The following is a 57108-nucleotide window of genomic DNA, read 5'->3' on the forward strand; positions in this document are numbered from 1 at the left end:
GTCTCCCTGGCCATCGGCGCGGAGGCCAGCTTCGTGGCGCGGACCGTGGACTCCGACCGCAAACACCTCACCTCCGTGCTGCGCGAGGCCGCCGAACACCCCGGCACCGCCCTGGTGGAGATCTACCAGAACTGCAACATCTTCAACGACGGCGCCTTCGAAGCCCTCAAGGACAAGCAACAAGCAGAAGAAGCCGTCATCCGCCTGGAACACGGACAGCCCATCCGCTTCGGCACCGACCGCGCCAAGGGCGTCGTACGCGACCCGGCCACCGGCGACCTCAAAGTCGTCCCCGTCACCCCCGAGACCGAGTCACACATCCTCGTCCACGACGCGCACTCGACCTCCCCCACCCAAGCCTTCGCACTCTCCCGCCTCGCCGACCCCGACACCCTCCACCACACCCCCATCGGCGTCTTCCGCAACACCCAACGCCCCGTCTACGACACCCTCATGTCCGACCAACTCGACACCGCCATCGAGCAGAACGGCAAAGGCGACCTGACTGCACTCCTCACCGGCAACGACACCTGGACCGTCGCCGGCTGATCACAGCCCTTTTACGAATACAGCTTGACCTGAACCGAGGTTCAGGTTGGAAGGTGGACACATGAAGCCGAGTGAAGCATCCCCCCGCCGTGTCGAGTTCTTCTATGACCTTGTCTGTGTCCATTCCTATCTCGGGTACGCCCGGTTCTCCACGGCCATCGAGCGGTATCGCGAAAAGGGCGGAGAGGTCGAGGTGGTCTTCCGTCCGTTCCATCTGTCGTCGGATGAACCGGCGGCCGGGCGACCGCTGTTCGAAGTACACCGGGACGCCTTCGGCGAGGAGAGGGCCAAGGCCATTTCCAAGGACCGGTCCTTCGGCGCGGAGGACGGTCTCGACGTGCACTTCGATCGGGCCATCTTCACCAATACGGGCGCCGGCCACCGGCTGGTGCTCGCGGCGGCGGAGCAGGGCAAGGGCGAGCGCATGGTGGAGCGGTTGTTCCGCGCCTATTTCACCGACGGGGTGAACATCGCCGAACCCGAGACGTTGCGACGCCTCGCGGACGAGGTCGGGGTCGTGCCGACCGATGTGGGCGACGATGTGCTGGACGCAGGGCTTTCCCGCGTGCGCGAGGCAAAGGTGAGCTCCGTGCCGCTGTTCGTCTTCGATGACGGCGCGAGCATTTCCGGCGCGCGGGCGATCGAGGAGTTCTCGGAAGCGCTGGAGAGGACTCCGCACAGCAACTGAGCCGACCCTTCGACTGTTCGACTGTTCATACGCACCACACGCAGCGGGTTGCGCCGGGAATACCGGCGCAACCCGCTGCTTTGCGTGCCCGCGCGCAAAAGAAGAAGAGCCGCGGACGCCAGAACACCCACCGCACGACCATCGCGAACCCACAGGAGACGACATGCCGTCGACCGAACTGATCTGCGTGGAAAAGGGTTCCCCGACCCCCGAGGAGCTTGCCGCCCTCACCGCCGTCCTGCTGAGCCGTCAGGCCCTGGACGCCACCCCGGACGACGTTTCCCGCCACCACCGCGCGACCGCCCGCTGGAGCCGGCCCGACCGGACCCCGCGCGCCCCGGGCCCGCGCAGTTGGCGTGCCTGAGCCATGCGACCCCTGCGCGTCTGCGCGCCCGCGCCCACCCGTACCCGCCGAGGAAGGAACACACCTGTGATCACCGATGAGTCCGAGCTCACCGCCCGCCGTCGCCCCGACCCGCGCTCCCTGCACGCCACGCCCCTGCCGGTGCCCCTCCTCGCCGGTGAGGACGAGACCGACGCCGGTGAGCCGCACATCCTGCGCGGACTCGACTGAGGAGCCGGCCGCCGACCGCCCCGCTCCACCGGCCCCACCTCGCACCAGCCCTGCCCGCACGACCATCGGAGCCCTGATCCCTATGCCCGCCTCGCCCGCCAGTACATCCCTGGGAGTACGCCGCATCGCCCTCGAAGGGGCAGGCGTCACCCTGTCCGCGCTCCTCGCCGAAGCCCCGCACCACCCGCCGCGCGCCACGATCGTGGCGCTGCACGGCGGAGGGATGAGCGCCGGATACTTCGACGGGCAGGCGCACCCCGACCTCTCGCTGCTGACCCTCGCCGCGAGTCTCGGCTACAACGTCCTGTCCGTGGACCGACCCGGTTACGGCACCTCCGCGGCCCAGCTCCCGGAAGGCCAGACCCTGGTGGAGCAGTCGGCCACCTTGTACGCGGCCCTGAAGCACTACGCCACGCAGTACGAGACCGGCGCGGGATACTTCGTCCTCGCGCACTCCTACGGCGGCAAACTGGCGCTCACCGCCGCCGCCGACGAGCAGGGTGCCGCTTTGATCGGGCTCGACATATCGGGCTGCGGCCACCAGTACGCCGTCGGCCCCGACGACCTGCCGGGCGCCCGTGGCCACGGGCGCTGGTCGCTGACCTGGGGCGCGCTGCGGTACTACCCGCCGAACACGTTCCTCAGCAGCGCCTCGCTGGTCGCCCCCATGCCCGCCCGTGAGGGCAGGGAGGCCGCACTCTGGCCGGACACGTTCCCGGACGTCGCCGCCCGTGTGCGGGTACCGGTCCGGCTCACCTTCGCCGCGCACGAGGCGTGGTGGCGGCACGACGAGACGGCCGTCGCCGACCTCACCGCCCGCCTCGCATCGCCGCGCGTCGTCATCGACCGCGTCCCCGAGGCCGGGCACAACATCAGCCTGGGCTGGGCGGCCCGTTCGTACCACCTCAAGGCCCTGGCGTTCCTGGAGGAATGCCTCGCCGGGCGGGTGTGAGCGCTTCCCATGCAGACGTTCCGCTCGCTCGCCGTACGCAACTTCCGTCTCTTCACGGCGGGTCAGGTCGTCTCCGTGGCGGGCACCTGGATGATGGTCGTGGCCCAGGACTGGCTGGTGCTCTCCCTCACGGACGACTCCGCCACCGCCCTGGGCATCGTCACGGCCCTGCAGTTCACGCCGCTGCTCCTGCTCACGCTCTACGGCGGCCGGCTCGCGGACCGCCATGACAAGCGGCTCCTGCTCACCGTCGCGAACATGGCGTCGGGGCTCTTCGCGCTGCTTCTCGGGCTCCTCGTGCTCGCCGACCGGGCGACGCTCTGGCAGGTCTACCTCTTCGCCCTGGCGCTCGGCACCGTCAACGCCCTGGAGATCCCCACCCGCATGGCCTTCGTGAGCGAGATGGTCGGCGCCGAGCTGCTGCCCAACGCTTCGGCGCTCAGCGCGGCGTACTTCAATGGCGCCCGTGTCGTCGGCCCTGCCCTCGCGGGCCTGCTGATCAGCCATTTCGGCATCGGTCAGGTGATGGCGCTGAACGCGCTGAGCTACGCGGCGACCGTGGTGGCGCTGCGCATGATGCGGCCCGGCGAGCTGCACCGGGCCCCGCGCCCGGCCTCGAGCGCGCGGGTCGTCGACGGGCTCCGTCATGTGCGGGGCCGCCCGGACCTCATGCTCCCGCTGGCGCTCGTGGCGGTGATCGGTGTCTTCGGGTTCAACTTCCAGCTCACGCTCCCGCTTCTCGCCAAGACCGAGTTCCATTCCGACGTCAGCGCGTTCGGCCTGCTCACCGCGGCCCTGGCCGCCGGGTCCCTCGCGGCGGCCTTCGTCACCACCGCGCGCCGGGGCCGCCCCACGAGCCGCACGGTCCTGGTGGCCGCGCTCGGCTTCGGCGTCCTGGAGACGGCCACCGGTCTCGCGCCCTCATATGCGGCGGTCGTGGTCCTGCTCGTGCTCACCGGCTTCGCGACCGTCTGGTTCGCCCAGGCGGCGAACCACCGCGTCCAGCTCGGCACCGACACGGAGTTCCGCGGCCGGGTGATGGCGCTCTACACCCTGGTCTTCCAGGGCTCCACCCCGCTCGGCGCCCTGTTCGTCGGCCGGCTCAGCGAGGAGGCGGGCGCGCGCTCGGGGCTCTACGTCGGCGGGCTCGTCTCCTGCGCGGCGGCCGTGGTGGCGCTGATGGTCGACCGGGCCCAGCAGCGTCGCCGCGTCAAATGCCCATGCGGACACCGATGCCGTCGAGCACACAGTCCAGACCCGACTCGAACTTCGCCCGCCGGTCTCCGAAGTGGCTGGCAGCGCTGGCGCTGCGCTGGTAGGTGGGGTAGCGGCCGGTGCTCATCAGCCAGGTGAACTCCGGGGCCATGGCCATCTTGACGTCATCGCTGTGCGTCCAGCCCTGCCCCTTCATGAGCAGTTCCATCGACGCCTCGGTGTAGGCACTTCCGTACGCGTAGGCGTTGACCGTCTCGAACACGGCCATGCTCAGCTCGGGGCTCAGTCCCGCCGCGTCGAGCGCGAGCAGTGCCTGCTCGTTGACGGCGAGGCGGGTCGGCGTCGGCGCGAACATGGCCTTCGAGAGCTGGGCCAGCCACGGGTGCGCGAGCACCAGCTCACGGGTGTTGACGGCGAGGACGCGCATGGTCTCGCGCCAGTCACTGGGGTCGTCGGGGACCTTCAGGTCGCCGTAGACGGTGTCGACCATCAGCTCGAGGACGTCGTCCTTGCCCGACACGTACCGGTACGCGGCCATGGGCGCGACCTTGAGTTCGGTGGCGAGCCGTCGCATGGTGACGGCGTCGATCCCTTCAGCGTCGGCGATCGAGACGGCGACCGACGCGATCCGAGCGGGGGAGAGCACCTGGGCGCGCGGTGCGGCGATCGGCCGCTCGAGGCGCTCCCACAGGGAAACCTTGTCGCCGACCTCGCACTGCGACGCGGCGGGGGACTTCTTCTCACTGGCCACGGGTGTGGCCTCCTTCCCGTTCACATGGATACAGCGTATCAGGAGTAGACAACGTACACACTGATGTGTACGTTGTATTTGTCGCCGGATACGGCGTACACAAACATCCTCAAGGAGCTTCGCATGGCCGAGAAGAACGATGGCCCCCTGAACGTCGCGGTCATCATGGGATCGACCCGTGACGGGCGCTTCGGGCCGGTCGTCGCCGACTGGGTGCTCGGTCACCTCGGCCAGCGCGACGACATGACCGCCGACCTCGTCGACCTGGTGAAGACGCCGGTCCCCGCGGTCCTGCCGGACTTCACCAAGGCCCCCGAGCCGGCCAACTCCGCCCTGCTGGAGAAGATCTCGCCGCGCCTCGAGGCCGCCGACGCGTTCATCATCGTCACGCCCGAGTACAACCACAGCTTCCCCGGCGGCCTGAAGAACGCCATCGACTGGCACAACCCCCAGTGGCACGGCAAGCCGGTCGCCTTCGTCTCGTACGGCGGCCTGTCCGGCGGCCTGCGGGCGGTGGAGGGACTGCGCCCCGTCCTGGCGGAGCTGAACGCGGTGACCATCCGCAACACCGTCAGCTTCCACAACTACCCGGCGAACTTCGACGCCGAGGGCAAGCCCACGGACCCCGCCTGCGACGGCGCGGCCAAGTCGCTGCTCGACCAGCTGGCGTGGTGGGGCCTGGCCCTGCGCGACGCCAGGTCCATCCGCCCATACGCGGCCTGAATCCACCACCTCTGATTGGGGAGTCGCGATGACGACCATCGAAGCCGGGGAACCGGACACCACGGCAAGCGAAACGAAGACCCCGGCACGGCAGCGGTCGATCTACTTCGGCGTCTTCGGGCTGATGCTCGGCATGTTCCTCGCCATGCTGGACGGCCTGATCGTCGGCACCGCGCTCCCCACGATCGTGGGCGACCTGGGTGGGCTCGACCGGCTGTCCTGGGTGGTGACCGCCTACCTGCTCACCACGGCCGCGTCCACGCCCATCTGGGGCAAGCTCGGCGACATGTACGGCCGCAAGGGCTCGTTCATGACCGCCGTCGTGATCTTCCTGATCGGCTCGATGCTGTCGGGTGTGGCCCAGGACATGAACCAGCTCATCGCGTTCCGGGCCGTGCAAGGGCTCGGCGCGGGGGGCCTCATGGTCGGCGCGATGTCGATCATCGGCGTCCTGGTCCCGCCGCGGGAGAGCGGCAAACTGCAGTCCATGCTCGGCGTGATGATGCCGATCGCGTACGTCTCCGGACCGCTCATCGGCGGGTTCTTCACCGACCACCTGAGCTGGCGCTGGGTCTTCTACATCAACGCGCCCCTGGGAGCCATCGCCCTCGTCGTGGTCGGCCTGGGCATCCGGCTGAAGCGCGAGCGCTCCAAGGCGAAGATCGACTATCCGGGCGCGGCGCTCCTCGTCACCAGCGTCCTGGCGCTGACCCTGCTCTCGACGTGGGGCGGCAGCAGCTACGCGTGGCTCTCGCCGGAGATCCTCGGTCTCGCCGCGGTCGCGGTCCTGGCGTTCGCCTGGTTCGTACGGGTGGAGAAGCGGGCCGAGGAGCCCCTGATGCCGCCGCGGCTCTTCCGCAACCGGAACTTCACCATCGTGCAGGTGCTCAGCCTCCTCGTCGGCGCGGTCATGTTCGGTGCGACCAACTACCTTCCGCAGTACATGCAGTTCGTGAAGGGCCTGTCGCCGACCGCCAGCGGCATGCTGCTGCTGCCCCTGATGTTCGGCATGCTGGCCGTGCAGATCACCGTCGGCCGGCTGATCAGCAAGACCGGCAAGTACCGCATCTACCCGATCCTCGGTGGTGCCTTCAGCGTGGCGGGCACGCTGGTCCTCCTGATGCTCCAGGTGGACACCGCGGTGGCTCTCGTCTCCGGCCTCACGCTGGTGCTCGGAATCGGCCTCGGCTTCATGATGCAGAGCACGATCCTCATCACGATGAACAGCGCGGAACCCCGTGACATGGGCGCGGCCAGCGGTTCCGTCACGCTGATCCGTACGCTCGGCGGCTCGCTGGGTGTCGCGGCGCTCGGCGCGGTGTACGTCAACAACCTGGCGGGCGAACTGAAGTCCCGGCTCGGTTCGGCGGAGGCCGAGAAGCTGACCAAGGACGGCACCAGCATGACGCCCGAGCTCCTGAAGGGCATGCCCGAGAAGATCCGGGACGCCTACGAGGCCGCGGTCACCAGCGGTCTGCAGGGCACCATCATCGGCGCGGCTGTCCTGGCGGTCCTCATGTTCGGCATCGCCTGGCTGATCCGCGAGGTCCCGCTGCGGACGGTGGCCGGTCAGGACCTCGAGGACGCCGAGGGCCCCGACAACGCAGAAAAGGCGGTCTCCGAAGAGACCGCAGGAACTGCGAAGACCGCGGAGACCGCAGAGAGCGCAATGGCCGCAGAGACCGAAGCGCGCGTCGCCCCCACGGCGAAGAGCATCCCGGTCAAGACCACAACCCCCTGACCACGGTCCGGAGACCTGTACGGGCTTACTTCCCCCGGAGCCCGTGCCCGGCCCCCGGCCGTGCCGCAGCCCCTCGCCGTACCTTCCGGTACGGCGAGGGGCTCGCGGCGTTTCAGGCCCGGTGCGACGCGGCCAGCTGCTCCAGCGTGGCGACGATGTCGTTGGGGCTCGGCGTGGCGAGCGCGTCCCGGTGCAGGCCCCGGACACCGTCCTTGAACGACGGGTCGTCCAGGATGCCGACGAGCTGCTTGCGCACGACGTCCACGTCGAACGGATCGTTGTCGACGACGAGACCGGCGCCCCGCTCGGCCACGAACCGGCCGATGTCGGTGACGTGCGGTCCGTCCTCCGCGCAGACGAGCTGCGGGACCTGGTGGGCGACGGCGGCGGCGAAGGTCCGCCCGCCGCCGTGGTGCACGATCGCCGAGCAGGTGGGAAGGAGGAGGTCGAGCGGCACGTACTCGATGCAGCGCACGTTGTCCGGCAGCGTGCCCACCTCGGCGATCTGCGCGTCGTTGAGGGTCGCCACCACCTCGACGTCCAGGTCGGACAGCGCCTGAACGAGACCGGCCAGCGGGAACCTGCCGGCCCCCGCGAAGACCTTGCGCATGCTCACCCCGGCGGACAGCGCGACACGCGGGCGCTCCGGCGCCTGCCGGAGCCAGTCGGGGAGCGCGGCCGAGCCGGTGTACGAGACCGGGCGGACGGGGACGTAGCGCAGGTTGACGGGCAGGCGCATCGCCGAGGGCATCGGGTCGATGCTCCACTGGCCGACCAGCAGCTCCTCGGAGAACTCAAGGCCGAGCCGGTCGAGCAGCGGACGCATCCGCGTGGCCATCAAGTCGTCCTCGGAGCCGGGCCGCACGCCCGAGAGACGCAACTGCTCCCGGGTCCAGCCCATGTCGTCGACCGACCACAGGAAGCGTGCGTGCGGTATCCCGACGGCCTCGGCGGCGATGCCGCCGGGGAAGAACATCGGGTCCCAGATGATGAGGTCGGGGCCCCAGGAGCGGGCGTACGCGATCAGGTCGTCCACCGCCGATGCCGTGCCGTCCGCCGGCGGCCCGGCGTTGCAGAGGCTCATGAACGCGCTCAGCATGGGGCGCGGCGGCAGCGGCTTGCGCGTGTGCCACGCGGGCGACCTGTCCCGCAGGGACTCGCCGAGGGACGCGAGCAGTGCGGTGCCCGACTCGATCTCCTCGTTGATCGCGGCGAGGAAGCCCTCCTGGCCGATGGGAACGGACGTGAGCCCGGCCTTGACGACCGTGTCGACGAGTTCCGGGGGACTGGCGACCCGGACCTGGTGCCCCGCGCCGGTCAGCGCGTCGGCCAGCGGGACGATCGGATAGACGTGTGCCGTCGCCGGCACCATCGCGAACAGAATCTTCATGGGAGGTCTCCGTGCTGGGAAGGGAGTGGTGGACGGGGTGGTCAGAGCCGTTCCAGCTCGCGGACCACGTCGGAGGGCAGGGGCAGTCCGGCGATCTCCCGCGCCAGCTCGCCCGCACTGCGGCGGTACGAGGCGTCGCCCAGGATCTTCTCGGCGGCCGCGGCGGTCTCCTGCGGGCTGTCCTGCCCCGGCAGAAGGGTGAGGGCGCAGCCCTGGGCGGTCAGCCGCTGGGACGCCGGGATGGCCAACGGGCCGTTGGGGAGCGAGAGTTGCGGGATACCGGCGTTCATCGCGGTCATCATGGTGACGCCGCCCCCGTGGTGGATCATCAGGTCCGCGGTGGGGGCCACGACGTCCAGCGGGAGCCAGCCCGCACGGATCTGGGCGGACTCGGCACGCAGTTCGGCGGCGATGTCCTCCGGTGCCGCGATGACCAGCTCCACGTCCAGGGCGCCGATGGTCTTCGCCATGTCGCGCAGGAACGTAAAGCTGTTGTCGTGGCCGTCGCGCGAGGCGCGGCTGCCGGACGTCAGACAGACGCGGGGCCGATCGCCCTTCGCGTACATCCAGGGCTCGACGATCTGCTGCTGGTTGCCGGGAATCCAGCGCATCAGCTGCGCGGGGGCGGCGCCCGGAGGCTGTAGGGAAGGCGGGCAGATGTCGATCAGGAGGTCGGGCTCCGGAAGCCGGTCGAGGCCCAACTCTCCCAGCTCCGGCTGGAGTTCCGCGTCGGCTCCGGGGTGGATGGTGTCGGCCTCGGAGATGTCCCAGGCGTGGCGTACGACGGGGATGCCGAGCCGGGCGCCGAGGAGTCCTGCCGCGTACGACATGGTGCCGCCGACCACGACATCGGGCCGCCAGTCGCGGGCCAGCTCCAGGAGCGGCCCGATGTTCGCGGCGGCCATCCGGCCGAACGCGCCCCCGGCGAAGGGGCCGCCCTCGGTGGGGCCGGCGGGAAGGGGGAGTTCGCGCCCGGAACGGTCCTGGCTGATGAACTCCCACAGGGGGCGGTCGGTCAGCCGTACGGCCGGGAGTCCGACGCCCACCACGGCAGGCATCGCCTGCGCGTGTGCCGCCATGAAGACCTCGTGACCGCTGTTGCGTGCGGCGGTCGCGAGCGGTGCCAGGGCGTAGACGGTCGCCGAACTGCCGGAAGCGACGAAGAGAATGCGCATGAGATGTCCCACCGTTGGGCCGGTAGACCGGCGGTGAACGTGATCCTTGCGGTGAACGTGATCCTTACGGGGTCTGGGCCCTTACTGGGGCCGGTGCTCGCCCCGCGCGAGCTGTTCCAGGTCGGCCACGACACGTGAGGGTGACGGCATGGCCGTCATCTCCCGGCGCAGTTCCTGGGCGGCCTTGGCGTGGCCGGGCTCCGTGAGCAGCTCGGTGAAGGCGTCGCGGAGCGATGCGGGGTCGTTCTGGGAGTCGGCGTCGTCGAGCGTGATGCCCGCGCCCGCGTCGGCGATCCGGTCGCCGTGGGCGAACTGATCGGCGAACTGCGGCACCACGAGCTGGGGCAGGCCGAAGGCGGTGGAGGTCATCGTGGTGCCCGCGCCGCCGTGGTGGACCACCGCGTCGCAGGTGTGCAGGAACAGGTTCAGCGGTGCGGGATCCACCAGGCGCACGGTGCCGGGCAGGGTGCCGAGCGCCTCGCGGTGCCGCTCGTCCACGGTCGCGATGACCTCGACGTCCGGCTGACCGCCGAGACCGCCGAAACCGCCGAAGACATCGAGCATGCGGCGGAGCATCGGCACCCCGTTCATGTCCAGCGTGCGACCGCCGAGCGAGACGGCCACCCGGCGCGGCGCGCCGTCGGCCCGGCGGCCACCGACCCACTGAGGCAGCCTGCCGTTCCCGTTGTAGGGCACGTACCGGATCGGAGTTCCGGCCGTGGTGCCGGGCAGTTGGAGCGAGGGCGGGCAGGGGTCGAGCACCACCGCCGGGTCGGGGTAGCCCCCGAGGCCGAGCCGTTCGGACATCGCCCGCAGGGACTGCTTGGCCTGGGCGTGCGCGGTGTCCGAGAGTGGATCGACGCCCCACCGGTGGCGCACGACGGGGGCGCCGGTCAGCGCGCCGACGATCAGCGCGCTGAACTCCAGTGGATCGCAGACCACCAGATCGGGGCCGAAGGCCCGGGCCGTCTCCACGTAGGCCTCGCAGAGGTAGCGGGTGTGCACGGACCAGCCCATGCCCGCCTTGCCCAGCTTGCTCTCGTGCTCGGCGCGAGGCTGCGCCTCGACCGGCCGCGTCCCTTCCTTGACCGTGTCGGCCAGCAGATCCTCGACGTGGTAGGCCGATCCGACGCTCACGCCGTTGAGGCCGGCCGCGGCGACCGCGGGCATCACATCGGGCTGGCCCGCCACCAGCACCTCGTGGCCCGCGGCCCGCAGCGCCCAGGCCAGCGGGACCATCGGGGTGAAGTGCGTGGGGACAGGCGTGGACATCATCAGAACGCGCATCGGGTCTCCTTGTGGGGGGTGGAGCGGTCAGTCCGCGGGGCGCTGTCCCCAGGCGGTGATCAGCAGGGCCGTCAGGTCCCGGCCGGCGGGGGTGCCGAGCAGGTCCAGGAAGTCGGCGAGCTCCGCGGCCGTCACCAGGCCGTTGTCGACGAGGCTCTGGCCCTCCTGCCGCAGCCGCAGCCCGATCAGTTCGTCGTCGGCCGCGGACTGCCCGGGGCCCGCCCCGGTGAGGTGGCTGCCGACCGAGGTGAAACCGGTGCGGGACAGGGCGGCGGGCAGCCCGCGCGCCCAGCTCATGTCGGCGCCGACGGACTTCATGTGGTCGACGTAACCGCGCAGCAGGGTGCGGCCGACGGCGGTCGGTGCCTCGTCGGCGGGCAGGTAGTAGAAGTCGGCCACGACCAGCCAGCCGCCGGGGGCCAGCCACTCGATGGCGCGCGCGAGAGCCGCGTCGGGGTCCCGCAGGTGCTCAAGGGTGGCCCGGGTGAAGATGAGGTCGAACGAGCCGGGTTCGAGGTCGAGGTCCTCGATGTCGGCCTGCCTGACGGTGAGGTTGGCGGCCTGTCCGGTGTCGAGGAACGTCGTGTCGGCGTCGACGGCGAGCACGCTGCCGAGGTGCGCCCGCCCGGCGAGCCAGTAGCTCATCGAGCCCGCCCCGGCGCCCAGTTCGAGGCAGCGCCAGGCCGGGTCGAAGGGGAGGCTGTCGAGCACCTCGACGGACATGGGGTCGTACTTGAGCTCGAACAGCCGTATCTGGCTGAGCGGGGACGCCGACCCGGTGGTCAGCGATCCCGTGCTGCGAGCGGTCGGCACGGGCCCCGTGTGGGCCGCGTCGACCTGCTCGGCCAGGGTGCACAGGACGAGGTGCGGGGGAGCGGTCTCCAGTCGCGCGACGGCGTCCTGCCCCGCGGAGTTCTCCGGGTGGTCCATGTAGGCGTGGAAGGAGTCCTCGTCCACCCACTGGGGGTAGTTGACGTAGGTCGAGCCGTCGTCGCCGATGTACGGCGTCGCGGAGACGAAGCCGGGGTGCAGGTGCTTCCAGCCGCCCGCGTCGCGCAGCAGGGCCGCCAGGGCGAGGGCGTTGTCGCGCCCGCCGACGTGCCGCAAGGCGTAGCACATGATGCCCGCCCGCCGGTCGGCCGCGGGCCCTTCGAGCCCGCTCTGGGGGACGCCGCCGAAGGAGGTGTGCGAGAGGACTCCGGGATGCTCGGACAGGGTGCGCAGCGGGCTGTCGGCGGGGCTGTTCTCGGCCGTGGCGAGGAAGTGCTTCCGCTCGGCCCACTCGACCCGGCTGACCACCGTCGTACGGTCGAGGCTCAGGTGGAGCCGTGCGGAGAGGAATCCCTCGCGTCCGCTGATCCACCCCCGTATCTCGGTGGCGAGCAGGTCGACGAGTCGCTCGGCCGTGGCGGGCGCGTCGGTGCGCAGCTCCTCGAATACGGCATAGCCAACTGCGGTGTGCTGTTCGGGTGTTGACGTCATCGGTATCTCCTGGGCTCGTGTCACTTGCGGTGCCGCGCGGTCAGCTGTTCGAGGACGGGGACGAGGTCGCCGGGGCTGGGCACGGCCGCGGCCTCGTCGCGCAGGGTCACGGCGCCCTGCAGGAAGGACGGCTCCTCCAGGAGCCGGACGATCCCCTCCCGCAGCCGCCGCGGGGTGAACTCCCCGCTGCCGACGACCAGTCCGGCGCCGCGCTGCGCGACATGACCGGCGATCGCCTTCTCGCCCCAGAACTCCATCGGCACCACCAGCTGCGGCACGGCGTGGGCCACGGCGGCCGCGAACGTCCCGCCACCGCCGTGGTGCACCACGGCGGAGCAGGTCGGAAGCAGCAGATCGAGGGGGACGTACTCCGTCATGCGTACGTTGTCGGGGACCGGCCCCGCGGTCGCGTACCGCCCGGCGTCAAGCGTCGCCACCAGCTCGATGTCCAGGTCGGCGACCGCGTCGAACAGCTCGGGCAGGGTTACGCCGCTCTCCCGGAACACCTGCCTGCCGCGTCCGCCCACGCCCAGGGTCAGACACACCCGGGGCGCGCGCACCGGCTCCCGGAGCCAGTCGGGCAGCGCGGCCGTCCCGTTGTACGGAATCCGGCGCACCGGCACGTTCCGCAGGCCGAGCGGGAGGCGCAGGGCCTGCGGCATCGGGTCGATCGTCCACTGGCCGAGCAGCAGCTCCTCCTCGAAGGCGTACCCGAACTTCTCCAGCATGGGGGCCATCAGGCCCGTCACGGGGTCGTCGTCGGCGGGGCGGCCCGCGAGGCGCTGGAGCGACTTCGCGCGCAGCCAGCCGATGTTGTCCCGGCCCCACAGAAGGCGGGCGTGCGCGGCGCCGCAGTTCTTGGCGGCGAACGGCGCGGCGACGCTGAACGGGTCCCAGATCACGAGGTCGGGGCGCCAGCTCTCGCAGAAGGCGACCAGGTCGTCCAGGGCGCTGCGGGAGGCGTGGAGCGGGCCCAGGGTCTCGGCCCACTTGCGCGCCCACAGTTCGCCGTCCCCGGAGTCCTCGCCCTCGTCCAGGGAGAGCCGGGAGTTGAGGACGTCCAGCAGATCGGGGTTGGTGGCGAACTCGACCACGCCGGTGAGCTGCTTCGTGGCGCCGAGCGGCACCGCCGTGAGCCCCGCGGCGCCGACGGTGTCCGCCATGCCCGGATGCACGGCCACCCGCACCTGGTGGCCCGCCCCCTGCAGCGCCCACGCCAGCGGCACCACCGGCTGCACATGCGCCACCCCGGGGAAGGGCACGAACAGGACGCGCAGCGCCGGGCTCCGCGGGGCGGAATCCGCCGCGGGCGGCGCGGCGGGCGCGACCTCACCCGGTTGCTCACCCAGCTGGTCGCGCAGTGATTCGTCGAGGGAACGGCGCGGCCGCCAGCCAAGCACCTCCCGGGCCCGGGAGATGTCGACCTGCTGCCATGCGGCACCGCCGACCCCGGCGTCCCGCTCGGCGGGCCGCTCGCGCACCGCGTCCGGTGCGCCGCCGAACGCGACGAGCCGCTCCACCAGGTCCCGCACCGGAACCGCCTCGCCCCGGCCGATGTTGAAGATCCGGCCCACGGCCGCCCCGTCCGGCGCGTCGGCGACCGCGAGCACGGCGTCGGCGACATCGCGTACGTCCACGTAGTCACGGCGGGCCACCAGCGGGGACACCTCCAGCGGGGGCGGCGGCTCCTCGTCCGTCACGTGGCGCGCCACCTGGGCGGAGACGAGTCCGAGCAGGCTCGCGGGCGGGGTGCCGGGGCCGCAGACGTTGACGATCCTGAGCACGGCGGCCCGAAGCCCGTCCTCGCGCACGGCCTCGAGGACCGCCCGCGTGCCGAGCAGTTTGGTGCGCCCGTAGTGGGTGACGGGCGTGGTCTCGTGGTCCTCGCCGATGCTGGTGCCGTCGGGCGCCGGGCCGTACTCGTGCACCGTCCCCAGCTGGATGAGCAGCGGGTCGTGCGCGCTGCGGGCGGCCGCCGCGGCGAGCCGGGAAGCGAAGTCGGCGTTGAGCCGCCGCATGCCGTCCTCGTCGGTCTGCCAGGCGATGCCGGCCGCGTTCACCACGACGTCCGGACGGGTGTCGGCGAGCAGCCGGTCGAGCTCCGCGGGTTCGGCGGCCGCCAGGTCCAGGGCGACAAAGCGGCCACCCCCGGACGCGGTCCGTGACACGCACACGGTCTCGGTGCCCGTCGCCTCGAACGCCGCCGCGATCCGGCGGCCGAGGAATCCGGTGCCCCCGAGTACGAGTGCTCTGCGCTCCGTGCTCATGAAGGTCCTCCTTGGGAAGGCCGCCGGGAACCCACGCGGCCGGACATGACACAGGTCAGGGGCGCGCGGTCTCCCACGCGCCCCTGACCTGAGGTGGGGTGTCGTCAGCCGGTGTAGGGGGTGCGCTCGCGCGCGGCGCGCAGCGCGTCGGCCCACCACACGAGCTGGTCGAGCAGCTTCTTGGCGGCGGCCTCGCTGCCCTCGGGGCTGACCGGCTCGCCCTCCTTCTGGAAGTCCGCCCACGCGTTGTGGAAGCTGAGCATCTCCCGCACGGTGGTGGCGTGGACCTCGGCGAAGATCTGGCGCAGGTGCTCGGAGGCGCGCAGTCCGCCGCCCATGCCGCCGTAGGAGACCAGGCCCACCGGCTTGGCCGACCACTCGGCGAGGTACCAGTCGATGGTGTTCTTCAGCGCCGCGGGCACGGTGTGGTTGTACTCGGGCGTCACGACGGCGAACGCCTCGGCGCGGTCGAGCCGCTCCCGCAGGCCGTTCCACACGGCGGCGACGTCGGCCGGCGGCTTCTCTCCGAAGGCCGGCATCTCCAGCGGCAGCGGGTAGTCCGCGATGTCGATGATCTCGACCTCGACATCACCGTGCAACTCCGCCTGACCCGCGAACCATTCGGCCACCGTGGTCCCGAATCGTCCGCCGCGGACGCTGCCGATGATGACGGCCAGTTTGATCGGGTTCTCAGGCATGCATAAACCTTCCAGGGATGTGAGTGCCGCAGACAGTGCGCTGGCAGCTAGCACCAACGGTCTTCGGGCCGCGTGCGGCAGTCAACGCACTTCACCTGGAATTGACATAGATCTGTCCTGGTCAGAGCGCCGGCCGCGGAGGGCTACTCACCGACGCGCTCCGGCAGTTCGCCGCCGCGTGTCCGGATTCGCATGATTCCGTGATCAACTTACGCAAGTTACATTCGTTGGACCGGGGAGCAGAGGCACCCTCACGGAGAGGCCGATCATGAATATCTCCTTCTTCGGCAGGTGGCGCAGGCAGCAGTCCGCCGACCGGAGCCCAGGACTCGCCTCGGCGTTCGGCGAGGATCCGGCCGGGGTCGCCGAACTCCTCGCCGAATGCGAGCTGCTGCGCTCCCAGGCAGCCACCGCCGGGCTCGAACTCGACGACTCACCGGCCTCGTTGACCGCGCTGGACCAGCTCCTGCCGCGCTGGCGCGACGATCCCGAGCTGCTGCCGTGGCTCGGCAACGACGCTGGTCTCTATCTCGGTTCGGTCATCGTCCGCAAAGTCCCTGGCGCCACCTGGCATGTCTGGCCCGGCGGCAGCCCCGTCGTACTGCTCGCGTCGGGGCGGGAGATCCAGGTGGTCGAGGCGGGGCTCGACTGGGCGGTGACGGGTGCCCCCGAGCTGTCCCAGGTCTACGCGGAGGCGTCCGAGGCGTAGCCGCGGGATGACGTAACTGGAAATACGGTTAATGCCCATACGTGCGTGTCGTCCAGTAAGTCCCGTTTTCGCGTAGATAGTTTGCGCGGACCGAGACCGCCGAGAGTGGGCAGGGCAGGGCATGGCCGTCGATCCGCTGATCGAGCTGCGTGATGTGAACAAGTACTACGGGGAGCTGCATGTCCTCCAGGACATCAACCTCACCGTCGGCAAGGGGGAGGTGGTCGTGGTCATCGGCCCGTCAGGGTCGGGGAAATCAACGCTCTGCAGGACGATCAACCGGCTGGAGACCATCCAGTCGGGAGCCATCGCACTGGACGGGCAGCCACTTCCGGAGGAGGGCAAGGCGCTGGCCTCGCTCCGGGCCGACGTAGGCATGGTGTTCCAGTCCTTCAACCTCTTCGCACACAAGACAGTGCTGCAGAACGTCGCCCTCGCGCCGGTCAAGGTGCGGGGCAAGAAGAAGGACGACGCCACCCGGCGCTCCCGCGAGCTCCTGGAACGGGTGGGCCTCGCGACCCAGGCCGACAAGTACCCTGCGCAGCTCTCGGGCGGCCAGCAACAGCGCGTCGCCATCGCACGCGCGCTCGCCATGGAGCCCAAGGTGATGCTCTTCGACGAGCCCACCTCGGCCCTCGACCCCGAGATGATCAATGAAGTGCTCGAGGTCATGCAGGGCCTGGCCCGCGACGGCATGACCATGGTCGTCGTCACCCACGAGATGGGCTTCGCCCGTTCGGCCGCCAACCGTGTCGTCTTCATGGACGCCGGCCGCATCGTCGAGGACCGGGCCCCCGAGGAGTTCTTCAGCAACCCGGAGAGCGACCGCGCCAAGGACTTCCTCTCCAAGATCCTGAAGCACTGACGGGAGGCCGGCCATGATGCGTACGACACGTCTGCTCGCGGCGCTCGTCCTCGCCGCCTGCGCCGCGACCGCCTGCGGCAAGGAGGGCAGCCCCCCGGTGAAGGGGCCGCAGCCCGACGAACTGCCCAAGTACCAGGTGGCGAAGGGGTTCACGCTGCCGGACTCCGGCACCTGGAAGAAGGCGAAGCGGCGCGGTCACCTCGTCGTCGGCGCCAAGGAGGACCAGCCGTTCCTCGGCGAGAAGAACCCCGCCACCGGGCAGTACTCCGGCTTCGACATCGAGATCGCGAAGATGGTCGCGGCCTCGCTCGGCTTCGAACCGAAGTCGATCACGTTCAAGACGATCGCGTCCGCCAACCGCGAGACCGCCCTGCAGAACGGGCAGATCGACTACTACGTCGGCACCTACACCATCAACGACCTCCGCAAGAAGCTCGTCGGCTTCGGCGGCCCCTACTACATGGCGGGACAGGGCCTCCTCGTGCGCACCGACGAGGACGACATCAAGGGGCCGCAGGACCTGGACGGCAAGAAGGTCTGCTCGGCTGCCGGGTCGACCCCCTACCAGCGCATCCAGAAGGACTACCCGAAGGCGACGCTCGTCGCGTACGACACCTACTCGGTCTGCGTCGACAACCTGCTGACCTATCAGGTCGACGCCGTCACCACCGACGACGCGATCCTCATCGGGTACGCCGCCAAGGTGCCCGACGAGCTCAAGGTGGTCGGCAAGCCGTTCTCCGAGGAGCCCTACGGCATCGGTGTGCCCAGGAGCGACAACGCCCTGCGGTTCGCCGTCGACGACGCACTCGCCGCCCGGGAGAAGAACGGCGACTGGAAGAAGGCCTACGACGCCACCCTCGGCCTCTCCGGAGTCCCGGCGCCGAAGCCGCCCGCCATCGACCGCTACCCGGCGAGCTGAGGAGGCGTCGTGGACGTACTGACAGACAACTTCTCCACCTTCGGCAAGGGGTTCGTCGGCACCGTCGAACTCACCGTGTACGCGTCGATCCTGGCCCTGGTGCTCGGCTTCGTGATGGCGTCGTTCCGGGTGGCACCGGTCGGTTCCTTCCGGGCGTTCGGCACCGCCTGGGTGACGGTCCTGCGCAACACCCCGCTCACGCTGCTCTTCTTCGCGGTGCTGCTCGGGCTCCCGCGCTTCGGACTCGTCCTGCCCTTCAAGGTGTTCGCGGTCCTCGCGCTGGGCTGCTACACCTCCGCCTTCATCTGTGAGGCACTGCGCTCGGGCATCAACACCGTCCCCAAGGGCCAGGGCGAGGCTGCCCGCAGCCTGGGGATGACCTTCGGGCAGACGCTGTCCATGGTCGTGCTCCCGCAGGCCTTCCGGTCCGTCATCCCGCCGGTCGGCTCCACCCTCATCGCACTCGCCAAGAACTCCGCCATCGCGGGCGCGTTCAGCGTCACCGAGCTGCTCGGCACGTACAAGACGCTCAGTGAGCTCGGCTACAACATCATCTGGACGTTCGTCTGGATCGCCGTCGGCTACCTGATCATCACCCTCGCCATCAGCGCCGTGTTCAACGTCCTCGAGAAGCGCTGGGGAGTCGCCCGATGAAAGCCCTCTCCCACGAATCCACCGCCCTCTACGACGTGCCGGGACCGAAGACCGAGCGCAGACACCGGCTCTACGGTCTGCTCTCCACCGTGGTCCTGCTCGCCCTGGTCGGCTGGCTCGTCTACCTGCTCTTCGACACCGACCAGTTCACCGCGACCAAGTGGACGCCCTTCGAGTACAAGGGCATCCAGGAACTCCTCCTGAAGGGACTGGGGAACACCCTCAAGGCCTTCGCCATCTCGGCGGTGCTCGCGCTCGCGCTCGGCGGACTGCTCGCCATGGGGCGGCTCTCCGACCACCGTCCCGTGCGCTGGCTGGCCACGCTTCTCGTGGAGTTCTTCCGCGCGATGCCGGTCCTGGTGATGATCTTCTTCGTCTTCGTGGCGCTGAAGGTCCAGCCGCTGCCGGCCCTGGTCACCGGACTCACGCTCTACAACGGCTCGGTGCTCGCCGAGGTCTTCCGTTCGGGCGTGAACTCCGTGGAGCGCGGGCAGCGCGAGGCGGCGTACGCGCTCGGGATGCGCAAGACACAGGTCATGACGCACGTCCTGGTGCCCCAGGCCGTGCGCGCCATGCTGCCCGCCATCATCAGCCAGTTGGTGGTGGCGCTCAAGGACACGTCGCTCGGCTATCTGATCACCTACGAGGAGTTCCTCCACGCCGGGAAGCTGATCGCGTCGAACCTCGACTACGATCTACCTTTCATCCCCGTGGTTCTGGTGATCTCGCCGATCTACATCGGGATGTGCATGCTGCTCTCGTGGTTCGCCCAGTGGGTGTCCAAGCGACAGCGGCGCAATCCCAAGACCGAGGCCGCGGACGTGGCGTCGGCCGAACCAGGGACGCTGCTGCCGGGTAGGTAGTGGCTAAAGGGGCCAGGGCCCATCCGGCAGCAGCCGGTGATCACTTCTCGCGCAGCGGGACCGACACGTACGACGGGTCGGACGCGGGCGAGGAGAAGGTCAGCTGCGCGCCGGACGGGTTGTGCTCGATGTAGAGCGGGTCGACCGTGTCGACCACCAGGGCGAGCCTGTGTCCTGCCGGTACGTCGTAGGCCGTGGAGAACAACTCCAGGTCCACCCCGAACGGCCGGCCGGGGGTCTTGCCGTGGAAGGTGTACGGCGCGTTGCTGACCAGCTTGCCGAGGCCGAGCGGGCCCACGTCGTAGAGGTACGCGACGAGGGTGCCGCTCTCCTTGGTGCTGGTGAGCGTGGTGTGCAGCTTCGCCGTCCCGCGCACCCGCTGGGCCGTGCCGTACTTCTCCGACTGCCAGACGCCCGCGTACCGCCGCGGCAGCAGCGGCATCGAGGCGACCGGCGGGATCTTGAGGAACTGGTCGAGGGCGTTGGAGAGCAGCACCGTGCCGCCGTTGGCGCCCGAGTCGACGTTCGTGCGCAGCGTGGTGGAGCCCGCCAGGTCGATCTTCTTCTTCGTCGCGCCGACGGACTTCCAGTCGGGGTAGCCCTCGTAGCCGCCGGTCGAACGGGACTTGAGCTGGACGGGCTGCTCGGTGTCGACGCCGTTCCTCTCGCCCTTGAGGTAGCGGTCGAACCAGCGCTGGGTCGAGGTCCAGGTGTCGTTGGGAAGGCCGAGCAGACCGGTCAGTTCGGCGGTCGCGTGGTCTCCCGGGCGGAATTCGAGTCGCTTGGGGCCGGTCAACTGCTCGTAGAACTCGGCGTATTGGTTGGGCGGGAAGATCGTGTCGCCCCAGGCGTTGCCCAGCATGACGGCCGCGCCGTTCTTGTTGATCTGGTCGACGTACGTCGCGGGGGAGCGTTTGGCACCCCACGCGATCATCTCGTCCTCCTGGTCCAGGTTGGACCCGAGGAAGTCCTCGAGCGTCTGCTGCAGTTCGGGGCTCGGGCGGCCCGTGAGGACGCCCGCGCCGCCGAGCAGCCCCGCGGCCTGGCGGTGCTGGGTGCGGCCGCTGTAGATCGAGTCGATGAGGTCGCCCCAGCCGCTGAGCGCGGCCACGGCCTTGATCCGCTTGTCGTGGCCCGCGGCGAGCAGGCTGATGCCAGCGCCGTACGAGACGCCGCCCATGCCGATCTTCCCGGGGTCGGCCGGGGTGTTCTCCAGGGTCCAGTCGATGACCTTCGAGGCGTCGGCGATGTCCTCGGGGCCGCCGGTCTCGATCTCGCCGCCGGACTGCCAGAAGCCGCGCGAGTTGTAACTGACCACGACATAGCCGGAGTTCGCGAGCTTCTGGGCCTGCGCGACGTACTCGACCTGGGGCATGGCCCAGCTGGTGGGCAGCACGATCGCCGGGAACTTCGCGCCCGCCTTCGCGCCCCTGGGGGTGAAGACGTTGGCCTTGAGGATCGTGCCGCCGTCGCCGGGGATGTCGACGAAGCGCACGTCCGCGGCGCTTGCCGCCTGTGGAGCGGCCGCCGGGGCGGCTTGGGCGGCCGGGGCGAGGCCGAAGGCGGCGCCGGCGACGAGAGTCGCCGAGACGGCGCCCACGGTGGTCGTACGCAGAGCCTTGCGCGGTTGTCCCACGGGTCACTCCTTACTCGTGCAAGCAAAGTGACCCGACGGTAACCGCGCATCCTTACCGGTGGTAACCCGTCGGTAAGTTACGCACCGGTAACGATTGTTGAGCTGCGTACCTTCCCGGCGGCGCTCAGTTCAGCGCGCTCTTCGTCTGCCAGTCGGCCCAGGAGATGTTCCACTCGCCGTAGCCGTTGCCCGGGTCGGGCACGCCCTTCGAGCCGCTGCCGGAGACCTCGAAGGGGTCGCCGACCTGGACCTGGCCGTAGAGCCAGGAGGCGTCGCCGTCGCTCATGCCGATGCAGCCCGAGCTGTGGTTGGTGTTGCCGAAGAACCGGGCATTCCAGGGGGCCGCGTGCGCGTACATGCCCGACCAGGTCAGGCGCATCGAGTTGTCGACCATCTTGTCGTAGGCGTCACCGAGGCCGACCGTCTCCGAGCGCATGTTGATCGTGCCCTCCTTGGCCATCAGGACGGACGTGCCGCCCCAGGACGCCTTGTCGCCGCCGGGGGTGCCCGCCGACATCGGGACGGTCCGCACGCTCTTCCCGTCGCGCACGAGCGTGGCCTGCTTGCTGTCGAGGTCGACCTTGACCCGCTGGCTCTTGCCGACGGTGAAGCCGGTCGCGTAGTCGCGGACGAACCAGCCGCCGTCGGTGCCGGAGTCGACCCCGCCGAGACGGGCGTCGAGCTTCACCTTGGTGCCGGACTCCCAGTAGTCCTTGGGGCGCCAGTCGATGCGGTCCTTGCCGTCGTAGTTCTTGATCCAGCCCCAGGACCCGGTCGTGTCGTTCGAGGTCGTCACCTTCAGGTGCTTCTCGACCTCGGCCTTGTTCTTCACCGGGTGGTCGAAGACGACCGACAGGGGCTGGGCGACGCCGACCGTGGTGTCCTTGCCGGGCGTCAGGCTCAGCTTGTTCACCTGATCCGGAGCGGCCGTCCTGAACGACGCCCGCGCGCTGCCGCCCTCGTCCGTCGTCGCCTTCACCTTGTACGAGGTGCCGGGCACCGCCTTGCGGTCCGAGGTCCAGGTGGTGCCGTTCGCGGCGACCTTGCCGGTGAGCTCGGTGCCCTTCGCGTCGGTCACCGTGACCTGCTTCAGCTTGCCGTCGGCCAGTTTCACCTTGACCGGTGAGCCCGCCTTGGCCTGCTTGCCCCGCAAGTTGACTGATATGTCCGGCTTGTCCGTCGAGGTGTCGGCGGCTGCGGGGGTGCTGCCCGAACAGGCGGTCAGGGCGGCGGCCAGTGCCGCGAGGCCCGCGGCCGTGACCGCGGCGCCGGTGTGGCGGGAGCGTATGGGGCGTCGGCGACTCGGCGAGCTCAGGGGCCTCAAGGGAACGTACCTCCGTGCGAATGTGGAACCGCACGGTGAGAGGGCCAAAGGTCCCGGTGGGTTGCCTCTTGCCCCGAATTTCCCGACTAGGTCACAGAGGCGGTGTATGAGCCGGGCGCGGCCGTCGGCGCTCGGTGAGGCCGCGGCTACTTGGCGCGATGGGACGAGCGCGGCGGAGCGGCCGCAGGAGCCGGGGCCTGTGCGGGGCGGGTGACGTCACCGACGAGCTCGACGACGTCGGCGCCGTACGCCTGAGAGTTGACGACCTTCAGGAGCAGGACGAAGGTGTTGCCGCCGTGCTTGCGGGCGAGGCGCTCGTGGTGCCGGGCGAGATAGCGGGTCGCCGCCTGGTTGGTGATCGCGCGCTGGCCGCAGAAGAGGAAGACGGGTCTCGCCTCCTGGCCCTGCCCCGCGGTGAGCCGCGCGAGGATCACGTACTCCGCGATGCCGCCCTCCATGCGGTACCGCTCGCTGCCGATCTGGAAGGCGCCGCGGTCCGGGCCGGGCTCCGGGTCGGTGTTGACGCGGACGCCGGGCAGCAGGGAGTGCATGTGCGCGGCCATGCGGCGGTTGACGGTCGGCGAACCGACGCAGAATTCCGTGCGCTCGCCGAAGCTCTGCTGGGCGGCGTCGTGCGCGACGAGCTGGGCGTGCGCCCCGCAGTCCTTGATCAGCGCGGCCAGTTCGAGCAGCGCGAACACGTCGTGGCGAACGACGGTGAGCTCGGGGCCGCCCGCCTCGCGGTTGACCACGAGCAGCGACTCGGAGTTGTCGGGCAGCCCGAAGAAGGCCTGCTTGCGGCGGAGCTTGCGCCGCCAGAGGTAGGTACGGGCGAGCCAGCCCAGCACGGCACCCAGGCCGGCCGCGATCAGGCCGAGGACGATGTTGCGCACGTCTTCAGTCATGGGGGCGCATGCTAGCGGTCTCTAGGACCGGTGTTCGAGGGGGTCCTGACGTGGCGGGGGCGGCGAAGTTACGCTGCGCGGACGGCTGTTGACTGGAGGTACGGATGCGTCGTGCTGTCGTACGGAATCTGACGCTATTGGCGGTCGGAGGGGTGTTGGTGTCGGTCGGAGCTGCCGCACCCCCTTCGTCCCCGCTCTCGGCCGGAACGGCCTCGTCCACCCCGGAGAAAACGCCCTTGGCCGTGGGTTACGGCGGTGCGGTCTCCAGCGTCGACGCGGACGCGTCGGCCGCCGGGATCGAGGTCCTCAGGAAGGGCGGCAACGCGGTGGACGCGGCGGTCGCCACGGCGGCGGCCCTCGGCGTCACCGAGCCCTACTCGGCAGGTGTCGGGGGCGGCGGCTACTTCGTCCACTACGACGCCAAGTCCCGCAAGGTGAGCACGATCGACGGCCGCGAGACGGCCCCGCGCACCGCCGACTCCGGGCTCTTCCTGGAGAACGGCAAGCCGATCCCCTTCGCGGACGCCGTCACCAGCGGCCTGGGCGTGGGCACGCCCGGCACCCCGGCGACCTGGCGGTCCGCCCTGGACAAGTGGGGCAGCAAACGGCTCGGCACGCTCCTGAAGCCCGCCGAACGCCTCGCGCGCGACGGGTTCACCGTGGACGGGACCTTCCGCTCGCAGACCGAGGCGAACCAGGCGCGGTTCGCCGACTTCCCCGACTCGGCGAAGCTGTTCCTGCCCGGCGGGGCGCTGCCCGTGGTCGGCTCGACGTTCAAGAACCCCGACCTGGCGAAGACGTACGAGCAGCTGGGGCGCGAGGGCGTCGGGGCGATGTACCGGGGCGGCATCGGCAAGGACGTCGTACGGACCGTGAACAAGCCGCCCGTGGACCCGGCGTCGGGGCGGGTGGCCAGGCCCGGCGACCTGTCGACGAAGGACCTCAAGGCCTACGCGGTGAAGCGGCAGGCGCCGACGAAGACCTCCTACCGAGGGCTCGACGTCTACTCGATGGCTCCCTCGTCCTCCGGCGGCACGACCGTCGGTGAGGCGCTCAACATCCTTGAGCGGACCGACCTCTCGAAGGCATCGAAGAAGAAGTACCTGCACCGGTTCATCGAGGCCAGCCGGGTCGCCTTCGCCGACCGCGGGCGCTGGGTGGGCGACCCCGCCTTCGAGGACGTGCCGACGAAGGAACTGCTCTCGCAGCGGTTCGCCGACTCGCGGGAGTGCCTGATCCGCGACGACGCGGTCCTGAAGAGCCCGCTCGCGCCGGGGAACCCGCGCGACCCCGCCGCCTGCAAGGCGGGTGACAAGGCCGCACCGACCACGTACGAGGGGGAGAACACCACGCACCTCACGGCGGCCGACAAGTGGGGCAACGTCGTCGCCTACACCCTGACCATCGAGTCGACGGGCGGCAGCGGCATCACCGTGCCGGGACGCGGGTTCCTGCTCAACAACGAACTGACCGACTTCTCCTTCGCGCCGGCCGACCCGGCCGTGCACGACCCGAACCTGCCGGGTCCGGGCAAGCGCCCCCGGTCCTCCATCTCGCCGACGATCGTCCTGGAGAAGGGCAAACCGCTGGTCGCACTGGGGTCGCCCGGCGGTGCCACGATCATCACCACGGTGCTGCAGACCCTGACCGGGTTCGTCGACCGGGGGCTGCCGCTCGTCGACGCGATCGCCGCGCCGCGCGCGAGCCAGCGCAACGCCGCCCAGACCGAGCTGGAGCCGGGTCTCTGGGAGAGTCCGCTGCGGGCCGACCTGGAGGCGATCGGGCACTCCTTCAAGCAGAACCCCGAGATCGGCGCGGCCACCGGGGTGCAGCGGCTGCCCGGCGGCAAGTGGCTGGCCGCCGCGGAGAAGACGCGCCGCGGTGGCGGGTCCGCGATGGTGGTGCGGCCGCACTGACGCAGCGGCGGGCGGGCCCGCGAGGGCCTGCCCGCCAGATCGCCCTACGCGGTCACAGTGCCGTGAGGATGCGCGGTCCATCGTTCGTGATCGCCACCGTGTGCTCGGCGTGGGCCGCGCGGCTGCCGTCGTTCGTGCGCAGGGTCCAGCCGTCCGGCGCCGGGTGGTAGTGGTCGCTGCCGCCGGCGATCACCATCGGCTCGATGGCCAGGGCCATGCCGTGCCGCAGGGGCATGCCACGCCCCGCCCTGCCTTCGTTCGGGACGCCCGGGTCCTCGTGCATGCGGCGGCCGATGCCGTGCCCCCCGAAGCCTTCCGGGATGCCGTAACCCGCTTCCCTGCACACCACGCCGATCGCGTGGGCGATGTCGCCGATGCGGTTGCCCACGACGGCCGCCGCGATGCCCGCCTCCAGGGCGCGCTCGGCGGTCTCGACGAGGCGTACGTCTTCGGGGCGGGGCGTGCCGACGATGAAGCTGATCGCCGAGTCGCCCGCCCAGCCGCCGAACTCGGCACCGAAGTCCGCGGAGAGCAGGTCGCCGTCGCGCAGGCGGTAGTCCGTCGGGATGCCGTGCACGATCGCGTCGTTCACCGAGGCGCAGAGCACCGCGGGGAACGGTGTGGGGGCGAAGGAGGGGCGGTAGCCGAGGAAGGGCGAGGTCGCGCCGGCCTCCCGCAGCACGGCGTGCGCCACCTCGTCCAGTTCGAGCAGCGAGACGCCGACGGCCGCCGCCTCCCGCACGGCCGTCAGGGCCTGGGCGACGATCCGGCCCGCTTCGCGCATCGCGTCGATAGATGTGTCTGTCTTGAGTTCCACCATGCCAATAACTATACCGGTATGAGAATGGGTTTCTGCGCGGGGACGGACTAGACTGACCGCATGGTGCGGACCCCCCTGACCCCTGAGGAGCGCGAACGCGGCGAGCGGCTCGGCCGCCTCCTGCGTTCGGCGCGCGGCGAGCGGAGCATGGTGGAGGTGGCCGCGAGCGCCGGGCTCTCCGCCGAGACGCTCCGCAAGATCGAGACGGGGCGCGCCCCCACGCCCGCGTTCTTCACCGTGTCGGCGCTCGCGGTGACGCTCGGCCTCTCGCTGGACGAGGTCGCCGAGACGTGCGCGCTGGTGCCGCTCGCACCGGCGTGAGCCGCTCCGTGTGAGGCGCTGTCCGGCGGCCGGAAAACCGCGTGTAGTCGTCCCGTAACACGACTGGTGTTATCTTCCGGACCGGAAGACACCAGGCTCCATGGGGCGGTGCTGGCTCGGATGGCAGTAGGACAACTCCCTCATCAGGTCCGGGAGTTCGCGAGGTACCTGAGAGACCTCCTGGCGCGCCTCGACCCGGGCGCCGGGTGGTGCGGCGTGTTCTGGTCGCGTGACCCCGAGGGGATGCAGGCCTGCCTGGACGGCTCGGAAGTGCCCCCCTGGGACGTGGTGGAGGCGCTGCTGCACGACCTGGCCGCGGGATACGGACCGCAGGCCGCCGAGCGCGAGACGGAGCGGGCGAGGGCGCTGCACACGGCCTCCCTGTCCGCCTATGACGCGCGCGCCGGAGGCCGGGGGCTGCTCGGCGAGCGCCTCGACATGATGCTCACCGAGCAGCGGTTCGCCGTGGAGCGGCAGGTGGAGCTGGGCTACTCCCTCGCGGCCGCGGACACGCCGGACGAGGTGGAGCGGCTCAACCGCGAGCTGGCCTGGGTCCGCGACGACCACGAGCGGGCCACCGCGCGGTGCGCGGAACTCCGGCAGCGCATCGAGCGGCTGGACCGGGCGGACCGCCCGCAGTGGGTCGATTTCGGGACTCCGCTTTCGGACGACTTCGCGGCGGTGGAGGCGGACGACTTCGCCGACTCCGGCGACCACGACGACCAGCCACGGAACGCCTTCGGGGCGCCTGCCGCCGACGACTTCGGCTCCCGAGCCGACGACGGCTTCGGGGTGGGTGCCGGTGGTCCGGTCGACGCGGCCACTGATCCCGGCGCCCGCGCCCCGGAGTTCGGTGCCGCACCGCACGAGCGGGACGACCCGGCCCCCGATGCCCGCACCCTGTCGGCCGACTCAGCGGAGCGGCCCGATGAGACACGCGTCCCCAGGCAGGGCCGCAAGTCGCGCGACACATCCCGCCGTCCGCGCCGGCCCCGCGGCGCCCGGTTCGCGGGGTTCTCCGGGGCGGACGACGAGGGCGCGGACGCGACCGCGGCCGATTCCGGCGCCGTACCGCGGACCGCTGCGCAGTCGCCCGCCGCGAACAGCCCGCGCGGCGCGCGGTTCGGGAGTACCGCCGAAATGCCGGACGACAGCGGACACCGTGACGCCGCGGAGCCGGACCGCGATGCCGAGCGGGCCACCGTCGAAGCCGTCGCCGCGCTCATCAAGCTCCGTGGCGAGGGCCGCAGCGGCGAGGCGCACGGCGTGCTCGTCGAGGCCGCGGGCTGGCCCGCGCGGCGCCTTCCCGTGTTCGCCGGTGAACTGCACCGCGCGGGCCTCGGCGCCGACTGGTCGACGCTGCTCTGGGAGGCCGCGTCGCTGCCGCCCGATCGCCTCGTCGCACTCGCCGACGCACTCGCCGGGGCGGGCCGCGCCGACGACTGCCGCAAGCTGCTGCGGCAGGGAGTCTCCCGGCCGGCCCCGGAGATCGCCGAAGCGGTGCTCGCGCTGCTCGACGCGGGCCGCGAGCGCGAGGCCCGCGCCCTGCTCGACGCCTACATCCGCGTACGGACCCCCGAGGACACGGCAGCCTGCGCGCACACCGATCCGTACCGCCTCATCCCGCTGCTCCTCCAGGCTGCCCAGGGGGTGTCGGACGAGCGCCACTGGGACCTCGTGCACGCGCTGCGTGTTGCCGGATTCAGCGCCTGAAGCGCCTGACACACCTGCTGCGTCTGCGCGTTCCGCGCCGCTTCTCGCCCGCTTGGGTGCGAAACATGATCGACTCCGCCGGTTCACGGCGATGGTCTTGCCCAGCCCGTCGGGGAGGCTTACGTTTTCCTGTCTACGCACCAAGTCTACGGGCGTAGAGGCTCTCTGACGTCCCGTCGAAGGAGCAGCTCATGGCCAACGTCGTACGCGCCGCACTGGTCCAGGCAACCTGGACAGGCGACACCGAATCCATGATTGCCAAGCACGAGGAGCACGCCCGCGAGGCGGCCCGCCAGGGTGCGAAGATCATCGGCTTCCAGGAAGTGTTCAACGCCCCCTACTTCTGCCAGGTGCAGGAGCCCGAGCACTACCGCTGGGCCGAGCCGGTGCCGGACGGGCCCACCGTCACACGGATGAGGGAACTGGCCCGCGAGACCGGCATGGTCGTCGTCGTCCCGGTCTTCGAGGTCGAGCAGTCCGGTTTCTACTTCAACACCGCCGCCGTCATCGACTCCGACGGCTCCTACCTCGGCAAGTACCGCAAGCACCACATCCCCCAGGTCAAGGGCTTCTGGGAGAAGTACTACTTCAAGCCGGGCAACGCCGGCTGGCCCGTCTTCGACACATCGGTCGGCAAGGTCGGCGTATACATCTGCTACGACCGCCACTTCCCCGAGGGCTGGCGCCAGCTCGGCCTGAACGGCGCCCAGATCGTCTACAACCCCTCCGCCACATCGCGCGGCCTCTCCGCCTACCTCTGGCAGCTGGAACAGCCCGCGGCGGCCGTCGCCAACGAGTACTTCATCGCCGCGATCAACCGCGTGGGCATCGAGGAGTACGGCGACAACGACTTCTACGGCACGTCCTACTTCGTCGATCCGCGCGGCCAGTTCGTCGGCGAGAGGGCGAGCGACAAGACCGAGGAACTCGTCGTCAGGGACCTGGACCTGGGCCTGATCGAGGAAGTACGCCAGCAGTGGGCGTTCTACCGTGACCGCCGCCCCGACGCGTACGAAGGGCTGGTACAGCCGTGAGTGACCTCCATGCCCGCCACCAGGCCGTCCTGCCCGAGTGGCTCGCCCTCTACTACGCCGACCCGCTGGAGATCACCCACGGGGAAGGCCGCCGCGTCTGGGACGCGGACGGCAGGCAGTACCTCGACTTCTTCGGCGGCATCCTCACCACCATGACCGCCCACGCGCTGCCCGAGGTCACCAAGGCGGTCAGCGAGCAGGCCGGGCGGATCATCCACTCGTCCACGCTCTACCTCAACCGGCCGATGATCGACCTCGCCGAGCGGGTCGCGGGCCTCTCCGGCATCCCGGACGCCCGCGTCTTCTTCACCACGTCGGGCACCGAGGCCAACGACACGGCCCTGCTCCTGGCCACCGCGCACCGCCGCTCGAACCAGATCCTGGCGATGCGCAACAGCTACCACGGCCGCTCCTTCACGGCCGTCGGCATCACCGGCAACAACTCCTGGTCGCCCACCAGCCTCTCGCCGCTCCAGACGCTGTACGTCCACGGCGGCGTACGCAGCCGCGGGCCGTACGCCGCGCTGAGCGACGCCGAGTTCATCGAGGCCTGCGTCGCCGACCTCAAGGACATGCTCGGGCAGGCGCGCGGGGGAGTGGCGGCGCTGATCGCCGAGCCCGTCCAGGGGGTCGGCGGCTTCACCTCGCCACCGGACGGGCTCTACGCAGCCTTCCGCGAAGTCCTCTGGGAGCACGGCGTCCTGTGGATCTCGGACGAGGTGCAGACCGGCTGGGGGCGCACCGGCGACCACTTCTGGGGTTGGCAGGCGCACGCAGAGAACGGCCCGCCGGACATCCTGACCTTCGCCAAGGGCATCGGCAACGGCATGTCCATCGGCGGTGTCGTCGCGAGCGCCGAGGTCATGAACTGCCTCGACTCCAACTCCATCTCGACCTTCGGCGGCTCACCGGTCACCATGGCGGCCGGTCTCGCCAACCTCACGTATCTCCTGGAACACGACCTCCAGGGCAACGCGCGGCGCGTCGGCGGTCTGCTCATCGAGCGGCTGCGCGCCATCTGCGCCCAGCTGCCCGTCGTGCGCGAAGTCCGCGGACGGGGTCTGATGATCGGCATCGAGCTGGTCGACCCCGAGACCGGCCGGGCCAACCCGCGGGCGGCTGCCGCCGTCCTCGAAGCGGCCCGCGAAGGCGGACTCCTCATCGGCAAGGGCGGCGGCCACGACACCAGCGTCCTGCGCGTCGCCCCGCCGCTCTCGCTGACCGTGGCGGAGGCGGAGGAGGGGGCGTCGATCCTCGAACAGGCGCTGCGGAGCGTCTAGTTCGCGTAAGTGTTCACGCACCTGCTCACTACCTGCTCACGCACCTGTTCACGCACCTGTTCACGTACCTGCGCGCATGACCGTACGAGCATGAAAGGGAGCGCCCATCATGAGTACCCGCACCCTGATCCGCGGCGGACTCGTCATCACCGCCGCCGAAGAGACCCACGCCGACGTGCTGATCGAGGACGGCAGGATCGCCGCCCTCGCCGCACACGGCTCGGGCGCCGCCGAGGCGTGGACCGCGGACCGCGTCATCGACGCCTCCCACAAGTACGTGATCCCGGGGGGAGTCGACGCGCACACGCACATGGACTTCCCCTTCGGCGGCACCTTCTCGTCCGACGACTTCGAGACGGGCACCCGGGCCGCGGCCTGGGGCGGCACCACGACCATCGTGGACTTCGCCGTGCAGACCAAGGGGCAGGCGCTGCGCGCGGGTCTCGACGCCTGGTACGCGAAGGCGGACGGCAAGTGCGCGATCGACTACGGCTTCCACATGATCCTCTCGGACGTCAACGAGAGGACCCTGAAGGAGATGGACCACCTCATCGAGGAAGGGGTCAGCTCCTTCAAGCTCTTCACCGCGTACCCCGGAGTCTTCTTCAGCGATGACGGCCAGATCCTGCGGGCGATGCAGCGGGCCGCCGTCAACGGCGGGCTGATCATGACGCACGCGGAGAACGGCCTCGCCATCGACGTCCTGGTGGAGCAGGCGCTCGCGCGCGGCGAGACGGACCCGCGCTACCACGGAGAGGTACGCAAGTCGCTCCTGGAGGCGGAGGCGACGCACCGGGTGATCAAGCTCGCCCAGGTGGCGGGAGCGCCGGTGTACGTGGTGCACGTGTCGGCGCAGGAGGCGGTGGCCGAGCTGGCCAGGGCCCGCGACGAGGGCCTGCCGGTGTTCGGGGAGACCTGCCCGCAGTATCTGTTCCTCTCCACGGACAATCTCGCGGAACCGGACTTCGAGGGCTCCAAGTACGTCTGCTCGACTCCGCTGCGACCGCGCGAGCACCAGGCGGCGCTCTGGCGCGGCCTGCGCACGAACGACCTCCAGGTGGTCTCCACGGACCACTGCCCGTTCTGCTTCGTGGGGCAGAAGGAGCTGGGCCGAGGGGACTTCTCCAAGATCCCGAACGGCCTGCCGGGCGTCGAGAACCGCATGGACCTCCTCCACCAGGCCGTCGTCGACGGGCACATCAGCCGCCGCCGCTGGATCGAGATCGCCTGCGCGAGCCCGGCCCGGATGTTCGGCCTGTACGGCAAGAAGGGCACGATCGCGCCGGGCGCGGACGCGGACGTCGTCATCTACGACCCGGCCGCCGAACAGATCATGTCGGCGGACACGCACCACATGAACGTCGACTACTCCGCGTACGAGGGCAAGCACGTCATGGGCCAGGTGGAGACGGTCCTCTCCCGCGGTGAAGTGGTCATCGACCAGCGGAAGTTCACCGGCCACGCCGGGCACGGCGCGTACGTCCCGCGCGGCACCACCCAGTATCTCGGCTAGGAGAGGCGACGCACCATGGACTTCGGACTCGTCCTGCAGACCGATCCGCCGGCCGCGCAGGTCATCAGCCTCATGAAGCGCGCCGAGCGCAACGGCTTCCGCTACGGCTGGACCTTCGACTCGGCCGTGCTGTGGCAGGAGCCCTTCGTCATCTACAGCCAGATCCTGGCGAACACGGACCGTCTCGTCGTCGGTCCGATGGTCACCAACCCGGGCACCCGCACCTGGGAGGTGACGGCCTCCACGTTCGCCACGCTCAACGACATGTACGGCAATCGCACCGTCTGCGGCATCGGCCGCGGCGACAGCGCGATGCGGGTGGCGGGCCGCACCCCGAACACCCTCGCCCGGATCAGCGAGGCGATGAAGGTCATCCGCGCACTGGCCTCGGGCGAGGAGGCGGACCTGGGCGGCACCACGGTCCGCTTCCCCTGGATCGGGCCGGACGCCCGGCTCCCGGTGTGGATGGCCGCGTACGGGCCCAAGGCGCTGAAGATGGCGGGCGAGGAGGCGGACGGCTTCATCCTCCAGCTCGCCGACCCGTATCTGACGCAGACCATGGTGAAGGCGGTCCGCGATGCCGCCGCCGCGGCGGGCCGCGATCCGTCCTCGGTCACGATCTGTGTCGCCGCCCCCGCCTACCTCACGGCGGACGACTCACCCGCCGCGCTGGCCCACGCCCGCGAACAGTGCCGGTGGTTCGGCGGGATGGTCGGCAACCACGTGGCCGACCTGGTGGCCAAGTACGGCGAACACTCGGACCTGGTCCCCGAGGCCCTCACCGAGTACATCAAGGCCCGCGAGGGCTACGACTACTCCCACCACGGCCGCGCCGACAACCCCGACACGGCCTTCGTCCCCGACGAGATCGTGGACCGCTTCTGTGTCATCGGCACGGCAGAGCAACACATCGCGAAACTAGGGGAGTTGAAGCGACTGGGGGTCGATCAGTTCGCCCTGTACGCGATGCACGACGCCCGCGAGGACGTCATCGAGGGCTACGGCGCGGAGGTCATCCCCGCCCTGTCGTGAGCAGCCCCGCCCCCGGGTCGGCGACACGTTCGGCGTCATGACGCGCAGCCCGTCGCCATCGGGCGGTCAGGGCTGCCGGACGGCGATGACGTCGAACTCCAGCGTCGCCTTCGGGCTCACGAGGACGGAGGTCGCGGCGTTCCAGTTCAGGCCCCAGTCCTTGCGGTTGATGGTGGCGCTGCCGACGAAGCCGACCCGGACGTCGCCCCGCGCGTCCAACTCGGCGGACCTCAGCTCGACATGGAGGGTGACCGGCTTGGTCACGCCGCGCATCGTCAGGTCGCCGGTGACCTCGTAGGTGCTCGCGTCGACGGGCTGCACCCCGGTCGAGGTGAAGATGATGAAGGGGTGGTTGTCCGTGTCCAGGAACGTGTCGCGCAGCTGGTCGTCACGCTGCCGTTGGTGCGTCTGGAGGCTCGACGCCCGGATGGTGAGGCGTGCGCTGGACTTCGACGGGCGGTCGCCGAACAGGTACGCGCTGCCCTCGTACTCCTCGAACTCCCCGCGGACCCGGGTGGACAAGGTGTGCCGGCCGACGAAACCGACCCGGGAGCGGGCGGCGTCGAGGACGTAGGCGCCGGTCAGCTCGCCGACGCCGAGGGTGGTGGGCATGGTGCCTCCTGCCTTCTCTCTCTGCATTTCTCTCCTCATCGCGCGTGGACGGCTGGGCCCGGCCGCTCGGGCCGGGGCGCCAGCCGTGGTGGATCTCGGTCAGCCGAACTGACCGACCTTGTAGTCGCCCGCCGGGTGCTGGGTGAGGACGTTCAGCCGGTTGAAGGCGTTGATGAGGGCGATGGCCGACACCAGGGCGGCGAGCTGGTCCTCGTCGTGGTGCTTGGCGGCGTTCGCCCACACCTCGTCCGGCACGCCACCGGCGGCGTCCGCGATCCTGGTGCCCTCCTCCGCCAGCTCCAGGGCGGCCCGTTCGGCATCGGTGAACACCGTGGCCTCGCGCCAGGCGGCGACCAGGTGGAGGCGCTGCTGGGTCTCTCCCGCGTGCGCGGCCTCCTTGGTGTGTATGTCGACGCAGAATCCGCAGCCGTTGATCTGGCTGACGCGGAGCTCGACCAGCTCCCGCGTCGCGGCCGGCAGCGTCGACTCCAGGAGCGACCTGCCCGCGACGGCGATGTGCTTGACGGCTCCGGCCGAGACCGGATTGGCGAGGAAGTCGAGACGGGGTTGCATGGTGATCTCCCTTTTCTTGGGCTGCTCGGCCGACCCATCCCGTGCCCCCCCCTGGACGGGCGGGCCGGCCGATAGCGGGATCGTTGTCGTCCCTGCAGCACCGACGGGACAGCCCCTGGGAATGTGAGGCGCGGGGGCGACATCACATCGCGACGTCACATTCCGAGGGGTTGTCTCGTCGGGAGGGGGAGAGGCTGTCGCGTCGGATGCGGGACGGCTGACGCGGCAAGGGAGTGGCGACACCATGGGGACCCAGTTCGAGCCCGGCGACGGACGGATCGACGCGAGCCTGAGTGCGGTCATGGGCGAACGGCGGCAGTTGATCAATCTCGCGTACCGGCTTCTCGGCTCCCTGGCGGATGCCGAGGACGTCGTACAGGAGGCCTACGTCCGCTGGTACGCGATGTCCCCGCGGCAGCAGGAGGCCATCGAGTCCCCCGGCGCCTGGCTGACGAGGGTCGCCGGGCGCATCTGCCTCGACCAGCTCCGCTCGGCGCGGGTCCGGCGCGAGAGCTACGTGGGCGAATGGATTCCGGAGCCGCTGCCCGATCGCACGGAGTGGGCCGACGGGCGGCAGGGCGGGGCGACCGCCGACCCGGCCGACCGGGTCACGCTCGACGAGTCGGTCAACATGGCTTTCCTCGTCGTGCTCGAATCGATGACCCCGGCCGAGCGCGTCGCGTTCATCCTGCACGACGTCTTCCGCTACTCCTTCGCGGAAGTGGCCGAGATCGTCGGACGCAGCCCGGCGGCCTGTCGCCAACTGGCGTCCTCGGCGCGCCGCCGTACCCGTACCTCGGACGTGCCCGCGCCTTCGGCGGCCCGGCGCTCCGCCGTCGTCAGAGACTTCAAGCACGCCTGGGAAACCAAGGACATCGCCGCTCTCATAGGCGTCCTCGACCCCGACGCCACGGCACTCGCCGACGGCGGAGGGCTGGTCAACTCCGCGCCCCGCCCTCTCGTGGGAAGCGAGGAGATCGCGCGCTACCTGGTCGCCATCTCCGCCGTCATCGACGAGCAGGCTTTCGATCAGACGATCCTGGAACGCACGGTGAACGGTCAGCCCGGACTGGTGGTCCAGCACGACGGCATCACCACGTCGGTGCTGGCCTTCGACGTCGCGGGCGACCGGATCACACGCATGTGGGCGGTACGCAACCCCGAGAAACTCCGGCCCTGGACGTCGTACGGTAAAGTGATGAATTGAGCCAAGGTGCTCTGTTGAGCGGCTGATTGCTCAACTGTCAAGCAGGCGACGGTGATCGCCGAGGCCGGAGAGGTGGGGGCAGGGCATGGGCCATGCTGTGCGCGCCCCCCGAGTCGTACGCGTCGACAACTCCGCCCGCGACAGCGTGCCTGATACCTACGGCACCATGACGAGCGACCCGCGCCGCTGATGTGACCGGGGCACCAACTCCGGCTTTCCCGCGCCCAGTCGACGTCTTCCGCCTGCCCGGCAGTGTGCGCGCCGCCCACCCGCGCCGCGCTGTCGTGTGTGCCTTCGCCGCCTCGCGCGGCCCGCTCCCCAGCCATCGAACCCGTCGAGGGAGAGCTGATGACCCCCCAGGAGATCCCCGAGCAACTGCTCGACGGCTACGCCGACATCCTCACCCGCGCGGCCGCGACCGGGCGCCGGCTGACCCGTGAGGAACTGACCTCACGCAGGGCGCTCGGCGCGCAGGCCGCGCACGCCGGATACGCGTGGCGCGTCCTGATACGCGAGCATCTCAGCGCCACCCGGATCCACCGCCCCGCGGCCGGCGACCCGGACCACTTGCTCGCGACCGCCGAGCAGGCCATCGACGCCTTCGCCGAGGGCTACGAACACGCGCAACGTCTCGTCGTACGCCAGGAAGAGGCCGCACGCCGCGAGTTGATCGACGACCTGCTGTACGGGCGGGGGGACCTGGGCCGGCTCGGCGCACGAGCCGAGCGGTTCGGCCTGCGGCTGTCCCACGCGCACGCGGTGGCCGTGGCGGAGGGGCCCGGCGCCTACGACGAGAGCGACCCCGTGTCGCGGGACGTGGAGAACGAGATGGTCGGCCGCTTCGGCGACCGCCACATCCTGCTCACCACCAAGGACGGGCGCCTCGTCTGTATCGCCCCCGCCCACCAGGACGAGGTACTCACCCACTTCGCCAAGCGCGCGCACGCCGCCACCGACGGCGGCCGCATCGCCATCGGCCGGCCCCAGCCGGGCGCGGTCGGCATCGCCCACAGCTACGAAGAGGCCGTCAGCACCCTGGAGCTCGCGACGCGCATGGGCTTCGACGAGCCCGTGTTGCGCGCCGCCGACCTCCTGGTCTTTCCCGTGCTCGCGCGGGACCGACAGGCCCTGGTGGACCTCGTGCTCAGCACGCTCAGCCCGCTGGAAGAGGCGCGGGGCGGCGCCGGTCCCCTCCTGGACACCCTGATCGCCTACTTCGACACCGGGTGCGTGGCGGCCCAGGCGGCGCGTGAACTGTCGTTGAGCGTACGAGCACTCACGTACCGCCTGGAACGCATCCGCACCCTCACCGGATCCGACCCCGCCGACCCGCTGGACCGCTACACCCTGCAGACGGCGGTCATCGGCGCACGGCTCCTCGGCTGGCCTGCCACCTCGCTGTGAGGGGGCGCGGGCGGTGCGTACTGCGCGGGCGGTGCGTACTGCACGGGCGGTGCGTACTGCACGGACGGATCAGTCCGTGACGTCGATCTTGCCGTTCAGCTTGGCGGCGGGGGTGGGGGACATGCCGCCGGTGATGCCCTTGAGGAGCCCGGCCACGTCGACTCCCGTGGTGGAGCTGAGGAGTTCCACACCCTGGGCGACGTTGTCGGCGACCGTCCGGGAGAGACTGCTCGCGCCGTCCGTGGAGATCACGGTCATCTTGTCGATCGCGCCGAGCGGTTCGGACGCCTTGGCCACCACGGCGGGCAGCACCTCGACGAGCATCTGCAGCACCGCCGCGTCACCGTACTGCGCGAACGCGTCGGCCTTCTTGCGCATCGCCTCCGCCTCGGCGGCCCCCTTGGCGCCGATCGCGGCGGCGTCGGCCTCGCCCTCCAGGCGTACGGCGTCGGCGAGCGCGGCACGCTGCGCCTTCTCGCCCTCACCGGTGAGACGGGCCCGCTCGGCGTCGGCCTCGGCCTGCTTGACCAGGGAGACACGGCGGGCCTCGGCCTCCTGCTCGGCCTGGTAGCGCGCGGCGTCGGCGGGCTTGCGGATCTTGGTGTCCAGCTCGCGGTCGGTCAGGGCGGCCTGCCGCTGGGCCACCTTCTCCTGCTCGGTGAGGACCTCCTGCTGACGCGCGGCCTCGGCGAGCGGTCCGGCGGCCCCGGCGCGGGCGGAAGCCTCGTCGGTCTCGGCCTTGATCTCGGCCTGCTTGAGGGAGAAGGTCCGCTGGGCGACCGCGATCTCCTCCTCGGCCTTCAGCCGGGCCTGCTCGGCGGCGCGGCGCGCGACGGCCTCGGCGATGTCGGCCTCCTGCTTGGCGCGGGCGGCCTCGGGCCGGCCCAGATCCTCCAGGTAGGAACCCTCGGTGGTGATGTCCTGGATCTGGAAGGCGTCGAGCACCAGGCCCTGCCCGGACAGACTCGCCTCGGCCTCCTCGGCGACCTGACCGGCGAACGCGGCGCGGTCACGGATGATGTCCTCCACCGACATCCGGCCCACGATGGAGCGCAGCGCGCCGGAGAGCACTTCCTGGGTGAAGCCGACGATGCCGCCCTGCTGGGCCAGGAATCGCTGCGCCGCGGCGCGTATGGAGTCCTCGGTGCCGCCGACCTTGACGATCGCGACGCCCTCCAGGTTGGCCTTCACGCCGCGCAGCGTGACCGCACCGCGCACCGCGATCGGGATGTGCCGCGAGGAGAGGTCGAGCGTGAACTTCTGCTGCACGAACGGCACGACGAACACGCCACCGCCCACCACGACCTTCTGGCCACTGTTGTCGGTGAAGATGCGGCCGGTGTCGGGATCGGTGGACTTCTTGCCGCGCCTTCCGGTCACGATGAAGGCCTCGCTCGGTCCCGCGACCTTGTAGCGGGTCACGACGACGAGCGCGAGCAGGACGAGGAGTAGGACGACTCCGATGACGGCGGTCAGAACTGGACTCATGGCGAATTCCCCCCTGCCTCCCCGGGGTCCGGGGCGGCAGATCGGTGATGTTGTGTGTGGCGTGTGGTGTGTGGCGTGTGTCGTGCGTCGGGTTTCGCGTTTCGCGTGTCGTGCGCGCCGGGTTCCGCGGGTGCGGGTGCGGGTGCGGGTGCGGGTTGGGGCGCGGGTGGCGCGGTGGTCGGCGCTGTACGTTGCGGTCAGCGCTGTACGGGGCGGACCGCGACCGAGGTCGGCGAGAGTGCCGCCTCCACCCAGACCTCGGTGCCGCGGGTGACGGCCTCACCGCACTTGGCGGCGAACTTCACCGGCTGGCCCGCCAGTTGAAGCAGCACCTCGCCGTATCCGTCGACCGGGATCGCGGTGACCACGGCGCCCGCGGAGCCCACGAGGTCGGCACCCCGGGGAGTGGCCGCGGTCTGATCCCGCATCAGGGCCCGGCTGAACTTCCACGTCAGCCAACCCGCACCCACACCGACGGCCGCCCCGACGGCGGTCGCCCCGCCCGCCCCGAGCCCGGTCGTGCCGAGCACGATCGCCCCGCCGAAGCCGAGCATGGACACGAATCCGGCGATGACGGGAAGGGACAACAGCCCGTCGAAGAGCCCGTCGAGGACTCCGATGCCGTCGAAGAGTCCTTCGAGGACTCCGTCGAAGACGAGAGAGAGGACCAGCAGAGCGATTCCCGCGATGCCAAGTCCGAGAAAGACGGTCACCTGAGCACCTCCTCATTTTGCCGGATGTCTCGGTGAGGCATGGATCGTCGCATGTGGGCGGGAAGGCGCACATTGCCGTGATCCGGCAATCATCAAAGGCTTTCCATGCCGGTCCTGGCCAGCACGGGAGGCCCCGCTACGTGTCGGCCGGGTCCGTCCGGGACCGGGTACGTCGACCGAGGAGTTCGGCGAGGCCCTGGCGGGTGGCCGCCAGCACGACGCGGTCCTGGGGGCGCAGCACGTATCCGGGATGGAGGTTCCAGACAAGGCCCGCTGGTTGGTCGGTGCCGTCGTCGGGCCGGGGGGCCGTCAGGTCCGGGAGCCGTTCGTCCGGAGCGGTGGAGTCCAGGGCGATGACCCGCCGGACGCCCGGTCGGAACGATTCGGCGATGGTCCGCCCTTCCAGCTGAGGATGACCGGCCACATCGACGGCGGCGAACAGCAGCACGCGCCGTTCGACGGGTATCGCCCCCAGGATCTGGCGCCCCATCATGGCCCCGGCGAACGCGGGGGCGGCCAGGGTGGAGACGCTGCGGCTGCGCGTGAGGGCCTGCGGGTGGGCCGCGCGCAGGGTGCGGTAGACGGCGGTGGCGAACGTGTCGTCGTACAGCCGCAGTGCCACCCGCACATTGGGCTTGATGGAACGGGCGTACAGCGCGGCCTCGAGATTCGTCGTGTCGACGCTGGTGAGGGCCAGGAGTGCGTGGGCGCGGTGGATCTTGGCGGCTTCCAGGACGCCTTCGTCCGTGACGTCGCCGATGACCGTGGGGACGCGCAGGCGGCGGGCGAGAGGGATGCCGCGGGCCTCGGGGTCCTCCTCCACGCAGACTACGGGGATGCCGAGTTCCCGGAGGCGGGCCAGCACCCGGCTCCCGACCTTGCCGAGGCCGAGCAGGACGACGTGACCGTGCAGGCCGCGGGGTGGACGGCGCAGGGAGGACGCGGTGCGGAAGGTGCCGAGCGCCTCCAGGACGGCGGCGAGCAGCACCGGCAGGAGGAGCAGACCGGCCAGACCCGAGAGCAGTTGCAGGATCTGCCGTGCGGTGGATTCGCCGAGGGCGGGGTCGTCGATCGCGAACAGGTCGAGCAGGGTCAGATAGGCGGCGTGCAGGGGGTGGGTGTCGATGGTCACCCAGTTCGCCACCGCGAGGCCGAGGACGCAGGCCATCAGCCCGGCCACCGACCAGCGCAGGCGCGGCGAGAAGAGCGAGCCGAGCGGGAGACCGCGCCCGGCAAGGCGGCCCGGCGGCCGGTCAGGGCCCGCGTGCGAGACGGCCTCCAGGACCACGGTGCCCCTGCCGGTGGCGGAGGTGACGGTGTGGTCGTCCGGCAGCAGCAGGGGCCCGTCCTGGCCGCCGTCGTCCGAACCCTCGGCACCCGCTGGGTCGTTGGTGGTCGACGAGAGGAGGGCGAGCGTGCACAGACCGGGGTCGGCGATCTCGCCGCCGCGCGGCGGATCGCGTTCCACGGCGCGCAGGAGCAGTCCGTCGGCCTGGACGACCTTGCTGGTGCCGGCGACGGCGGTGGCGGCCAGGGCGGGGGCCGCGGTGTCCGCGTCGGAGAGGACGGTGGTGGAGGCGTTCACCTCCGACGGGTCCAAGCCGGGGGAGGCGACTGCCGCGGCCTGGTCGAGGAGCTCTTCCAGGTGCTGGCCAAGCTTGCGGTTGTAGAGCCGGATCACTATGCGCAGTCGGGGGTTGAGACGGCGGGCGACGAGGGCGGCGTGGATGTTGGTCTCGTCGTCGTCGTACACCAGCGCCAGCGCGGCGGCGTCGTGCACACCCGCTTCGACGAGGGCCGCCTCGTCGGGCTCCGGCGCCTCGAGGACCCGGGGAACCTCGGGCCGGGCCGCCCCGCCCCCGCCACCGTCCCCGCCGCCCTGTGTACCGGCCGCGCGCGCCATGACGGCCTGCATCCGGCTGAACAGTGCGGCCGCCCGCGCCCGCCCGGCCGACCCTGACGCCGGGCCGTCGACCCGCAGCGCGGACGGGACGACCACCGTCACCTGCTCGCGGTACAGCGAACGCAGCTCGGCGGCCAGACGTTCGGCGAGCGCGTCGTCACCGCACACGATCATGTGGCCGTTGTGCGGCGGTTGCTGCGCCTGCCGGGGGAGCGCCGAGCGGGAGAGCGTCTGACGGGACGGCGGGTGAGGGGACGGCGGGTGAGGGGACAGCGGGTGACGGGACAGGGGGTGACGCGGGAGCGGGGCCCCGTCCGTCCCGTCCGTCCCGTCCGTCCCGTCCGCCGGGTTCGCCGGGTCCGCCGGGTCCGTCGGGTTCGCCGGGTTCGCCGGATGACGGCGAACGGGCTGCGGGTTCCCGTGGCTCACTACTCGTCCTCCCCGGCGCCGGCGCTCGATGGCAGCGACGCACCACGATTGATCATGCGGACCAAGGTAGTTGGGGTACACCGCTGGCGCGATCCGGCCGACCGGGCGCAGGATTGTCGGCACCGCCGGTCGGGGAAACCGGCGGGGAGGCCACATCTGAGGACTCTCCAGCACCTGCCGGTACCAGTACCACCACCAGTACCTGACCTGAGTTGACCCGCCTTCCATCCGCGGTGACCCGAGTAAGGAGCCTGGGCATGAATTTCGGACGTGTGCCGCAGACCGTTTTGCCCGCCGCGTGACCGGCCCCGTCCCCACGGGGCCGGCCGCCGCGGAACCCGGCGACAACTCCCAGACCGTCGCCGACGACGGCCGCGTCGAACTGCGTCCCGGAGCCTTTCCGGAGCACAGCCGCTTCGCCAACGACGACCTCAAGCCCATTCCCCTCGCCGAACGCCACTGGTCCACCTACAACTTCGCCGCCCTGTGGGTCGGCATGGCCCACAACATCCCCTCCTGGACGCTCGCCTCGGGCCTGGTCGCACTCGGCATGGACTGGCGCCAGGCCGTCTTCACCATCGCCGTCGCCAATGTGATCGTGCTGCTGCCGATGCTTCTGACGGGGCACGCGGGCCCGAAGTACGGCATACCGTTCCCCGTCCTGGCCCGTGCCTCCTTCGGTCTGCGCGGGGCGAACCTGCCCGCGCTGATCAGGGCCGCCGTGGCCTGCGGATGGTTCGGCATCCAGACCTGGATCGGCGGCCAGGGGATCTACGTCCTGCTCAACCAGGTCTTCGACGGCGCGTGGAGCGACGAGTCCCGCATCGGCGGCTACCCGTGGCCGCTGTGGCTCTGTTTCGTGCTCTTCTGGGCCCTCCAACTGGCCATCATCTACCGGGGAATGGAGGCGCTGCGTCGCTTCGAGAACTGGGCGGCGCCCTTCGTGCTCGTCGGCGCCGTGGTGCTGCTCGTGTGGATCGCGGACAAGGCGGGCGGCTTCGGTCCGCTGCTCGACCAGCCGTCCACGCTGGGCTGGGGCAGCGACTTCTGGCCGGTGTTCTTCCCCGCCCTGATGGGCATGATCGGCTTCTGGTCCACGCTGTCCCTGAACATCCCCGACTTCACCCGGTTCGGGAAGGGGCAGCGGGCGCAGGTCTGGGGCCAGACACTTGGCCTTCCGACCACCATGACAGCCTTCGCGCTCCTTTCTGTCCTGGTCACCTCCGGTTCGCAAGCGGTGTACGGCGAGCCGATCTGGGAGCCCGTCGACCTGGCCGCCAAGGCCGACAACGTCTTCGGTCTCCTCTACGCCCTGGTTACCGTCCTGGTCGCCACAATCTCCGTGAACATCGCGGCCAATGTCGTCTCACCCGCGTACGACCTCGCGAACCTCGCCCCGAAGTTCATCAACTTCCGCACGGGCGCGCTGATCACCGGTGTCGTGGGTGTGGTCATCTTTCCGTGGAAGCTGATCGAGACGCCCGAGCTCTACATCTTCGTCTGGCTCGGTGTCGTGGGCGGGCTGCTGGGCACGGTTGCGGGCATCCTGATCGCCGACTACTGGGTGGTGCGCCGGACAGCCCTCGACCTTGCCGATCTCTACCGCCCCGAAGGGCGCTACTGGTACACGGGCGGATGGAACTTGCGTGCCGTCACCGCCTTCTTGGTCGGGGGTGTGCTCGCCGTGGGCGGCTCGCATTCGGAGCCGGGGAAGGGGCCGTTCCCGGAGGAGGGCTTGATCCCCGCACTGAAGCCACTCGCGGACTACGGGTGGGCAATCGGGCTGACCTCGGCGCTGGTCGTCTACGTGGGGTTGATGGCGGCGGGGAGGCGGCGGGGTTGATGGAACTGGCAGGCTGGCAGGCTTAGGCCGGGCGTTCCGCTGTCGCCAGCCACACCCCCGCTCGCATCCGCACGCCGTACTCGGTCGCGTGGGGCCGGAACGCCTCCTCCAGGGAGGTGCGCTTCTTCGCGGTGACCGTCCTGCCGGGGGTGCGCGACAGCATGAAGTCGACCGCGTCTGCGGGGGTTTGGCCCCAGACCGTTTCCACCGGCACAGGAGTCACCGTCACGTTCTCGTAGGCGGTGAGCACCTCACGTATACGGGCCGGGTCCGACAGCGAGGCCATGGCGGTGTGCGCCGCGGCAGCGTCAGCCATGGCTTCGGGTGCTCCGGCCTCCGCGCTCTGCTCGGGGCCTGCCTCATCCGCAGGTTCCGCGAGGAGCTTGGCGAAGAGGCCGAGCGCCCGGGCCTCCTCGGTCCCCTGGCCGACGGGCTGCGGACAGACGAACACCAGCCGCCCTCCGGGACGCAGCGCACGGGCGATGTTCGTGAACGCGGCGGTGTGGTCGGCGAAGAACATCACTCCGCCACGGCTGATCGCGACGTCGTACCCGGCCGAGGGGAAGGGGTGGAACTGGGCGTCGGCCTGTTCGTACGCCACGTTCGTGATGACCTCGGCCTTCGTGCTCGCACGGGCACGGTCGAGGAGCGGCGCCGAGATGTCGACCCCCGCCGCGTGCCCGTGGGCGGCGCGACGGGCCGCGATGCGGGTGGTGACGCCCGCGCCGCAGCCGATGTCCAGGACACGGTCGCCGGCGCCGATGGCCGCGGCTTCGAAGAGGGCGTCGTTCACCCCGGACAGCATGGCGTCGTACCGCTCATGGTGGGTGGCCCAGTGGGTGCCCACGGGGCCGTTCCAGGCCTTGACCTGACGGGAGTTGGGGCTCGCTGACGTCTCTGTGGTCATGACGCCTCCCTGGCGTGGTGGGCGGAGTGCTGGGCCGCGAGGACGGTTTCGATGCGGTCGACGGCGGTGAAGGCGCCGAAGGAGATCAGGTGCACAAGGCAGTGGTCGCTGAACGGCGGCTTCTTCCAGGCCGACACGTCCTCGTCGGTGATGCGGTACGGAGCGAGCGCGGCGAGCAGCGCGAGCCGAGCTCCCGGCCGGGACGCGCGATCGGGGAGGGCTTGCCAGGACAGCGGCGGATGCGCGCCGTCCCACGCGGACACCGTCGCCTCCACGAGCGCCCGGTCGGCCTCGTCCAAGAGCCCCGCGCCCCTCATCGCCGCGTCCCGCAGCGCGGAGTAGGCGGAACCGATGGGCGTGCCGGCGGCCCAGGCAGGTCCGGGCTGCGGGTCGTCGAGCAGGGCGAGTGAGTCGCCGGGGGTACAGGAGCGGCGCACGGTCTTCTGGAGGGTGCGGCCGCCGATCGAGCGCACCGCCCGGAAGCGCTGCGCGTTGCACGGCAGTATCTTCTCGGTGATCAGCGACGACGCGACGCGATTGATGAAGTGGAACGTGAGCGCGGTGCCGATGTGCGCGGGGGCGTGGGCGCGCGGGAACGGCGGCGCGACCAGCTCCGGCGCCCGAGGTGCCCGGGTGGCCTTGCCCCAGGCGAGCAGCCTCGCCTGCGCCGGATCCTCCGGCTGCTCGCCTCGCAACACCCGCTCGGCCACGCGGTGGTCGCCGGTGGCGTGCAGCATCATCGTGTGCGCGCTCACGCAGAACGGGCAGCGGTTGGCGAGCGAGACGCCCACGGCGACCAGCTCGCGGTCGGTGCGGGTCGTGCCGCCGCTGCCGAACGCCTCGTCGCCGCCGGCCAGCAGGGACTCGCGGAGCAAGGCCCAGGCGGCGGTGAACAGTTCGGGCGCGGGGCTGAGGGCGACCAGCGGCGCGGGCTCCGCGATGCCGAAGTCCTCTGCCATCTGTGCGTAGGCGTCGGCGGTCCTGCCGGTCGCGGACTTCGCGAGTACTGGGTCGGTGTATCGGTAAGTTGCCATGCCCCGATGGTCGGGGCGCCGGGTGCCTCGGGTCGTCGTCCACCGGAAGGCAGTTGGGGGTACGTCGCCGGGGCCGGTCAGGCCCGCGACTACTACACGGGGAGTAGTGCCGGAGCGGTCTGCTGGGGTGACGCGGTTGTCGGCGGCGGCCTCTAAAGTTCTGAACACGGCGGGGGATGCGCCGCGACGGGGGATGCGAGGGGTGCAGGGCTGCGAGTGGTGCGGGGGCACAGATGACGGCGGACCGGGCGGGGAGATCGGCGGGGCAGGTGAACATGCGCGAGCGGATGCGGAACCGAATGCGGAATCGCTTGCGGCAGGCGTGGATCGGTGATGCGGTGCTCGCGGTCGTGGTGGGCGTGATAGTCGCGCTCGCGGTGGGCCTGGGCGAAGGCGGAGCGGGGTTCTTCGACTACGCACTTATAGGGGCGGGTTCGCTTGCCCTTGCCGCGCATCGGAAAGCGCCGCGCATCGTGCTCGCCGTCACCACGGTCTGCCTGCTCGTCGAGGTGTTGTACGGGGGCGCGAGCAGTGTCGCGGCGATTCCGGTGGTCGCGGCCGTGCACACGGCCGCCCGAGCAGCCCACCGGGGCCTTGCTGCTGTCGCAGCCGGGGTGTTCCTGGCGGGCTTCGCGGTGGCGGGGGATGCGTCGGACGACGTCGTGCAGTGGACACTGCTGCTGGCCGGCTGGTTCCTGTGCGCCCTCGTCACGGGCCTCGCCGACAAGAACTGGCAGGCGTATCTGCGCCAGACCGAGCAGCGGGCCCTGGAGGCCGAGCGGACCCGCGAGGAGGCGGCGCTGCGCAGGGCGGGCGAGGAGCGGCTGCGGATCGCGCGCGAACTGCACGACTCGCTGACGCACAGCATTTCGATCGTCAAGCTCCAGGCGGGAGTCGCCGTCCACCTCGCCCGGAAGCGGGGCGAGGAGATACCGCCGGCGCTGCTCGCCATCCAGGAGGCGAGCGGTGAGGCGATGCGTGAACTGCGGTCCACGCTCACCGTGCTGCGCACGGACGAGCCGACGAGGAGCCCGGCGCTGCTCGTCGAGCGCGCGCGGGCGGCCGGGCTCGCGGTGGAGCTGACGGTGCGGGGCAGGGAGCGGACGCTGGCCGGTGACCTGGAGAGGGCCGCGTACCGCATCGTGCAGGAGGGCCTCACCAATGCGGCACGCCATGCGGGGGGCTCTGCCAAGGTGGTGGTCGGGCTCGACTTCGGGGAGCGGGTGTTGGGGGTGCGGGTGGAGGACGACGGGGTCGCCGATGCGGGGCGGCCGCCGGTGGAGGGGACCGGGCTCACGGGGATGCGGGAGCGGGTTGCCTCCCTGGGCGGGACGCTGCGGGCGGGGCCGAGGGTTGAGGGGGGATTTCTGGTGCGGGCTGAACTGCCGCTGGAATGGGGCTCGTTGGTTGCGCGGGAGCCGCAGGAGCCGCGGGAGCCGCGCGAGACGCGCGAGACGCAGGAGTCGCGGAGGTCGCCGGCGGCCGCTGGGGGAGTCGGGGCAGGGGGCGAAGGGCGGGACGGGGCTCCCCGAGGTGGTGCAGCCCGAGGTGGGGCTCCCCGAGATGGGGCTCCCCGAGATGGGGCACCCCGAGGTGGGGCTCCCCGAGATGGGGCACCCCGAGGTGGGGCTCCTAGGGACCGGGCTCCCCGAGATGGGGATCCCCGAGGTGGGGCTCCCAGGGACGGGGATCCCCGAGATGAGGCACCCCGAGGTGGGGCTCCCAGGGACGGGGATCCCCGAGGTGGGGCACCCTGGGACGGGGATCCCCGAGGTGGGGCACCTGAGGCGGCGGTGGCCGCTGAGGCCGGGCTCTCGGGGGAGGGCGGGTGATCCGGGTGGTGCTCATCGACGACCAGGCGTTGATGCGCGCCGGGTTCCGTGCGCTGCTCGAAGCCGAGGACGGCATCGAGGTGGTGGGGGAGGCCGCTGACGGGGAGCGCGGGATCGAGCTCGTGCGGGAGTGCATGCCTGACGTGGCGCTCATAGACGTACAGATGCCGGTGATGACCGGGATCGAGGCGACGCGCCGGATTGCCGCCGACCCCCGCCTCAGCGGCGTACGCGTCGTGATCCTCACCAACTACGGCCTCGACGAGTACGTCTTCGACGCCCTGCGTGCCGGGGCCAGTGGGTTTCTGCTCAAGGACACGGAGCCCGCCGACCTGCTGCACGGCATCGAGATCGTCGCGCGCGGGGACTCCTTGCTCTCGCCCTCGGTGACCAGCAGGCTGATCGGTGAGTTCGTCGCGCGGCCGCCGGACCGGGCCACCGCGCCGGGCCTGGAGAACCTCACCCGGCGGGAGCGGGAGGTCACCGCGCTGGCCGCGCGCGGGCTGACGAACGAGGAGATCGCCGAGCACATGGTGATCAGCCCGTTCACGGCGAAGACGCATGTGAGCAGGGCGATGACGAAGCTCGGGGCGCGCGACCGGGCCCAACTGGTCGTCTTCGCCTACGAGTCGGGACTCGTGGCGGCACGCAACGCGACGCCGTAAGACGGGTGCCGAAACTTTCCGGGACGGATCTCCGGGACAGAGACAGGTCTCCGACAGAGGAAAATCTCCGGGACAGAAAGGGGGAATCTATGGTCATGGCATGATCTCCGCGTGACCGGCATACCGCTCAGACACGTCGCTCGAGGCAGAGACGTCGCCCGGGTCAGACGCATCGTCCGGGTCAGACCCGTTGCCCTCCTCGCGGCAGTGACTCTGCTCGCTTCCGGGTGTGGGCTCTCGGAGGAGTTCGAGCGGGAGAGGGATCCCGCGCGTGCCGCGCCTGCCGAGGATGGGCGGTCCGCCACGGCGGACCACATGTCCGCCTCCCCTGACCCTGGCCCTGACTCGCCGACGGAGGCCCCCGTCGAGACGGGGCCGCAGGAAGTGCCCGATGCCGACGTGGCCTCGCCCTCCTGCCCGGCGTCCGGGGTCCGCATCGAGGCGGGCATGGTCAGCCCCGCCATGGGGCTGCGCGCGATGAGCGTGACCCTGACCAACTGCGGCAAGGACACCTACCGCCTGAAGGGGTACCCGAAGATGCGGGTCCTCGACGAGCACCGGGAGCCCCTCGACGTGCAGGTACTCGAAGGGACCGAGCCCATCATGGCAAGGGACGACGACCCCGGCCCGCGCCACTCCGTCACGCTCAAGCAGGGCGAGGCGGCCTACACCGTGGTCGTCTGGCGCAACACCGTCACCGACACGACGACGACCGCCGTCAGCGGCACCTATCTGAAGGTCACCCCGGCCCCGGGGGCCCGCCCCGGGACCGTGACCCCGGAGGGCCGGATCGACCTCGGCAACACCGGACGTATCGGCACGACCGCATGGCAGCGCAGCCCGGCGGACGAGACGAACAGGCCCAGGACTACGGCACCCGCGCCGTCCACTCCGGCGAGCTGAACTTCGTCCGGGCGAGCTCCTGGGCCCGGGCCATCTCCTCGTCCGTGGCCTTGCCCGCGGTCAGGCCGTACCGCGTGCGGAAGGAGTCGAGCATCCGCTCGATCACAGCCTCGCGGGGCAGGCCCGTCTGGCGGCGCAGCGGGTCCACGCGCTTCTTGGCGCTCTTCGTGCCCTTGTCCGAAAGCTTCTCGCGGCCGATGCGGAGTACCTCGACCATCTTCTCCGCGTCGATGTCGTACGACATGGTCACGTGGTGCAGGACGGCGCCGTGCCCGCCGGCGACCCGCTTCTGGGCGGCGCCCGCGACCTTGCCGGCGTCGGTGGCGATGTCGTTGAGCGGTTGGTACCACGCCTTGATGCCCATGTCGCCGAGGGCGTCGAGCACCCAGTCGTCCAGATAGGCGTAGCTGTCGGCGAAGGACAGGCCCTGGACGAGGGAGTCGGGGACCGAGAGCGAGTAGGTGATGGCGTTGCCCGGCTCGCAGAACATGGCGCCGCCACCACTGATCCGGCGTACCACCTCGATGCCGTGCCGCTCGGCGCCCGCCAGGTCCACTTCGTTGCGCAGCGACTGGAAGCTGCCGATGACGACCGCCGGGGATGCCCACTCCCACACGCGCAGTGTCGGCGGGCGGCGCCCCGCGGCGACCTCCTCGGTGAGTACCTCGTCCAGGGCCATGAGCAGGGCGGGGGACTGCGGCGCCTCGTGGATCAGCTGCCAGTCGTAGTCGGTCCAGTCGGTGGCGTGCGCCAGGGCGCGGCGCACCGCGATGCCCACTCCCTCCGACGTAAGGCCGTACAGGACGGCGTTCTCGGGGAGGGCAGCGTCGACGCGGGCGGCGAGGCCCGCGGCGTCGGTGTCGGCGGGGGCGCCCTCCAGGGCATGGCTCAGGGCCTCGAATGCCTCGTCTGGTTCCAGGAAGAAGTCCCCCGCCACCCGTACGTGCCGCAGCGCGCCGTCCTCGACCTCCAGGTCCACGACGACGAGCTTGCCGCCGGGGACCTTGTACTCACCGTGCACTCTGATTCCCTCCGGGCCCGGGTCCTCGCGAACCGGGCCTGACTCCCTCGCGAACGCCGACCGAATCGCGAACACCGCCGGCCTGCGATTTCATATCAGGACAACTCGACCCACTAGGGATAGATTCCCGCACAGGGTGGTCAGACGTCCCTCGGCGCCGGCCCTGACGGGAGCTGACGGGGAGTCCATGAGCCACGCAGAGACGAGTGACCAGGCCAAGGGCGGTGCGTCACCGGCCGTCAAGCTGACCCTCACGACGCTGACGATGATGGTCGTCGGATCGATGGTCGGCGCGGGAGTCTTCTCGCTGCCACGGCGGTTCGCCCAGGAGACCGGAGTCGCGGGCGCGCTGATCGCCTGGGCCATCGCCGGTACGGGCATGCTGATGCTCGCGTTCGTCTTCCAGGCCCTCGCCGTCCGCAGACCGGACCTGGACGCCGGTGTGTACGCCTATGCGAAAGCCGGGTTCGGCGAGTACCTCGGCTTCTTCTCCGCCTTCGGGTACTGGGCCAGCGCGTGCGTCGGCAACGTCACCTACTGGGTGCTCATCATGTCGACCGTCGGCGCCATCTGGCCGGCCCTCGGCGACGGCGACACCCTCCTCGCCGTGGTCCTCTCCTCGTTCGGCCTATGGGCGTTCTTCCTGCTGATCCGCCGCGGGGTCAAGGAGGCGGCGGCCATCAACAGGATCGTCACCGTCGCCAAGATCGTGCCCATCCTCGTCTTCGTGATCCTGGCGCTGTTCCTCTTCAAGCCCTCCGTGTTCGCGGACAACTTCGGCGGCGCCGACTACGCGGGATCACTGTTCAACCAGGTGCGCGGCACCATGCTGGCCACCGTCTTCGTCTTCCTCGGGGTCGAGGGCGCGAGCGTCTACTCCCGGCACGCCAAGCGCCGTGAGGACGTCGGCCGGGCCACGATCCTGGGCTTCCTCAGCGTCTTCGCCGTCTTCGCCTCCGTCACCATCGTGTCGTACGGGATCATGCCGATGGCGGAGATCGCCGAGCTGCGCCAGCCCTCCATGGCGGGCGTCCTGGAGGAGGCCGTCGGCACCTGGGGCAAGGTCTTCGTCAGCGTCGGACTCATCGTCTCCGTGCTCGGTGCCTACCTCGCCTGGACGCTGATGGCGGCGGAAGTGCTCTTCGTCGCCGCGAAGGACGACGACATGCCCCGCTTCCTGCGGAAGGCCACCTCCGAGGACGTGCCGGTACCCGCGCTCCTGATGACCACCGCGCTGAGCCAGGTGGTCCTGGTCGTCACGATGTTCTCCGACGACGCGTTCAACTTCGCGCTCGACCTGACCAGCGCGCTGAGCCTGATCCCGTTCCTGCTCGCGGCCGGTTTCGCCGTCAGGATCGGCCTGGGGTACGGCCGTGCGGACGTCGCCGGGCGCAGCACCCGCAAGGAACTGGTGATCGCGGTGATCGCCACGCTCTACACGGCGTTCCTGCTGTACGCCGCCGGGCTCAAGTTCGTCCTGGTCTCCTTCATCCTCTACGCCCCCGCGACGCTCCTGTTCATCAAGGCCCGGCGGGAACAGAACCGGCGCCTGTTCTCCCCCCGCGAGGCCGTCATCTGCGCCGTCTCGATCGCGGGCGCCGCCGTGGGCGTGATCGCCCTCGCGGTGGGCTGGATCGAACTCTGACCGGCCACCGGCCCTCCGCGGCCATCGCCCCCAGTTGCCACCGACCGAAAGGCGCACCGTGACCAGCCACGACAACCCCGCCGCACCGACGTTCGGTGTCCACTCCGAGGTCGGCAGGCTGCGCAAGGTCCTGGTCTGCGCGCCCGGTCTCGCGCACCGCAGGCTGACTCCCACCAACGCCGACGACCTGCTCTTCGACGACGTCATGTGGGTGGAGAACGCCCAGCGCGACCACGCCGACTTCGTCATCAAGCTGCAGCAGCGCGGCGTCGAGGTCGTGGAACTGCACGACCTGCTCGCCCAGACCGTGGCGCTTCCCGAGGCCAGGACCTGGCTCCTCGACCGGAAGATCACCGCGAACGAGGTCGGCCCCGGCCTCATCGACGACACCCGCGCCTTCCTGGAGACGCTGGAGCCCCGGCAGCTCGCCGAGTACCTCATCGGCGGCCTGGCCACCGCCGATCTGCCGGACGAGTTCCGCTCCGGATACGCGGCCCTCGTACGGGAATCCACCGGCGTACGCGAATACCTGATGCCGCCGCTGCCCAACACCCTCTACACCCGCGACACCACGTGCTGGCTGTACGGAGGTGTCACGCTCAATCCGCTGTACTGGCCCGCCCGGCACGACGAGACGCTCCTGATGAAGGCCGTCTACCGCTTCCACCCCGACTTCACCGGCGCCACGGTGTGGTGGGGCGACCCCGAACTCGACTGGGGGCAGGCGACGTTCGAGGGCGGCGACATCATGCCCGTGGGCAACGGCGTCGTCCTGATGGGCATGAGCGAGAGGACCTCGCGCCAGGCCATCACGCAGGTCGCGTCCGCGCTCTTCAAGAACGGCGCGGCCGAGCAGGTCATCGTCGCCGGCATGCCCAAGCTGCGGTCCGCGATGCATCTCGACACCGTCTTCACCTTCGCCGACCGCGACATCGTCACGCTCTACCCGAAGATCATGGACGCCGTGCACTCCTTCACGCTGCGCCCCAGCGACAAGGCGGCAGGCGTCGAGATCACGGACGAGGGATCGCGTGCGTTCGTCGACGTGGTCGCCAAGTCGCTCGGCCTGCCCGAGCTGCGCGTCATCGAGACGGGCGGGGACGTCTACGCCTCGGAGCGGCAGCAGTGGGACAGCGGCAACAACGCCGTCGCCCTGGAGCCGGGCGTGGTCTTCACGTACGACCGCAACACCCAGACCAACACGCTGCTGCGCAAGGCAGGGGTCGAGGTCATCACCATCGTCGGCGCCGAACTGGGGCGCGGCCGCGGCGGCGGGCACTGCATGACGTGCCCGCTCGTCCGCGACGCGGTGGACTTCTGAGACGGCCGCCGGGAGGGTTCAGTACCGCTGGGCCTTGACCAGCTTCGCGGAGAGCTTCGGCTCCGGGGGCTCGTGGCTGATCGCGTACCGCTGGGCCCGCTTGCCCGGTTCGAGGTTCTCCGTGCCGATGTAGCGGGTCTCCGCGACCTTGCCCGAGGAGTCGACGAAGTCGACCTGCACGGCGAAGTCGGCCGTCTTGTCCGTCCTGTTGGTGAAGGTCACCACGGAGGCGAGCACCCCGCCGGTCTCGGAACGGGGCTTGCCCGTCATGGAGACGTCGGACATCGCGTTGCCCCGCCCGTCGACGCCCTTCAGGGCGTCCTTGGCGGCCTGGTTGGCCCGTTCCGTGTCGGCGGAGACGGACGCCTCGAACTCGTCCGCGCGCTCGGACGCGGAGGCCTCAGCCTTCGACGCCGAGGCGCGGGCGGACTCGGCGGCCTCCGAGGCCTGCGACTTCAGCGGCGACGCCGTCTTCTTCGAGAAGGAGGACGAGTCCGGAGCCGTCGGCCGTTCGCTGACCGTCCTGCTGCCCTCGGCGGACGGGGCGTCGCTTTCGGTGCTGCACGAGACGAGCGCGGCGGCGGCCGTCACCGTGGCGGCGAGCGTGAGGGCGGCGGACACCGCGGGCCTGCGGTGCGCGGGACGGGTGCGGCGCGTGGGGCGCCGCTTCCCGCGGGGCGGCAGGGGGTTCATGGGCTGCGGTCCTTTCCCTGATGCTGTGCTGGGTGTGGGGCGCGTGGGTCGCGTGGGGATGACGTCAGTACCGCAGGGCGCAGGCGATCCGGCCGCGTCCGGTGAGCGTGCCCTCGGGCACGAAGCGGACCTGCGCGCCGGTGTCCAGGGCCCGCTCGACGATGTCGTCGACCACGTCGTCCACCGCGTCGAAGTCGTCGCCGTCGGCCGGCACGAGATGCCCGCCGTCGTCGCGTACGGTCGCCTGGTAGGTGTCCTCCACGGCGAGGAGGCGGACCCGGTCCGTCGTCACGTTCTGCCAGACCTCGTCGAGACCGGCGGCGTACTGGCGGCGGCCTTGGGCCGCGTCCAACTCCTGCACCACGGAGTCGAGTTCGGTCTTCTCCCGGGTGGTGAGGAAGGGGCGCGCCGCCTGCCACACCGCGTCCGCGGGGCCGTGCGCGAGGCCGCCGTGCGGCACCCGCGTTGCTCCCTTGATGACCGTGCCGACGTCGTCGAGGAGGGAGAGGGCCTGGGTTTCCCCGGCCACGAACAGGGGGCGCGGATGAGCGTGGAGCACAGCGGCCGCGGCATGGTCCGCCTCGCGCAGGAACTTGCGGGTGTGCTCGTCGCGGAAGGTGCTCGGCAGGTCGCCGATCCGCTCCTTGCGCTCGGCGTCGGGATCTTCGAGGCTCCGGGTCAGCGGGAAGCCGTCCGCCGTGTGCTCGACGACCCGCTCCGGGGTGCCGCTCCACAGCGAGACGCGGTCGGCAGAGACGGCGAGGACCCAGTACGGACGCTCGGCGGCCTGCGCCGCGACGACGTTCCGCGTCAGGAAGGTGTCCGAGAGGACCACGCGCGACGGCACGGTCCTGGCCAGCGACCACACCTGGTGCTCGCCGGGGGCGGCGAAGACGGCGAGCCCGTCCTCGGCGTGCACCAGGTCGATCTCGGCCACCGCCCGGTCCAGCTGCGCGGCCACCTCGATCCGCTGCTCCCTGGCCACGGCCGGGTCGGACTTCAGGCGCTCCTTGGCCTCGGCGACCAGATTGCGCAGCCGCACGGGGTCCTGGGCGTTGTCCGGCTCCCTGCGGTGGGTCGGCAGCAGGACCGTGACGGCGGGGTAGGGGCGCGGCCGACGCAGCTCGGCCAGGGCCGCCGGGTTGAGGGAGGGATGCATGGAGTGACCCTTTCGGGGCGGGGCGGTGGATGAGGAGACTCCAAGGAGGGTTTTACGCCCATGAAATGCACCATATGCCGGTTCGCCGACCGTGGCATGTCCCCCGGGGGCAGCGCTTCGGCGGGGGCCCGGTTCACCGCAGCAGGAAGCCGAAGACGTACCCGAGGGCGTTCGTGGCCCAGTGCAGCCCCATGGGGGCGAGCAGGCTCGTGCTGCGGCGGCGCAGTTCGCAGAAGAGGCAGCCCGCCAGGGCGGTGAAGAGGACGGCCCCGGCGTCGACGACGATCACGCCGAGAACCGAGTCCCCGAAGACGCCGCCGAGCGCCGGCTTGGCGTCGGCGAGCCCGAGCGACGGCAGGATGTGCCAGAGGCCGAAGAGTCCCGACGAGATCAAGGTCGCGGCGAGGGGCCCGCGAGCACGCAGGAGCAGACCGAACAGGACACCCCGGAAGGCCACTTCCTCCAGCAGGACCGTGCCGAACGGAACGGTCACGAGCACCCGCAGGGCGACGTCCCCGCCATCCAGGCCGCTCTGCCGCTGGTCCTCGAACAGACCCCGGGTGACCGGCAGCGCGGCCCCCACGGCGTACCCCGCGGCGACGACGCCGATCAGGGCCAGCGCCCACCCCAGACCGCGCAGCAGGGTGCCGCGCGCGAGACCCACGTCGGCCCACCGCCCGCCGGACCAGTACACGATCGCGAGCAGCGCCGCGGTGGCCAGGAGGGAGACGGGGAGGTTCCAGTCCCGCGCCCAGCGGTTGTTCGCGAGGTTGGTGAGGACGAGAACGGCGACGGTGGCGGTGACCGCGGTCGCCGTCGTGACCGGACGCCGCAACAGCCGCGAGGCGGGGCGGGCGTGCATCCGTCCATCGTGCGGGCGCCCGGCCCACGCGGCGACCGGAAGGACGGGCCGCCGGGGGTGTGCGGCCGAGTCGCCGTACGTACGGGAGGGACTCAACCTGAAGGCATGAAAGAGCGCGCGCCCCGCCCGCGCCCGAGTCGCCCGCGCCTGGGTCGCCCGCGCCTGCTGCGGCCCCTCGCCTGGGTCGTCGCGGTGCTGTGCGTGGCGGTCGTGGCCCTCACGGCAACGGCGCGCGGCACGGTCCTCAGCCCCGCCTTCCACCAAGGCGTCCTGAAGGACCAGGACGCCTACGACCGCCTCTACAACGAGGTCCTGGTGGACCCGCAGAGCCTCCCGGTCGCCCGCGACCTGCTGGGGCGGCTGCCGGTCCCCGAAGCGGCGGTGACGTCCAACCTGAAGATCGTGCTTCCCCCGGAGACCTTGCGCGCCATGGCCGACCGGCAGATCGAGGAAGTGACCGGCTATCTGCGCGGCACCCACGAGACGCTTCGGCTCACGGCCGACCTGCGGCCGGTGCTCACCAATGTCGGTGCCCTGGCGCAGACGTACTTCGGTGATCTCGTCGCCTCCGTTCAGCGGAAGCCCGAACCCGACTTCGCCGCCTTCCTCACGGACCTCGACGGTGCCGCGCGGGCCGTGACCACCGGAGTGCCGCCCGCCGGGCTCCCGGCCTTCGAGCTGTCCAGGGAGCAGGCCGTCACCGCCGCCCGCGCGCTGCTCCGGGCGGTGCCCGAACGCAGCCGTGACGCGTTGCGTCCAGAGGTCGAGGTGGCCCTGGAGAGCGGTGACGTGGCCTCGGCGCTCGCCGCCGTCGGACCCGAGGCGGTCTCCGACCGCACCCGCCTGGCCACCGAGCAGCTGCGGGCGACCGCGGGCGGCGACACCTGGGACGTCACCGCCGACCTGGACACCTCGCGGGACGAGCTCGCCCCGCTGCACCGCGCGCGCTCCGTCACGCACCTCGCCACGGGCGTGGTCGAACCGCTCGCCACCCTGCTCGGCGTCGCCGCCCTGGCGTACCTGTGGTTCTCCGGCCCGCGGGCCCCCGCGCGCCGCCTCATGGGCCTCGGCTGGGCCCTGGCCGCGGGTGGGCTCCTGACCTGCCTCACCGTCCTGTGCGCGCGTGCGGTCACCGGCGACGGGGTGATCGATCTGCCCGCGTCCTGGCCGGAGTCCGTGTCGCGGCTCGTCCACGACGTGGGGAACGCGGCCCTGGACGGTGTCGTCGGCACGGCGAACGTGACCGCGTACATCCTGCTCGCGGCGGGCGCGCTGCTCGTCACCGCCGGCTGGATGTGGCAGGCGCGAGGGGCCGTCGCGGTCAGCCCGCGCCGGGTCCAGTTGCTCGCCGCCGGGGTGGCGGGGGCCGCGCTCGGGAGCGTGCTTCTCGCGCCCCTCGCGGTCGGCCGCTCCGAACCGCGGGTCTGTCAGGGCAGCGCACGGCTCTGCGACCGCCCGTACGACGAGATCGCCCAGCTCACCTCGCACAACGCGATGTCCACCACGGCCGACCAGTTCATCGGGCCCCTCCAGGACCCGGGCATCACGGCCCAGCTGAACGGCGGCGTACGCGCCCTGCAGATCGACACCTACACCTGGGAGGGGCCCGAGCAGATCGCCGGACGCCTGGAGGGATCGGACTTCTCGCCGCGCCTGCAGGGGCAGATCATGGCCGCCATCAACAAGTTCAACCCGCCCCGCGAGGGCCTGTGGCTCTGCCACTCGGTGTGCAGGGCCGGGGCGATCGGCCTGGTGCCGACACTGCGCGAGACCGGTGACTGGCTGCGGGCCCATCCCACCGACGTGGTCACGCTGATCGTGCAGGACGCCGTCAGCGCCGAGGAGACGGCGGACGCCTTCGAGGAGGCGGGGCTCACGGACCTCCTCTTCACGCC

Annotated in this window: 48 protein-coding genes and 3 pseudogenes (1 of these 51 only partly in view); 29 read left to right on the forward strand and 22 right to left on the reverse strand. The window is 70.8% G+C overall.

All coding sequences use genetic code 11. The annotated features are described in order from the left end of the window. The 6 genes and pseudogenes from ACWD02_RS39630 to ACWD02_RS39655 all read left to right on the forward strand — a co-directional run. Positions 1-549, forward strand: a pseudogene (locus ACWD02_RS39630) (2-oxoacid:ferredoxin oxidoreductase subunit beta); the annotation flags it as partial. Positions 550-610: 61 nt separating this feature from the next. After that, a complete protein-coding gene (locus tag ACWD02_RS39635; RefSeq protein ID WP_451220778.1) occupies positions 611-1237 on the forward strand; it encodes a DsbA family oxidoreductase in 627 nt (208 codons plus the stop codon). A 163-nt stretch (positions 1238-1400) separates the two neighbouring features. Continuing rightward, positions 1401-1601 carry an acyl-CoA carboxylase subunit epsilon gene (locus ACWD02_RS39640; RefSeq protein WP_451220781.1) on the forward strand — a complete coding sequence of 67 codons (201 nt, stop codon included), beginning with the start codon at positions 1401-1403 and terminating at the stop codon, positions 1599-1601. A gap of 66 nt (positions 1602-1667) precedes the next feature. Continuing rightward, positions 1668-1811 (forward strand): hypothetical protein, encoded by a 144-nt coding sequence (locus tag ACWD02_RS39645; protein ID WP_451220784.1) that lies wholly within the window; start codon positions 1668-1670, stop codon positions 1809-1811. An 82-nt stretch (positions 1812-1893) separates the two neighbouring features. Beyond that, positions 1894-2763: an alpha/beta hydrolase gene (locus tag ACWD02_RS39650; RefSeq protein ID WP_451220787.1), complete on the forward strand. Its 870-nt coding sequence runs from the start codon at positions 1894-1896 to the stop codon at positions 2761-2763. A gap of 9 nt (positions 2764-2772) precedes the next feature. After that, complete coding sequence (locus ACWD02_RS39655) at positions 2773-4116, forward strand: MFS transporter (RefSeq protein WP_451220790.1); 1344 nt, start codon at positions 2773-2775, stop codon at positions 4114-4116. On the opposite strand, the pseudogene ACWD02_RS39660 reads toward ACWD02_RS39655, so the two are convergent. Next, positions 4049-4954, reverse strand: a pseudogene (locus ACWD02_RS39660) (TetR/AcrR family transcriptional regulator); the annotation flags it as partial. The gene ACWD02_RS39655 and the pseudogene ACWD02_RS39660 overlap by 68 nt on opposite strands. Between ACWD02_RS39660 and ACWD02_RS39665 the strand changes: the two are divergent. Together ACWD02_RS39665 and ACWD02_RS39670 are read left to right on the forward strand one after the other, a co-directional pair. After that, positions 4853-5452, forward strand: coding sequence for an NADPH-dependent FMN reductase (locus tag ACWD02_RS39665; RefSeq protein WP_451220793.1), 600 nt, complete (start codon positions 4853-4855; stop codon positions 5450-5452). The pseudogene ACWD02_RS39660 and the gene ACWD02_RS39665 overlap by 102 nt on opposite strands. Positions 5453-5480: 28 nt before the next feature. After that, positions 5481-7193, forward strand: coding sequence for an MDR family MFS transporter (locus ACWD02_RS39670; RefSeq protein ID WP_451220800.1), 1713 nt, complete (start codon positions 5481-5483; stop codon positions 7191-7193). Positions 7194-7305: 112 nt separating this feature from the next. Here ACWD02_RS39670 and ACWD02_RS39675 read toward each other — a convergent pair whose 3' ends face one another. The 6 genes from ACWD02_RS39675 to ACWD02_RS39700 form a co-directional block, all read right to left on the reverse strand. Further along, positions 7306-8583 carry a nucleotide disphospho-sugar-binding domain-containing protein gene (locus tag ACWD02_RS39675; protein WP_451220805.1) on the reverse strand — a complete coding sequence of 426 codons (1278 nt, stop codon included), beginning with the start codon at positions 8581-8583 and terminating at the stop codon, positions 7306-7308. Between the two features lie 41 nt (positions 8584-8624). Beyond that, complete coding sequence (locus ACWD02_RS39680; protein WP_451220808.1) at positions 8625-9758, reverse strand: glycosyltransferase; 1134 nt, start codon at positions 9756-9758, stop codon at positions 8625-8627. 81 nt (positions 9759-9839) lie between these two features. Continuing rightward, positions 9840-11045, reverse strand: coding sequence for a nucleotide disphospho-sugar-binding domain-containing protein (locus ACWD02_RS39685; RefSeq protein WP_451220811.1), 1206 nt, complete (start codon positions 11043-11045; stop codon positions 9840-9842). Between the two features lie 27 nt (positions 11046-11072). Then, positions 11073-12527 (reverse strand): class I SAM-dependent methyltransferase, encoded by a 1455-nt coding sequence (locus tag ACWD02_RS39690; protein ID WP_451220814.1) that lies wholly within the window; start codon positions 12525-12527, stop codon positions 11073-11075. 20 nt (positions 12528-12547) lie between these two features. Continuing rightward, positions 12548-14794: an activator-dependent family glycosyltransferase gene (locus ACWD02_RS39695; RefSeq protein WP_451220817.1), complete on the reverse strand. Its 2247-nt coding sequence runs from the start codon at positions 14792-14794 to the stop codon at positions 12548-12550. Positions 14795-14898: 104 nt separating this feature from the next. After that, positions 14899-15492 carry an NADPH-dependent FMN reductase gene (locus ACWD02_RS39700; RefSeq protein ID WP_451220820.1) on the reverse strand — a complete coding sequence of 198 codons (594 nt, stop codon included), beginning with the start codon at positions 15490-15492 and terminating at the stop codon, positions 14899-14901. 268 nt (positions 15493-15760) lie between these two features. On the opposite strand from ACWD02_RS39700, the gene ACWD02_RS39705 reads away from it, so the two are divergent. The 5 genes from ACWD02_RS39705 to ACWD02_RS39725 all read left to right on the forward strand — a co-directional run bounded on the left by ACWD02_RS39705 (position 15761) and on the right by ACWD02_RS39725 (position 19505). Then, positions 15761-16201 (forward strand): DUF6278 family protein, encoded by a 441-nt coding sequence (locus ACWD02_RS39705; protein ID WP_451220823.1) that lies wholly within the window; start codon positions 15761-15763, stop codon positions 16199-16201. Positions 16202-16322: 121 nt separating this feature from the next. Further along, positions 16323-17066 (forward strand): amino acid ABC transporter ATP-binding protein, encoded by a 744-nt coding sequence (locus ACWD02_RS39710; RefSeq protein ID WP_451220825.1) that lies wholly within the window; start codon positions 16323-16325, stop codon positions 17064-17066. Positions 17067-17082: 16 nt separating this feature from the next. Beyond that, a complete protein-coding gene (locus tag ACWD02_RS39715; RefSeq protein WP_451220970.1) occupies positions 17083-17988 on the forward strand; it encodes a glutamate ABC transporter substrate-binding protein in 906 nt (301 codons plus the stop codon). Between the two features lie 9 nt (positions 17989-17997). Continuing rightward, complete coding sequence (locus tag ACWD02_RS39720; protein ID WP_351158961.1) at positions 17998-18642, forward strand: amino acid ABC transporter permease; 645 nt, start codon at positions 17998-18000, stop codon at positions 18640-18642. Continuing rightward, positions 18639-19505, forward strand: a complete 867-nt coding sequence (locus tag ACWD02_RS39725) for an amino acid ABC transporter permease (RefSeq protein ID WP_451220828.1) — start codon at positions 18639-18641, stop codon at positions 19503-19505. The genes ACWD02_RS39720 and ACWD02_RS39725 overlap by 4 nt, the downstream gene beginning before the upstream one ends. 40 nt (positions 19506-19545) lie before the next feature. Here the strand turns inward: ACWD02_RS39725 and ACWD02_RS39730 are convergent, their stop codons facing one another. The 3 genes from ACWD02_RS39730 to ACWD02_RS39740 all read right to left on the reverse strand — a co-directional run bounded on the left by ACWD02_RS39730 (position 19546) and on the right by ACWD02_RS39740 (position 23370). Further along, positions 19546-21141: a CocE/NonD family hydrolase gene (locus ACWD02_RS39730; RefSeq protein WP_451220831.1), complete on the reverse strand. Its 1596-nt coding sequence runs from the start codon at positions 21139-21141 to the stop codon at positions 19546-19548. A 124-nt stretch (positions 21142-21265) separates the two neighbouring features. Further along, positions 21266-22465, reverse strand: a complete 1200-nt coding sequence (locus tag ACWD02_RS39735; RefSeq protein WP_451220834.1) for an Ig-like domain-containing protein — start codon at positions 22463-22465, stop codon at positions 21266-21268. A gap of 146 nt (positions 22466-22611) precedes the next feature. Then, positions 22612-23370, reverse strand: a complete 759-nt coding sequence (locus ACWD02_RS39740; RefSeq protein WP_451220837.1) for a hypothetical protein — start codon at positions 23368-23370, stop codon at positions 22612-22614. A gap of 104 nt (positions 23371-23474) precedes the next feature. Between ACWD02_RS39740 and ggt the strand changes: the two genes are divergently transcribed. Then, positions 23475-25286: a gamma-glutamyltransferase gene (gene ggt, locus ACWD02_RS39745; protein WP_451220840.1), complete on the forward strand. Its 1812-nt coding sequence runs from the start codon at positions 23475-23477 to the stop codon at positions 25284-25286. Between the two features lie 52 nt (positions 25287-25338). Here the strand turns inward: ggt and map are convergent, their stop codons facing one another. Beyond that, positions 25339-26106, reverse strand: coding sequence for a type I methionyl aminopeptidase (gene map / locus ACWD02_RS39750; RefSeq protein ID WP_451220843.1), 768 nt, complete (start codon positions 26104-26106; stop codon positions 25339-25341). A gap of 60 nt (positions 26107-26166) precedes the next feature. Here map and ACWD02_RS39755 point away from each other — a divergent pair, with 60 nt between their 5' ends. The 6 genes from ACWD02_RS39755 (at position 26167) to ACWD02_RS39780 (ending at position 32999) form a co-directional block, all read left to right on the forward strand. Next, entirely contained in the window at positions 26167-26427 is a 261-nt protein-coding gene (locus ACWD02_RS39755; RefSeq protein ID WP_363209574.1) for a helix-turn-helix domain-containing protein, read from the forward strand. Positions 26428-26547: 120 nt separating this feature from the next. Beyond that, positions 26548-28140, forward strand: a complete 1593-nt coding sequence (locus ACWD02_RS39760; RefSeq protein WP_451220846.1) for a hypothetical protein — start codon at positions 26548-26550, stop codon at positions 28138-28140. Between the two features lie 191 nt (positions 28141-28331). After that, positions 28332-29174: a nitrilase-related carbon-nitrogen hydrolase gene (locus tag ACWD02_RS39765; RefSeq protein WP_451220849.1), complete on the forward strand. Its 843-nt coding sequence runs from the start codon at positions 28332-28334 to the stop codon at positions 29172-29174. After that, positions 29171-30454: an aspartate aminotransferase family protein gene (locus tag ACWD02_RS39770; protein ID WP_451220852.1), complete on the forward strand. Its 1284-nt coding sequence runs from the start codon at positions 29171-29173 to the stop codon at positions 30452-30454. The genes ACWD02_RS39765 and ACWD02_RS39770 overlap by 4 nt, the downstream gene beginning before the upstream one ends. A 109-nt stretch (positions 30455-30563) precedes the next feature. Next, positions 30564-31967: a dihydropyrimidinase gene (gene hydA / locus ACWD02_RS39775; RefSeq protein ID WP_451220855.1), complete on the forward strand. Its 1404-nt coding sequence runs from the start codon at positions 30564-30566 to the stop codon at positions 31965-31967. Between the two features lie 15 nt (positions 31968-31982). Continuing rightward, positions 31983-32999 carry a TIGR03842 family LLM class F420-dependent oxidoreductase gene (locus tag ACWD02_RS39780; protein ID WP_451220858.1) on the forward strand — a complete coding sequence of 339 codons (1017 nt, stop codon included), beginning with the start codon at positions 31983-31985 and terminating at the stop codon, positions 32997-32999. A 66-nt stretch (positions 33000-33065) separates the two neighbouring features. Here the strand turns inward: ACWD02_RS39780 and ACWD02_RS39785 are convergent, their stop codons facing one another. Together ACWD02_RS39785 and ACWD02_RS39790 are read right to left on the reverse strand one after the other, a co-directional pair. Beyond that, complete coding sequence (locus ACWD02_RS39785) at positions 33066-33611, reverse strand: YceI family protein (protein ID WP_451220861.1); 546 nt, start codon at positions 33609-33611, stop codon at positions 33066-33068. 99 nt (positions 33612-33710) lie between these two features. Further along, the gene (locus tag ACWD02_RS39790; RefSeq protein ID WP_451220864.1) at positions 33711-34184 is read right to left on the reverse strand and encodes a carboxymuconolactone decarboxylase family protein; all 474 of its coding nucleotides are present in this window, start codon (positions 34182-34184) and stop codon (positions 33711-33713) included. A gap of 244 nt (positions 34185-34428) precedes the next feature. Here ACWD02_RS39790 and sigJ point away from each other — a divergent pair, with 244 nt between their 5' ends. After that, positions 34429-35391 (forward strand): RNA polymerase sigma factor SigJ, encoded by a 963-nt coding sequence (gene sigJ / locus ACWD02_RS39795; protein ID WP_451220867.1) that lies wholly within the window; start codon positions 34429-34431, stop codon positions 35389-35391. A 348-nt stretch (positions 35392-35739) separates the two neighbouring features. Then, positions 35740-36795 carry a PucR family transcriptional regulator gene (locus tag ACWD02_RS39800; RefSeq protein ID WP_451220869.1) on the forward strand — a complete coding sequence of 352 codons (1056 nt, stop codon included), beginning with the start codon at positions 35740-35742 and terminating at the stop codon, positions 36793-36795. Positions 36796-36864: 69 nt separating this feature from the next. Here ACWD02_RS39800 and ACWD02_RS39805 read toward each other — a convergent pair whose 3' ends face one another. From ACWD02_RS39805 to ACWD02_RS39815, 3 genes are all read right to left on the reverse strand, one after another. Further along, positions 36865-38283: a flotillin family protein gene (locus tag ACWD02_RS39805; protein WP_451220872.1), complete on the reverse strand. Its 1419-nt coding sequence runs from the start codon at positions 38281-38283 to the stop codon at positions 36865-36867. A gap of 197 nt (positions 38284-38480) precedes the next feature. After that, positions 38481-38996, reverse strand: a complete 516-nt coding sequence (locus tag ACWD02_RS39810) for a hypothetical protein (RefSeq protein ID WP_451220875.1) — start codon at positions 38994-38996, stop codon at positions 38481-38483. 136 nt (positions 38997-39132) lie between these two features. Further along, a complete protein-coding gene (locus ACWD02_RS39815; protein ID WP_451220878.1) occupies positions 39133-41073 on the reverse strand; it encodes an NAD-binding protein in 1941 nt (646 codons plus the stop codon). Between the two features lie 553 nt (positions 41074-41626). Here ACWD02_RS39815 and ACWD02_RS39820 point away from each other — a divergent pair. Further along, positions 41627-43171, forward strand: coding sequence for an NCS1 family nucleobase:cation symporter-1 (locus ACWD02_RS39820; protein WP_451220881.1), 1545 nt, complete (start codon positions 41627-41629; stop codon positions 43169-43171). A 22-nt stretch (positions 43172-43193) separates the two neighbouring features. On the opposite strand, the gene ACWD02_RS39825 is transcribed toward ACWD02_RS39820, so the two are convergent. After that, positions 43194-44078, reverse strand: a complete 885-nt coding sequence (locus tag ACWD02_RS39825; RefSeq protein ID WP_451220884.1) for a class I SAM-dependent methyltransferase — start codon at positions 44076-44078, stop codon at positions 43194-43196. Beyond that, positions 44075-45112 carry a carboxymuconolactone decarboxylase family protein gene (locus ACWD02_RS39830; protein WP_451220887.1) on the reverse strand — a complete coding sequence of 346 codons (1038 nt, stop codon included), beginning with the start codon at positions 45110-45112 and terminating at the stop codon, positions 44075-44077. Before ACWD02_RS39830 ends, ACWD02_RS39825 begins: the two co-directional genes overlap by 4 nt. A 299-nt stretch (positions 45113-45411) precedes the next feature. Here ACWD02_RS39830 and ACWD02_RS39835 point away from each other — a divergent pair. The 3 genes and pseudogenes from ACWD02_RS39835 to ACWD02_RS39845 form a co-directional block, all read left to right on the forward strand. Beyond that, positions 45412-46503: pseudogene (locus ACWD02_RS39835) on the forward strand (sensor histidine kinase); the annotation flags it as partial. Between the two features lie 437 nt (positions 46504-46940). Then, entirely contained in the window at positions 46941-47609 is a 669-nt protein-coding gene (locus tag ACWD02_RS39840) for a response regulator (RefSeq protein ID WP_451220890.1), read from the forward strand. A 315-nt stretch (positions 47610-47924) separates the two neighbouring features. Beyond that, positions 47925-48512: a DUF4232 domain-containing protein gene (locus tag ACWD02_RS39845; RefSeq protein WP_451220893.1), complete on the forward strand. Its 588-nt coding sequence runs from the start codon at positions 47925-47927 to the stop codon at positions 48510-48512. On the opposite strand, the gene ACWD02_RS39850 is transcribed toward ACWD02_RS39845, so the two are convergent. Beyond that, positions 48478-49533 (reverse strand): lipoate--protein ligase family protein, encoded by a 1056-nt coding sequence (locus ACWD02_RS39850; protein WP_451220896.1) that lies wholly within the window; start codon positions 49531-49533, stop codon positions 48478-48480. The two genes, ACWD02_RS39845 and ACWD02_RS39850, sit on opposite strands and share 35 nt — an antisense overlap. A 187-nt stretch (positions 49534-49720) precedes the next feature. On the opposite strand from ACWD02_RS39850, the gene ACWD02_RS39855 reads away from it, so the two are divergent. Further along, the gene (locus ACWD02_RS39855; RefSeq protein ID WP_451220899.1) at positions 49721-51178 is read left to right on the forward strand and encodes a basic amino acid/polyamine antiporter; all 1458 of its coding nucleotides are present in this window, start codon (positions 49721-49723) and stop codon (positions 51176-51178) included. A gap of 58 nt (positions 51179-51236) precedes the next feature. Beyond that, positions 51237-52499, forward strand: a complete 1263-nt coding sequence (arcA, locus tag ACWD02_RS39860; RefSeq protein ID WP_451220902.1) for an arginine deiminase — start codon at positions 51237-51239, stop codon at positions 52497-52499. Between the two features lie 18 nt (positions 52500-52517). On the opposite strand, the gene ACWD02_RS39865 is transcribed toward arcA, so the two are convergent. From ACWD02_RS39865 to ACWD02_RS39875, 3 genes are all read right to left on the reverse strand, one after another. Next, positions 52518-53192: a hypothetical protein gene (locus tag ACWD02_RS39865; RefSeq protein WP_451220905.1), complete on the reverse strand. Its 675-nt coding sequence runs from the start codon at positions 53190-53192 to the stop codon at positions 52518-52520. A gap of 64 nt (positions 53193-53256) precedes the next feature. Next, complete coding sequence (locus tag ACWD02_RS39870; protein WP_451220908.1) at positions 53257-54351, reverse strand: baeRF3 domain-containing protein; 1095 nt, start codon at positions 54349-54351, stop codon at positions 53257-53259. Positions 54352-54484: 133 nt separating this feature from the next. After that, the gene (locus ACWD02_RS39875) at positions 54485-55213 is read right to left on the reverse strand and encodes a CPBP family intramembrane glutamic endopeptidase (protein WP_451220911.1); all 729 of its coding nucleotides are present in this window, start codon (positions 55211-55213) and stop codon (positions 54485-54487) included. 105 nt (positions 55214-55318) lie between these two features. On the opposite strand from ACWD02_RS39875, the gene ACWD02_RS39880 reads away from it, so the two are divergent. Beyond that, positions 55319-57108, forward strand: the 5' portion of a protein-coding gene (locus ACWD02_RS39880; RefSeq protein WP_451220914.1) for a hypothetical protein. It continues 403 nt past the right edge of the window; 1790 of the gene's 2193 nt are visible here — the first part of the coding sequence; it begins with the start codon at positions 55319-55321; its stop codon lies off the right edge, out of view.

Source organism: Streptomyces sp. NPDC002853, from assembly GCF_053591915.1.

Bases quoted from the DNA above. Each gene is read 5' to 3' on its own strand.
- ACWD02_RS39650 (WP_451220787.1), top strand. From the start codon at position 1,894: ATGCCCGCCTCGCCCGCCAGTACATCCCTGGGAGTACGCCGCATCGCC.
- ACWD02_RS39695 (WP_451220817.1), bottom strand. From the start codon at position 14,794: ATGAGCACGGAGCGCAGAGCACTCGTACTCGGGGGCACCGGATTCCTC.
- ACWD02_RS39875 (WP_451220911.1), bottom strand. From the start codon at position 55,213: ATGCACGCCCGCCCCGCCTCGCGGCTGTTGCGGCGTCCGGTCACGACG.
- ACWD02_RS39685 (WP_451220811.1), bottom strand. From the start codon at position 11,045: ATGCGCGTTCTGATGATGTCCACGCCTGTCCCCACGCACTTCACCCCG.
- hydA (WP_451220855.1), top strand. From the start codon at position 30,564: ATGAGTACCCGCACCCTGATCCGCGGCGGACTCGTCATCACCGCCGCC.
- ACWD02_RS39805 (WP_451220872.1), bottom strand. From the start codon at position 38,283: ATGAGTCCAGTTCTGACCGCCGTCATCGGAGTCGTCCTACTCCTCGTC.
- ACWD02_RS39785 (WP_451220861.1), bottom strand. From the start codon at position 33,611: ATGCCCACCACCCTCGGCGTCGGCGAGCTGACCGGCGCCTACGTCCTC.
- ACWD02_RS39790 (WP_451220864.1), bottom strand. From the start codon at position 34,184: ATGCAACCCCGTCTCGACTTCCTCGCCAATCCGGTCTCGGCCGGAGCC.
- ACWD02_RS39670 (WP_451220800.1), top strand. From the start codon at position 5,481: ATGACGACCATCGAAGCCGGGGAACCGGACACCACGGCAAGCGAAACG.
- ACWD02_RS39865 (WP_451220905.1), bottom strand. From the start codon at position 53,192: ATGAACCCCCTGCCGCCCCGCGGGAAGCGGCGCCCCACGCGCCGCACC.
- ACWD02_RS39845 (WP_451220893.1), top strand. From the start codon at position 47,925: ATGTCCGCCTCCCCTGACCCTGGCCCTGACTCGCCGACGGAGGCCCCC.
- ACWD02_RS39855 (WP_451220899.1), top strand. From the start codon at position 49,721: ATGAGCCACGCAGAGACGAGTGACCAGGCCAAGGGCGGTGCGTCACCG.
- ACWD02_RS39705 (WP_451220823.1), top strand. From the start codon at position 15,761: ATGAATATCTCCTTCTTCGGCAGGTGGCGCAGGCAGCAGTCCGCCGAC.
- ACWD02_RS39870 (WP_451220908.1), bottom strand. From the start codon at position 54,351: ATGCATCCCTCCCTCAACCCGGCGGCCCTGGCCGAGCTGCGTCGGCCG.
- ACWD02_RS39675 (WP_451220805.1), bottom strand. From the start codon at position 8,583: ATGAAGATTCTGTTCGCGATGGTGCCGGCGACGGCACACGTCTATCCG.
- ACWD02_RS39755 (WP_363209574.1), top strand. From the start codon at position 26,167: ATGGTGCGGACCCCCCTGACCCCTGAGGAGCGCGAACGCGGCGAGCGG.
- sigJ (WP_451220867.1), top strand. From the start codon at position 34,429: ATGGGGACCCAGTTCGAGCCCGGCGACGGACGGATCGACGCGAGCCTG.
- ACWD02_RS39780 (WP_451220858.1), top strand. From the start codon at position 31,983: ATGGACTTCGGACTCGTCCTGCAGACCGATCCGCCGGCCGCGCAGGTC.
- ACWD02_RS39680 (WP_451220808.1), bottom strand. From the start codon at position 9,758: ATGCGCATTCTCTTCGTCGCTTCCGGCAGTTCGGCGACCGTCTACGCC.
- ACWD02_RS39665 (WP_451220793.1), top strand. From the start codon at position 4,853: ATGGCCGAGAAGAACGATGGCCCCCTGAACGTCGCGGTCATCATGGGA.
- ACWD02_RS39715 (WP_451220970.1), top strand. From the start codon at position 17,083: ATGCGTACGACACGTCTGCTCGCGGCGCTCGTCCTCGCCGCCTGCGCC.
- ACWD02_RS39760 (WP_451220846.1), top strand. From the start codon at position 26,548: ATGGCAGTAGGACAACTCCCTCATCAGGTCCGGGAGTTCGCGAGGTAC.
- ACWD02_RS39765 (WP_451220849.1), top strand. From the start codon at position 28,332: ATGGCCAACGTCGTACGCGCCGCACTGGTCCAGGCAACCTGGACAGGC.
- ACWD02_RS39635 (WP_451220778.1), top strand. From the start codon at position 611: ATGAAGCCGAGTGAAGCATCCCCCCGCCGTGTCGAGTTCTTCTATGAC.
- ACWD02_RS39690 (WP_451220814.1), bottom strand. From the start codon at position 12,527: ATGACGTCAACACCCGAACAGCACACCGCAGTTGGCTATGCCGTATTC.
- ACWD02_RS39640 (WP_451220781.1), top strand. From the start codon at position 1,401: ATGCCGTCGACCGAACTGATCTGCGTGGAAAAGGGTTCCCCGACCCCC.
- ACWD02_RS39700 (WP_451220820.1), bottom strand. From the start codon at position 15,492: ATGCCTGAGAACCCGATCAAACTGGCCGTCATCATCGGCAGCGTCCGC.
- map (WP_451220843.1), bottom strand. From the start codon at position 26,106: ATGGTGGAACTCAAGACAGACACATCTATCGACGCGATGCGCGAAGCG.
- ACWD02_RS39655 (WP_451220790.1), top strand. From the start codon at position 2,773: ATGCAGACGTTCCGCTCGCTCGCCGTACGCAACTTCCGTCTCTTCACG.
- ACWD02_RS39740 (WP_451220837.1), bottom strand. From the start codon at position 23,370: ATGACTGAAGACGTGCGCAACATCGTCCTCGGCCTGATCGCGGCCGGC.
- ACWD02_RS39725 (WP_451220828.1), top strand. From the start codon at position 18,639: ATGAAAGCCCTCTCCCACGAATCCACCGCCCTCTACGACGTGCCGGGA.
- ACWD02_RS39815 (WP_451220878.1), bottom strand. From the start codon at position 41,073: ATGATCGTGTGCGGTGACGACGCGCTCGCCGAACGTCTGGCCGCCGAG.
- ACWD02_RS39830 (WP_451220887.1), bottom strand. From the start codon at position 45,112: ATGGCAACTTACCGATACACCGACCCAGTACTCGCGAAGTCCGCGACC.
- ggt (WP_451220840.1), top strand. From the start codon at position 23,475: ATGCGTCGTGCTGTCGTACGGAATCTGACGCTATTGGCGGTCGGAGGG.
- ACWD02_RS39825 (WP_451220884.1), bottom strand. From the start codon at position 44,078: ATGACCACAGAGACGTCAGCGAGCCCCAACTCCCGTCAGGTCAAGGCC.
- ACWD02_RS39710 (WP_451220825.1), top strand. From the start codon at position 16,323: ATGGCCGTCGATCCGCTGATCGAGCTGCGTGATGTGAACAAGTACTAC.
- ACWD02_RS39800 (WP_451220869.1), top strand. From the start codon at position 35,740: ATGACCCCCCAGGAGATCCCCGAGCAACTGCTCGACGGCTACGCCGAC.